This is a genomic window from Exiguobacterium sp. s16 (genome assembly GCF_018618115.1).
Taxonomy (GTDB): Bacteria; Bacillota; Bacilli; order Exiguobacteriales; family Exiguobacteriaceae; genus Exiguobacterium; species Exiguobacterium mexicanum_A.
This window is the reverse complement of record NZ_JACSLM010000012.1, coordinates 1-54,803: the sequence shown is the minus strand read 5'-3', so window position 1 is coordinate 54,803 and position 54,803 is coordinate 1. Positions and strand designations below refer to the sequence as shown.

57 protein-coding genes, 1 tRNA gene and 2 pseudogenes are annotated in these 54,803 nt (G+C 50.0%); 24 read left to right on the top strand and 36 right to left on the bottom strand.

The window, feature by feature from the left end:
* Positions 1-208 (top strand): YolD-like family protein (locus KNP86_RS14450; protein WP_214686808.1); only part of this gene is annotated, 208 nt, incomplete at its 5' end.
* 96 nt (positions 209-304) lie between these two features.
* Here the strand turns inward: KNP86_RS14450 and KNP86_RS14445 are convergent.
* The 3 genes from KNP86_RS14445 to copZ form a co-directional block, all read right to left on the bottom strand.
* A complete protein-coding gene (locus tag KNP86_RS14445) occupies positions 305-1,264 on the bottom strand; it encodes an IS30 family transposase (protein WP_114167461.1) in 960 nt (319 codons plus the stop codon).
* A gap of 348 nt (positions 1,265-1,612) precedes the next feature.
* Positions 1,613-3,751 carry a heavy metal translocating P-type ATPase gene (locus tag KNP86_RS14440; protein ID WP_029595516.1) on the bottom strand — a complete coding sequence of 713 codons (2,139 nt, stop codon included), beginning with the start codon at positions 3,749-3,751 and terminating at the stop codon, positions 1,613-1,615.
* Between the two features lie 137 nt (positions 3,752-3,888).
* A complete protein-coding gene (copZ, locus tag KNP86_RS14435) occupies positions 3,889-4,092 on the bottom strand; it encodes a copper chaperone CopZ (RefSeq protein ID WP_029336157.1) in 204 nt (67 codons plus the stop codon).
* Positions 4,093-4,364: 272 nt separating this feature from the next.
* Here copZ and KNP86_RS14430 point away from each other — a divergent pair, with 272 nt between their 5' ends.
* Positions 4,365-4,697, top strand: coding sequence for a four-helix bundle copper-binding protein (locus KNP86_RS14430; protein WP_084158420.1), 333 nt, complete (start codon positions 4,365-4,367; stop codon positions 4,695-4,697).
* A gap of 59 nt (positions 4,698-4,756) precedes the next feature.
* Here KNP86_RS14430 and KNP86_RS14425 read toward each other — a convergent pair whose 3' ends face one another.
* The 5 genes and pseudogenes from KNP86_RS14425 to KNP86_RS14405 all read right to left on the bottom strand — a co-directional run bounded on the left by KNP86_RS14425 (position 4,757) and on the right by KNP86_RS14405 (position 9,437).
* Positions 4,757-5,434 (bottom strand): response regulator transcription factor, encoded by a 678-nt coding sequence (locus KNP86_RS14425; RefSeq protein WP_029595517.1) that lies wholly within the window; start codon positions 5,432-5,434, stop codon positions 4,757-4,759.
* Positions 5,412-6,815: a sensor histidine kinase gene (locus tag KNP86_RS14420; protein ID WP_214755065.1), complete on the bottom strand. Its 1,404-nt coding sequence runs from the start codon at positions 6,813-6,815 to the stop codon at positions 5,412-5,414. Before KNP86_RS14420 ends, KNP86_RS14425 begins: the two co-directional genes overlap by 23 nt.
* Positions 6,816-6,914: 99 nt before the next feature.
* A complete protein-coding gene (locus KNP86_RS14415) occupies positions 6,915-7,823 on the bottom strand; it encodes a F510_1955 family glycosylhydrolase (protein ID WP_029595519.1) in 909 nt (302 codons plus the stop codon).
* A gap of 323 nt (positions 7,824-8,146) precedes the next feature.
* Positions 8,147-8,691: pseudogene (gene resA / locus KNP86_RS14410) on the bottom strand (thiol-disulfide oxidoreductase ResA).
* Positions 8,692-8,729: 38 nt separating this feature from the next.
* Positions 8,730-9,437, bottom strand: coding sequence for a cytochrome c biogenesis CcdA family protein (locus tag KNP86_RS14405; protein ID WP_029595520.1), 708 nt, complete (start codon positions 9,435-9,437; stop codon positions 8,730-8,732).
* A gap of 230 nt (positions 9,438-9,667) precedes the next feature.
* On the opposite strand from KNP86_RS14405, the pseudogene KNP86_RS14400 reads away from it, so the two are divergent.
* From KNP86_RS14400 to KNP86_RS14385, 4 genes and pseudogenes are all read left to right on the top strand, one after another.
* Positions 9,668-10,093 (top strand): annotated as a pseudogene (locus tag KNP86_RS14400) (YdhK family protein); the annotation flags it as partial.
* A gap of 199 nt (positions 10,094-10,292) precedes the next feature.
* Positions 10,293-11,744, top strand: a complete 1,452-nt coding sequence (locus KNP86_RS14395) for a UDP-N-acetylmuramoyl-L-alanyl-D-glutamate--2,6-diaminopimelate ligase (protein WP_029595522.1) — start codon at positions 10,293-10,295, stop codon at positions 11,742-11,744.
* A gap of 25 nt (positions 11,745-11,769) precedes the next feature.
* A complete protein-coding gene (locus KNP86_RS14390; protein WP_214755063.1) occupies positions 11,770-12,930 on the top strand; it encodes a D-alanyl-D-alanine carboxypeptidase family protein in 1,161 nt (386 codons plus the stop codon).
* 143 nt (positions 12,931-13,073) lie between these two features.
* Complete coding sequence (locus tag KNP86_RS14385) at positions 13,074-13,553, top strand: TVP38/TMEM64 family protein (protein ID WP_125318013.1); 480 nt, start codon at positions 13,074-13,076, stop codon at positions 13,551-13,553.
* A 54-nt stretch (positions 13,554-13,607) separates the two neighbouring features.
* Here KNP86_RS14385 and KNP86_RS14380 read toward each other — a convergent pair whose 3' ends face one another.
* Together KNP86_RS14380 and KNP86_RS14375 are read right to left on the bottom strand one after the other, a co-directional pair.
* Positions 13,608-14,063, bottom strand: coding sequence for a transposase (locus KNP86_RS14380; protein ID WP_084158424.1), 456 nt, complete (start codon positions 14,061-14,063; stop codon positions 13,608-13,610).
* Complete coding sequence (locus KNP86_RS14375; protein WP_084158426.1) at positions 14,060-14,785, bottom strand: transposase; 726 nt, start codon at positions 14,783-14,785, stop codon at positions 14,060-14,062. The genes KNP86_RS14380 and KNP86_RS14375 overlap by 4 nt, the downstream gene beginning before the upstream one ends.
* 173 nt (positions 14,786-14,958) lie before the next feature.
* On the opposite strand from KNP86_RS14375, the gene KNP86_RS14370 reads away from it, so the two are divergent.
* Complete coding sequence (locus KNP86_RS14370) at positions 14,959-16,182, top strand: MFS transporter (RefSeq protein WP_214755061.1); 1,224 nt, start codon at positions 14,959-14,961, stop codon at positions 16,180-16,182.
* Between the two features lie 61 nt (positions 16,183-16,243).
* On the opposite strand, the gene KNP86_RS14365 is transcribed toward KNP86_RS14370, so the two are convergent.
* Entirely contained in the window at positions 16,244-16,486 is a 243-nt protein-coding gene (locus KNP86_RS14365; RefSeq protein ID WP_125318014.1) for a hypothetical protein, read from the bottom strand.
* 369 nt (positions 16,487-16,855) lie between these two features.
* Between KNP86_RS14365 and KNP86_RS14360 the strand changes: the two genes are divergently transcribed.
* Complete coding sequence (locus tag KNP86_RS14360) at positions 16,856-17,692, top strand: GGDEF domain-containing protein (RefSeq protein ID WP_029595527.1); 837 nt, start codon at positions 16,856-16,858, stop codon at positions 17,690-17,692.
* A gap of 323 nt (positions 17,693-18,015) precedes the next feature.
* Here the strand turns inward: KNP86_RS14360 and KNP86_RS14355 are convergent, their stop codons facing one another.
* On the bottom strand, positions 18,016-18,534 hold the full coding sequence (locus KNP86_RS14355; RefSeq protein WP_131472540.1) for a Rossmann-fold NAD(P)-binding domain-containing protein: 519 nt from the start codon (positions 18,532-18,534) through the stop codon (positions 18,016-18,018).
* A gap of 93 nt (positions 18,535-18,627) precedes the next feature.
* Here KNP86_RS14355 and KNP86_RS14350 point away from each other — a divergent pair, with 93 nt between their 5' ends.
* The gene (locus KNP86_RS14350; protein ID WP_029595529.1) at positions 18,628-19,074 is read left to right on the top strand and encodes a GNAT family N-acetyltransferase; all 447 of its coding nucleotides are present in this window, start codon (positions 18,628-18,630) and stop codon (positions 19,072-19,074) included.
* 140 nt (positions 19,075-19,214) lie between these two features.
* Positions 19,215-19,631: an NAD(+)--rifampin ADP-ribosyltransferase gene (gene arr, locus KNP86_RS14345; protein WP_029595530.1), complete on the top strand. Its 417-nt coding sequence runs from the start codon at positions 19,215-19,217 to the stop codon at positions 19,629-19,631.
* A 149-nt stretch (positions 19,632-19,780) separates the two neighbouring features.
* On the opposite strand, the gene KNP86_RS14340 is transcribed toward arr, so the two are convergent.
* The 4 genes from KNP86_RS14340 to KNP86_RS14325 form a co-directional block, all read right to left on the bottom strand.
* Positions 19,781-20,023, bottom strand: a complete 243-nt coding sequence (locus tag KNP86_RS14340; RefSeq protein ID WP_165569448.1) for a hypothetical protein — start codon at positions 20,021-20,023, stop codon at positions 19,781-19,783.
* A 55-nt stretch (positions 20,024-20,078) separates the two neighbouring features.
* A complete protein-coding gene (locus tag KNP86_RS14335; RefSeq protein ID WP_214755059.1) occupies positions 20,079-21,137 on the bottom strand; it encodes an ABC transporter permease in 1,059 nt (352 codons plus the stop codon).
* Positions 21,137-21,997 (bottom strand): ABC transporter permease subunit, encoded by an 861-nt coding sequence (locus KNP86_RS14330; protein ID WP_214755057.1) that lies wholly within the window; start codon positions 21,995-21,997, stop codon positions 21,137-21,139. Before KNP86_RS14330 ends, KNP86_RS14335 begins: the two co-directional genes overlap by 1 nt.
* Positions 21,998-22,303: 306 nt before the next feature.
* Positions 22,304-22,717: a hypothetical protein gene (locus KNP86_RS14325; RefSeq protein WP_214755055.1), complete on the bottom strand. Its 414-nt coding sequence runs from the start codon at positions 22,715-22,717 to the stop codon at positions 22,304-22,306.
* A gap of 75 nt (positions 22,718-22,792) precedes the next feature.
* Between KNP86_RS14325 and KNP86_RS14320 the strand changes: the two genes are divergently transcribed.
* Positions 22,793-23,200: a hypothetical protein gene (locus KNP86_RS14320; protein WP_214755053.1), complete on the top strand. Its 408-nt coding sequence runs from the start codon at positions 22,793-22,795 to the stop codon at positions 23,198-23,200.
* A gap of 41 nt (positions 23,201-23,241) precedes the next feature.
* Here KNP86_RS14320 and KNP86_RS14315 read toward each other — a convergent pair whose 3' ends face one another.
* From KNP86_RS14315 to KNP86_RS14305, 3 genes are all read right to left on the bottom strand, one after another.
* A complete protein-coding gene (locus KNP86_RS14315; RefSeq protein ID WP_214755051.1) occupies positions 23,242-24,000 on the bottom strand; it encodes a DUF817 domain-containing protein in 759 nt (252 codons plus the stop codon).
* Positions 24,001-24,009: 9 nt separating this feature from the next.
* Complete coding sequence (locus KNP86_RS14310) at positions 24,010-24,870, bottom strand: metal-dependent hydrolase (RefSeq protein ID WP_214755049.1); 861 nt, start codon at positions 24,868-24,870, stop codon at positions 24,010-24,012.
* Positions 24,871-25,089: 219 nt separating this feature from the next.
* Positions 25,090-26,085, bottom strand: a complete 996-nt coding sequence (locus KNP86_RS14305) for a helix-turn-helix transcriptional regulator (RefSeq protein ID WP_214755047.1) — start codon at positions 26,083-26,085, stop codon at positions 25,090-25,092.
* A 115-nt stretch (positions 26,086-26,200) separates the two neighbouring features.
* Between KNP86_RS14305 and KNP86_RS14300 the strand changes: the two genes are divergently transcribed.
* The gene (locus tag KNP86_RS14300; RefSeq protein WP_214755045.1) at positions 26,201-27,046 is read left to right on the top strand and encodes an alpha/beta fold hydrolase; all 846 of its coding nucleotides are present in this window, start codon (positions 26,201-26,203) and stop codon (positions 27,044-27,046) included.
* 22 nt (positions 27,047-27,068) lie between these two features.
* Here the strand turns inward: KNP86_RS14300 and KNP86_RS14295 are convergent, their stop codons facing one another.
* The 9 genes from KNP86_RS14295 to KNP86_RS14255 all read right to left on the bottom strand — a co-directional run bounded on the left by KNP86_RS14295 (position 27,069) and on the right by KNP86_RS14255 (position 34,838).
* The gene (locus KNP86_RS14295) at positions 27,069-27,488 is read right to left on the bottom strand and encodes a YhfM domain-containing protein (protein ID WP_214755043.1); all 420 of its coding nucleotides are present in this window, start codon (positions 27,486-27,488) and stop codon (positions 27,069-27,071) included.
* 77 nt (positions 27,489-27,565) lie between these two features.
* Positions 27,566-27,982: a YhfM domain-containing protein gene (locus KNP86_RS14290; RefSeq protein WP_214755041.1), complete on the bottom strand. Its 417-nt coding sequence runs from the start codon at positions 27,980-27,982 to the stop codon at positions 27,566-27,568.
* An 81-nt stretch (positions 27,983-28,063) separates the two neighbouring features.
* The gene (locus KNP86_RS14285; protein ID WP_214755039.1) at positions 28,064-28,351 is read right to left on the bottom strand and encodes a hypothetical protein; all 288 of its coding nucleotides are present in this window, start codon (positions 28,349-28,351) and stop codon (positions 28,064-28,066) included.
* A 107-nt stretch (positions 28,352-28,458) separates the two neighbouring features.
* A complete protein-coding gene (locus KNP86_RS14280; RefSeq protein ID WP_214755037.1) occupies positions 28,459-29,877 on the bottom strand; it encodes a sucrose-6-phosphate hydrolase in 1,419 nt (472 codons plus the stop codon).
* A 19-nt stretch (positions 29,878-29,896) separates the two neighbouring features.
* Positions 29,897-31,327 carry a sucrose-specific PTS transporter subunit IIBC gene (locus KNP86_RS14275; RefSeq protein WP_214755035.1) on the bottom strand — a complete coding sequence of 477 codons (1,431 nt, stop codon included), beginning with the start codon at positions 31,325-31,327 and terminating at the stop codon, positions 29,897-29,899.
* Entirely contained in the window at positions 31,324-32,268 is a 945-nt protein-coding gene (locus KNP86_RS14270) for a carbohydrate kinase family protein (protein WP_214708666.1), read from the bottom strand. Before KNP86_RS14270 ends, KNP86_RS14275 begins: the two co-directional genes overlap by 4 nt.
* A 109-nt stretch (positions 32,269-32,377) precedes the next feature.
* The gene (locus KNP86_RS14265) at positions 32,378-33,364 is read right to left on the bottom strand and encodes a LacI family DNA-binding transcriptional regulator (RefSeq protein WP_214755033.1); all 987 of its coding nucleotides are present in this window, start codon (positions 33,362-33,364) and stop codon (positions 32,378-32,380) included.
* Between the two features lie 47 nt (positions 33,365-33,411).
* Positions 33,412-33,888, bottom strand: coding sequence for a GNAT family N-acetyltransferase (locus tag KNP86_RS14260; protein WP_138859460.1), 477 nt, complete (start codon positions 33,886-33,888; stop codon positions 33,412-33,414).
* 86 nt (positions 33,889-33,974) lie between these two features.
* Positions 33,975-34,838 (bottom strand): cation diffusion facilitator family transporter, encoded by an 864-nt coding sequence (locus KNP86_RS14255; protein WP_214755031.1) that lies wholly within the window; start codon positions 34,836-34,838, stop codon positions 33,975-33,977.
* Positions 34,839-35,019: 181 nt separating this feature from the next.
* Here KNP86_RS14255 and KNP86_RS14250 point away from each other — a divergent pair, with 181 nt between their 5' ends.
* The 6 genes from KNP86_RS14250 (at position 35,020) to KNP86_RS14225 (ending at position 40,396) form a co-directional block, all read left to right on the top strand.
* Positions 35,020-35,331: a hypothetical protein gene (locus KNP86_RS14250; protein ID WP_021067357.1), complete on the top strand. Its 312-nt coding sequence runs from the start codon at positions 35,020-35,022 to the stop codon at positions 35,329-35,331.
* Positions 35,332-35,369: 38 nt separating this feature from the next.
* A complete protein-coding gene (locus KNP86_RS14245) occupies positions 35,370-36,155 on the top strand; it encodes a class I SAM-dependent methyltransferase (protein WP_034777530.1) in 786 nt (261 codons plus the stop codon).
* Positions 36,156-36,299: 144 nt separating this feature from the next.
* Positions 36,300-38,672: an immune inhibitor A domain-containing protein gene (locus tag KNP86_RS14240; RefSeq protein ID WP_214755029.1), complete on the top strand. Its 2,373-nt coding sequence runs from the start codon at positions 36,300-36,302 to the stop codon at positions 38,670-38,672.
* 110 nt (positions 38,673-38,782) lie between these two features.
* A tRNA-Thr gene (locus KNP86_RS14235) sits at positions 38,783-38,853 on the top strand.
* A gap of 138 nt (positions 38,854-38,991) precedes the next feature.
* Positions 38,992-39,552: a hypothetical protein gene (locus tag KNP86_RS14230; protein ID WP_214755027.1), complete on the top strand. Its 561-nt coding sequence runs from the start codon at positions 38,992-38,994 to the stop codon at positions 39,550-39,552.
* Between the two features lie 148 nt (positions 39,553-39,700).
* On the top strand, positions 39,701-40,396 hold the full coding sequence (locus KNP86_RS14225; RefSeq protein WP_034777482.1) for a queuosine precursor transporter: 696 nt from the start codon (positions 39,701-39,703) through the stop codon (positions 40,394-40,396).
* Positions 40,397-40,427: 31 nt separating this feature from the next.
* Here KNP86_RS14225 and KNP86_RS14220 read toward each other — a convergent pair whose 3' ends face one another.
* The gene (locus KNP86_RS14220; protein WP_034777481.1) at positions 40,428-40,676 is read right to left on the bottom strand and encodes a hypothetical protein; all 249 of its coding nucleotides are present in this window, start codon (positions 40,674-40,676) and stop codon (positions 40,428-40,430) included.
* 146 nt (positions 40,677-40,822) lie between these two features.
* On the opposite strand from KNP86_RS14220, the gene KNP86_RS14215 reads away from it, so the two are divergent.
* The 3 genes from KNP86_RS14215 (at position 40,823) to KNP86_RS14205 (ending at position 42,291) form a co-directional block, all read left to right on the top strand.
* Positions 40,823-41,179, top strand: coding sequence for a PilZ domain-containing protein (locus tag KNP86_RS14215; RefSeq protein ID WP_034777480.1), 357 nt, complete (start codon positions 40,823-40,825; stop codon positions 41,177-41,179).
* A gap of 87 nt (positions 41,180-41,266) precedes the next feature.
* Positions 41,267-41,899 carry a hypothetical protein gene (locus KNP86_RS14210; RefSeq protein ID WP_034777479.1) on the top strand — a complete coding sequence of 211 codons (633 nt, stop codon included), beginning with the start codon at positions 41,267-41,269 and terminating at the stop codon, positions 41,897-41,899.
* A gap of 119 nt (positions 41,900-42,018) precedes the next feature.
* Positions 42,019-42,291 carry a hypothetical protein gene (locus KNP86_RS14205; protein ID WP_235420191.1) on the top strand — a complete coding sequence of 91 codons (273 nt, stop codon included), beginning with the start codon at positions 42,019-42,021 and terminating at the stop codon, positions 42,289-42,291.
* Between the two features lie 69 nt (positions 42,292-42,360).
* Here the strand turns inward: KNP86_RS14205 and KNP86_RS15740 are convergent, their stop codons facing one another.
* Both KNP86_RS15740 and KNP86_RS14200 read right to left on the bottom strand, forming a co-directional pair.
* Positions 42,361-42,495: a hypothetical protein gene (locus KNP86_RS15740; RefSeq protein ID WP_034777478.1), complete on the bottom strand. Its 135-nt coding sequence runs from the start codon at positions 42,493-42,495 to the stop codon at positions 42,361-42,363.
* A gap of 56 nt (positions 42,496-42,551) precedes the next feature.
* Positions 42,552-45,215, bottom strand: coding sequence for a cation-transporting P-type ATPase (locus tag KNP86_RS14200; RefSeq protein WP_214755025.1), 2,664 nt, complete (start codon positions 45,213-45,215; stop codon positions 42,552-42,554).
* Positions 45,216-45,466: 251 nt separating this feature from the next.
* Between KNP86_RS14200 and KNP86_RS14195 the strand changes: the two genes are divergently transcribed.
* The gene (locus KNP86_RS14195) at positions 45,467-46,501 is read left to right on the top strand and encodes a PTS sugar transporter subunit IIC (protein ID WP_034777476.1); all 1,035 of its coding nucleotides are present in this window, start codon (positions 45,467-45,469) and stop codon (positions 46,499-46,501) included.
* Between the two features lie 40 nt (positions 46,502-46,541).
* Here the strand turns inward: KNP86_RS14195 and KNP86_RS14190 are convergent, their stop codons facing one another.
* The 4 genes from KNP86_RS14190 to KNP86_RS14175 form a co-directional block, all read right to left on the bottom strand.
* Entirely contained in the window at positions 46,542-47,588 is a 1,047-nt protein-coding gene (locus tag KNP86_RS14190; RefSeq protein WP_214755023.1) for a lipid II:glycine glycyltransferase FemX, read from the bottom strand.
* Positions 47,589-47,816: 228 nt separating this feature from the next.
* Positions 47,817-48,815 (bottom strand): Gfo/Idh/MocA family protein, encoded by a 999-nt coding sequence (locus KNP86_RS14185; protein ID WP_214755021.1) that lies wholly within the window; start codon positions 48,813-48,815, stop codon positions 47,817-47,819.
* A 60-nt stretch (positions 48,816-48,875) separates the two neighbouring features.
* Positions 48,876-49,364, bottom strand: coding sequence for a GNAT family N-acetyltransferase (locus KNP86_RS14180; RefSeq protein ID WP_034777473.1), 489 nt, complete (start codon positions 49,362-49,364; stop codon positions 48,876-48,878).
* A gap of 79 nt (positions 49,365-49,443) precedes the next feature.
* Positions 49,444-49,869, bottom strand: coding sequence for an OsmC family protein (locus tag KNP86_RS14175; RefSeq protein WP_214755019.1), 426 nt, complete (start codon positions 49,867-49,869; stop codon positions 49,444-49,446).
* Positions 49,870-49,963: 94 nt separating this feature from the next.
* Between KNP86_RS14175 and cls the strand changes: the two genes are divergently transcribed.
* Both cls and KNP86_RS14165 read left to right on the top strand, forming a co-directional pair.
* Positions 49,964-51,421, top strand: coding sequence for a cardiolipin synthase (cls, locus tag KNP86_RS14170; protein WP_214755017.1), 1,458 nt, complete (start codon positions 49,964-49,966; stop codon positions 51,419-51,421).
* Positions 51,422-51,654: 233 nt separating this feature from the next.
* Positions 51,655-52,560, top strand: coding sequence for a sensor domain-containing diguanylate cyclase (locus tag KNP86_RS14165; RefSeq protein WP_214755015.1), 906 nt, complete (start codon positions 51,655-51,657; stop codon positions 52,558-52,560).
* Between the two features lie 44 nt (positions 52,561-52,604).
* Here KNP86_RS14165 and KNP86_RS14160 read toward each other — a convergent pair whose 3' ends face one another.
* The gene (locus KNP86_RS14160) at positions 52,605-54,584 is read right to left on the bottom strand and encodes a methyl-accepting chemotaxis protein (protein WP_214755013.1); all 1,980 of its coding nucleotides are present in this window, start codon (positions 54,582-54,584) and stop codon (positions 52,605-52,607) included.
* Positions 54,585-54,803 lie beyond the last annotated feature (219 nt).

Here is a 54,803-nt window from a genome sequence, read left to right as displayed (position 1 = left end):
GGTCTATGAGAATGTGCTGAACGACGCGATCTTCAGCGGAGATTTGGTAGAGGTAAAATATGTGGAGAAGCGGGAGATGAAACGATTCAGAGGATTCGTGCACCGGACGAACTACATGGAGCGGACCGTCGAGCTGGCCAATCAAAGGGAAGGGATCATCCATGTGCCGTTCGAGGCAATCATTCACGTCGAACAATCGATAGACTAACGCCCTGGCGGTTGCTGACGAAAAATCCTTTGCTGCTTTTATAGATGTATCAGTTAAAAGTTGCAGTACACTGATATCTTTAAATCATTCCGTTTGTCAATTTAAGCTAGACAGATCGACTCCATTCAGGTGACTCAAAAATGCCTCCAACGGTGTGCGGTAATTCAGTGACTTTCTTGGGATGTTATTCCGCTTGTCGGCCACCGACGAAATGAATGTTTGATCCACCTGGTTGAAGTCCATTTCCTTTGCCAAGCCGTCTTTCCGCAGGAGCCCGTTGGAGTTTTCATTCAAGGCGCGCTGAGAAGGCGTGCCGGGATCCGCAAAGTAAATCGAGACGTCGTGCCGGTTGCACAACGGTTTCCAATTGGAGAATTCCTTGCCGCAATCAAACGTGATGGATTTGAACAGATTTCTCGGGACCCCTTGGAACCACTGGTTCAACGCAGTTTCAATATCGCAAGCCTTGCGTCCTGCAGGCTTCAGGGCGATGATGACTTTCGTCAGCCGTTCGACCAGCGTGATCACCGCACTTTTGTGGCGGGCACCCACAATGGTGTCGCCTTCGATATGCCCGAACTCTTTTTTGAACGACGGGTTGTCGGCTTCCCGTTCGGAAATATGGCGTTTGAACGCCTGTTTTCCCCGGCGTTCCTGGTGTCCATTGGGTTTCCGTTTTCCTTTCATCGGCAGCGTGGCGGCGTCAAAGACCTGATTTTTGAACATGCGATAGATGGTGCGCGCGGAACAATCGATGGCCGTTTCTGCCCGGCCGACAATGACATCCGGCGTCCAGCCCTGCGCCACCTTGTCTTGAACATAGGCCACTTGTTTCTTCGGCAGGACAATCTTCCGCCGGCCGCAGCGTTTCTTATTTTTCTTGTATTGCGTGTAGAAGTCGAGCGCTGTATGTCCTGATTTCAGGAAATTGATGACGTTGTAGATTGGCTGCCTGGAACGGTTCATCAACTTAGCAATGATCGCTACAGGTATATTTTGGCGGTGGTAGGATTCTATCATCACCAGTTCATCCGTGGTAAGATGGGTGTAGGTCATTCGTGATCACTCCTATGTTTTTCTTTGGTCGGAAAATACATTGTGAGTGTACCACGAATGGCTTTTTCAATTGTCTAGCTTAATTTTACAATCGGCTATTAATGAATGAATGATCAATTTTTGAAAACTTTTTTGTGTTAATTGAATTTAAGTAGAAAAGAGAAGAAGCTTTTGGGCTTCCTCTCTTCCGATAATATCTCATATGTTAACTATAAAAATATATTTAATTATCCAAAGTCTTCAAACCTCCGTTTGACTTTAACCTAATACAAAACTGTGCCCCCAAGGTTAAAGAAAATTCAACTTTTGGGAGGCAGCACTTTTCGTGTACGACAATTAAACACGGTGTTAAACAGCTCTATTTCTTAGTTTCAATGTCATCGCATTGATAGCCACGATAACCGTGGACACGGACATCAGAACTGCTCCTGCGGCAGGAGCCAACGTAATCCCAATGGAGGCTAGAACACCCGCCGCTATGGGAATGGCAATAAAGTTATAACCGGCTCCCCACACGAGGTTCTGTTTCATTTTACTGGTTGTTTTATTGGCCAATTCGATAAAGGATTCAATATCGCCTGGATCCGACTGAGTCAAAATCACATCAGCGGAATCGATGGCGACTTGAGTTCCGGCACCGACTGCTATCCCAACGTCTGCTATTGCAAGGGATGGTGCATCGTTGACGCCATCGCCGACCATGATAACCGTTTGTCCATTATTTTTCAGTGATTCCACTAAACCATATTTATCTTGCGGTGATTGATTGGCTCTGTATTCAATGCCCAGTTCCTCTGCTACTCCTTGGGCCGCCGTTTCATTGTCACCTGTAGCCATAATCGGTTTTATATTGTAATGCTTCAATGCCTGTATCAGCGTTCTGCTCGTTTCTTTCAATTCATCGCCTAATGCGACCGTACCGATCGGATTCCCGTCCTCAACTAGTATACTTAATGTTGCCCCTTTGGGAACATCCACCGCTACATCTCTTCCAAGTGCCTTTTGGCTGATCAATTCGTATTTGCGGCCATTGGCGTTTCCTTCTATACCCGCACCCGACACAACATCAATCGAATCAAAGTGGACAGGCTGAATCCCTTGTTTCTCAGCGTATTGGACGATTGACTGGGCGATTGGGTGGCTGGACCCGCCTTCAATCCCTGCCATTAACGCCGCGATTTCGGCTTCGGTATGTTGACCATCCAGTGTTTCCATGTTCAAAACTTTAAATTCGCCAGTAGTCAATGTACCCGTTTTATCCAGTATCATTACATCAGCCTTAGTTGCCAGCTCCAATGCTTCGCGGTCTTTCACCAACAGCCCGCGGCTTGCACCTAAACTGGTGCTTCGTGCAATAACCAGCGGAATGGCAAGGCCGAGAGCGTGTGGACATGCAATGACTAATGTCGTAACCGTAAAAAGAACAGCGGTTTGAATGTCAGCAATGTACAGCCAAACGACAAAAGCGAGGAAAGCCGCCGCAATGGCGATATAAAACAGCCAGCCGGCTACTTTTTGAGCCAGATTTTCAGCTCTTGAAGGTTGATCCTGCGCCTGGCTTATCAGGGTTTGTACTTGGGAAATGAACGATTGGTCGCCGGTTTCCTGTACTTCAAGATATATGATGCCTGCACCGTTCGTGGAACCGCCGATCACTTTGTCTCCGGCTCCTTTTTCAATGGGTTTAGATTCCCCCGTCAGCAAAGCTTCATTGATCCGCGAGGTGCCTCTTTTGATGATGCCATCGGCAGGGACGTTTTCTCCGGCCTGAACCCGTACAAGGTCTCCGACTTTCAGCTCATTTACGGGACGCGTCTCGATCGAATCATCTTCCAATACCACATGTGCATCTTTCGGCACCAATTCGGCGAGCGATTTTTGCGCGTCTCCTGCTTCTCCGATAGCCTTCATTTCGATCCAGTGTCCAAGGAGCATGATCAACAGCAAGGACGCGAATTCAAAGAAGAAATCCATGATGTGATCGCCGGTTACGTAGCGTGCCAGCACGGCGTAAATGCTGTACAAATAGGAAACGGATATCCCTAATGAAATAAGGGCCATCATGCCCGGTGCTTTTTCCTTAAATTCAGCGATTGCACCTTGATAGAAGGGTTTTCCGCCATAAACCAATAAGATAGTTGCTAATACAGCGACCACAATATCCGAGTATGGAAAAGTAAATTGGAAAGGAAGCCGAACGTCCATCATCGGCGACAATAATAGAATGACAATGCCCAAGGGCAGCGACTTCAGGAAAATTTCTTTGAAATTCCCATGATGGTGATGTCCATGGTCACTATGATCGTGGCCACCATGATTGTGATGGGCATGATCATCATGAATTTTGGCAGGATTGCTGTCGTCTTGAATGCCTTCTTTCACTTGGTCTTCATGGTACGAATGCCCAACATGTTTGGAATGATCCATTTTACTGTGATCTACCTGTTCGTCTTGATGATGGTGATGGTCTTTATCATTTTTAGCCATTCAGTGCGCCTCCTCCAAACTAGTGGTTCTTATCCTATTTAACCCTATTTACATTCTTAACATTCACAAAGTTCTTGCCGAATATACCACGCGAGGGTATATTTCATTTAAAAGTAAAGTGTGCTGTGAAAGCACCCTTATACGACGTCATACCCTTGTTCTTCAATCGCTTTCTGAATTTCGTTTAATGATGTCTTGGCAGTATCATAGTCTACTGCCACTTCGCCTTTTTTAAGATCAACTGTCACAGATGAAATCCCTTCGAGTTCACCGACGCCCGTTTCAACCGAGTTTGCACAGTGGCCGCAGGACATACCTTGTACTTTTAATGTTTCAATCATTATTATTCCTCCTAAAGTAATATTTCCTTAAACTTAACATACCCCGATAGGGTATATCAAGTGTTTAGTATCATTTTACTTTATCGCTGTTTCCATGACTCTAATTTAGAAGTTCACAATGACCCCCCAAAAAAACCGCACCATTGATTTTAATATTTGATTACTTGTCTATAAAATGTGCAGTTTCTATGGAGTTTCGGTATTTCTGTTTAGTTTGGAAAGGAGAGGGAAATCCAGTAAATGAAACAAAAATAAGAAATGGAGGTTTTAACATGGCTCATGAACAACATCAGGAATTGATTCGGGCATTACATGATTGTGCAGCGGAATGTAACCATTGTTTTGACGCTTGTCTGCAGGAAGATGATGTGAAGATGCTAGCACAGTGCATTCGATTAGACCGGGAATGCGCGGACATGTGTGCATTTTTGGAACATGCCATTACTCACAATTCACCGTTCGTTTCCGAACTGGCAGCCGTTTGCGCAACCATTTGCGAAGCTTGCGCAGAGGAATGTGAGAAGCACGCCGATCATCATGAACATTGCAGACGCTGTGCGGAAGCTTGCCGTAGATGTGCAGAAGCTTGCCGTAACGCCGCATAACCTTACTCAAAAAGGCCCGTCGGAAATATTTTCCGACGGACCTTTTCTTTTATCAAGCATCATTCTGCTTCATGGATCCATTTGTAGCCGATTCCCCAAACCGTGAGAAAATGATCATCGACCGGAAAACCGGACTGGCGGATTTTTTCCCGAACATTTCGCACATGCGAATCGATGGTCCGCCCTTCCGTCTCTGAGTCGAATCCCCAAATTAACTGGATCAGCTGCTCCCTCGTAAACACTTTGTCGGCATTCTTCATCAGATGGCCCACCATCAGAAATTCTTTTGGCGTCAATTTGATGATATGTTTGCCGTACGTAAGTTCAAACCGGTCTTCGTCCCACACCAAACCGTCCACTTCAATGGTATTTTTCGGAGTTCTCCTGCGAAGCAGCGCCCCCATCCGGGCCAGCAACTCATCTTCATTAAACGGCTTTGTGATGTAATCATCCGCCCCGATATTCAATCCCTTAACAATATCCTCCTGTTGTTCCCGCGCCGTCAGCATAATGATTGGCACATCCGAAAATTTCCGGATTTCGCGGCACAGTTCCCAGCCATCCATTTCCGGCATCATGATATCCAGTAAGACGAGATCGAAAGGTTCCGATTCCAAATAGTCGAGGGCTTCATGAGCTCCCAGTGCTTTTTTACAGAGGTACTGATGCGGCTTCAAATATAAAGCCACTAAATCCAGCATTCGTTGTTCATCATCAACCAACAGCACTTTCTGCAAGCGAATCCCCCCTTTTCAATTCTATCAGGACGGTTGTCCCTTGTCCGTACTCACTTTGAAGCGTCATGAGACCACCGTGCGATTCGACGATTTCTTTCGCAATCGCCAGGCCAAGACCGCTTCCTCCGTACTGTCTGGATCTGGATTTATCGACCCGATACAATCGTTCAAAGACAAAAGGAAGATTTTTTTCCGGTATGCCCTCTCCTTCATCACGGATGCTTATGGTGATGGTACCTTTATCTTGGACTCCCTGTAATACCACTTGTGTTCCTTCAGGAGAATGCTTGCGGGCGTTGTCCAAGACATTCAGCAATACCTGCTGAAAACGTTCGGGATCAATGAAGGCGACAATCTCATGTTCACAATGGACAGCCAATGAAATCTGTTTCTCGTCAAAAGCTGGCCGAACCAAGGCAACGACGGATGCAAAAAGCATCTCCAGTGAAAATTCCTCTTTTTGAATGGCGAACTGGTTATGATCCATCTGAGCCAGCTCAAACAGCTGCCGGATCAATTCCGTCAAATGGGCCGTCTCTTCCCGGATGATGCCAATGTATTCCTTTTTCTCTTCCTCGGATGCATCCGGCCGGCTCGCGATATCGGCATATCCTTTGATATAGGTCAACGGCGTCCGCAACTCGTGCGAAATACTCGCCAAAAATTCATTCCGCTCATTTTTTAAATGTTCCAAGTCACTGGATAGAGCAGTGATGGCTTTCGCCAGCTCTCCCAACTCATCGTTTCGGCCAATATTCAGGCTGACCTCGTGGTGCCCTTCGCTTAACTGTTCCGTCGCTTCTTTCATCCGAATCAACGGCAACGTAATCAATCGGGATAGCAGAAAAATTGTGATGACGGTCAACCCGACAGCAATCAGGCCAACAATCAGGAATTGGTTTCGCAAATGACTGACCATCCCTTTGATATGATTGGTTTCCGCAAACATGAACACGTGGCCTCTATGTTCTCCTTCAATGGTGATTGGGCTGTCCGTCGCAATAAACTCTTTTTTGTCCCATCGCTCTTCCACGACCTTCCCTCCCTGCAGAACCTCATCAAAATCGGTGTGTTCCAACACTTCCCTCATTTCAGGTTCAATCAGATCGGAATGGGTCAATTCGTTGCCATCTGCATCCGTGATGATGACGATGAAATCGGAGGCCGATTCCATCAACGCCACATGGTTCAATGTCGCCGGTTCAAAACTGTCTTCCAATACTTCGCTGTGGGTGTTCCCTCTTGCAAGCAGGTTGGTCATGACTTCATCCACCCGTTCATTGACAAAAGTAACGTACAGGGTTAGAAACAAAACCAATTCAATGATGATAATAAACACAAAAAACAGCAAACCTATTTTCAATGCAAGCCTGTTTAACATGGCATCCCTCTTTAAGTCGATTGGTTAGCAGCAATCAAGACAAAGACTGCTGCCGAAAGCTGTTGGATTCGGTTCGTCTTTCAAACGGCTAGCTGGTTTCTACTTGGTTTTTCCCTCTTCCAGCAGCGTTTTCCAGGTCTGTAATCCGTCTTCCGACAAGTAGGCATTGCCTTCAAATGTGTAGATCGCCAGTTCCATTCCATCCATCGGGTTTTGTGCAATAAAAGCGACGGCATCTTGTGAAAGGTCCGGTGTATCCACCGGCTCGAGTTCTTCATTTTCCATAGTATACTTCACCAGAGCCGCCGCTGTCCCGTAGCTTCCGAAGTACAAATGGTCTTCGGTGAAATGCACCGCTGTGCCTGTTTCACTTCCGTCTGTAATGGCTTTAAAATTTTCTCCGCCATCCCGTGAGAAATAAATCCCTGCAGCCGTAGCTGCAGCGACGAAGTTTGAGTCAGCCGGGTGAAGAGCGAGCGAAGTCACTTCGCCTTCCAGCCCTTCAGCCTTCACAGTTTTCCATGATTCGCCTTCATCACCGCTTTTATATACGCCGGCTTCCAATAGGGAATTCTTGGCCGGATTGATTAGGAAAATGTCGTTACTGTTATATCCCACCGCCATGGCATGAAAATCCGTTTCTCCTTGAAATGCAATCTCTTCAATCGATTTACCGCTGTCGATGCTTCGCTGTATCCCTAGGGGATTGGGTAATTCTGAGTCTGCACTTGGGTGGCCCGACGTAATAAATCCTTCATTTGTTGCATTAAAGCCCATATAATCATGAAAATTATCCGCCGTTTCGAACCAGCCCTCTTCCCGGTAAATTTTCAGCCCGGTATGCGAGGCAAAATACAGTCCGTTCTCATTTCCTGCATAACCCATCCCATGAACATGGTTCAGTTCCCCTTCAAACGGCACTTCAAATGAATCCGTTGTATCATTGCTGCAGCCTGCCAACAAAAGAAAAGCCGACAGCACTGCCGTTCCTATTCTCTTTTTTTTCATGTAGATGCCCTCCGAATATGTCATTTTTTATTTTTTATAAGTATAACATTCTTAAAGTTTAACGAAAAAGTTTCGACTTTTTGTGCAGATATCTTGATTTCAAAACAGCTAATCCATTCCCTCTACAATTGACCCAAAAGGAATAATCCTTCCAATCGGTCCGGTGGAGGATCTTTGCCTGATTTTTATTTATAAATTTTCTACACCTGACATTTCTTTTCTTTCGGTTAGTCCACTTTAAAGAAATGTTTTTTTCTCGTTTTTTCTTTGCAGCATTTTTCAAAATAACGTGGCCCGCATTATGCTTGGGAAATTCAGAGGTATCAGCACGGTTTGATCTGTTCCATATAACTCGCGATATCCTCTTCGGACATTTCACCCGTAATAATTTTCTCGATTTTGCCCTCTTGATTGACTAACAGAGTAGTCGGCAATGGACGGATATTATAAGCTTCCATAACACTTTTGTCCTTATCGATAACAATCGGGAACGTTAAATTTCGCTGTTCAGCAAATTGTCTCACTTCATAATCGGATTGCGCAATATTGACAGCGAGTATCTCCACACCTTGATCCTTGTATACCTGGTACTGCTTTTCCATCAGCGGGAACTCTTTTTCGCACGGTTTGCACCAAGTACCCCAAAAGTTCACGAACACCCCCTGCCCTTTGTACTCAGACAGCTGATGCCGTTCCTCGTTCAAATCCGTCAACGCAAAATCGGGTGCCGAATCTCCAACTTGCAGCAATTCGTTTTTCTCTTTTGTTAATCCGTTGTAGATGGTAAATGCAATAGCGACAACCAGAATGAACAAATACTTGTCCTCATAATCAAGCGATTTCTCTTTTTATCCTTTTTAGCAGCCATACACTGTCACGTCCTTCCTAGATGATGGGTTGAGTCCATTAAAACCCTGTAAATCCACCCGTAAATTGCGATAAAAAAGCGATGATTTCTGTCAGCATGTCAAAGTAAAGTAAAACGCCCATCAGAATCATTAATGCTCCTCCTATTGACATGAAAAGAGCGCTCTTCTTCTTCAAGAAAGTCATTTTCTCAATAAAAAACGACATCAAGAGAAAAGGAATGGAAAATCCCAGAACGTAAAACAGCATATAGAGTAAGCCACTGTCCGGATCCGCTACTCCGAGTGCAATAACTCCTGCAAGTATGGGACCGGTACACGGGGTCCATCCAGCTGCAAAGCCAATGCCGATCAGAACAGAACCCGCGTATCCGGAGGGCCTTTTCTGGAACTGTAATTTCTTATCCGACAGCAGGAAGTCGAATTTCAGAATACCGGTTAGGACCAAGCCAAAAAACACCATCAAAATAGCGCCCAATTGACGTAGAAGAACTTGATATTCCAAGAAGAAGTTTCCGATAAGCGAAGTCGACAAGCCCAACGCTAAAAAAATGATGGAGAAACCTATCAAAAATAGAACCGTATGAATCAAAGCCGTGCTCCTCATCATTCCCTTGCCCGTCTTTAACTCATTGACTGAAACTCCAGTAAGGTAGGATAAAAAAGCCGGATACAAAGGAAGGGAGCATGGAGAGATAAATGATAAAAGCCCTGCGCCAAACGCAAGATACAAACTAATTTCCGCCACTTGTACACCTCCTATTACAGTAAGTTGAATCCTCTTCTTTATCATTTTTGTATCCCTTAAGGAATCAAATGAAATTTTCTATATAAGACTCGGGGAATTTCAAGGTATGTAAAATTAAATACAGCCCCTCTCTTAACTTCTACTTCCCCGTGCTTGCTTAACCGTTCCAGAAGACGTCAACCAATCCAGTTTACCGATTAATTCTTGATTTTCTGTGCAGTTTCTTCTATTCCGGTTCAGGTGAAGTCCCGGATGATTTGCAGGAAGCCGAAAATCCAACCTTTGAAGTTGGAAGCCAGGCGATTATTGAAACCGATCATATGGAAGGCATGAAAGGTGCTGAAGCCACAATTGTCGGGGCTTATGATACAACCGCCTATGCAGTGACCTATACGCCGACGGACGGAGGCGAGCCGGTTGAAAATCACAAATGGGTGATTCACGCAGAATTGGAAAATCCAGGTGATGAACCATTGGAAACGGGCGATGAAGCGGCCATTGCCGCTGACCATATGGAGGGAATGGACGGCGCAACGGCTACGGTTGATTCTACCGAAGAAACGACCGTCTATATGGTTGATTTCGTCCCGACCACCGGAGGCGAGGAAGTCACCAATCATAAATGGGTGACTGAAAGCGAACTGTCACCCGAATAAAAGCGCCAAAACCCGGGATCTTGTCAACAAGATCCCGGGTTTTTATCTGTAATGGTTCATAAAGGATTCGATTTCGTTTGTATTACAAAAACATTAAGTTTTAGTAGTTAGGCTTCCCGTATAAATTCTGCACATTTTTTCAACATTTTTATAATAGAATAAATCAAATTTAAATAGTTTTAGAGAGGTCACCAAATCTATGAAAACAAATCAGCTTTTGAACGAATCCGGTCTGATCTCCCGATTAGATTCCAGAATATTAGAATTAGACATCAAGGGGATTGCCGATAACTCAAGCGATGTGGCAAAAGGTTTTGTGTTTGTTGCTATTAAAGGATTTGAAATTGATGGTCACGGGTTTATTGACCAGGCAATTGAAAAAGGGGCAGCCCTTGTCATCGGAGAACAAGGAATTACCCGGTTAGGTGTCCCTTATTTACAGGTGGAAAATAGCCGGAAAGCGCTTGGCATCCTGGCCAGGAATTTTTATGGCCGTCCATCTGACCAGAAAATAATGATTGGAATTACGGGCACCAACGGAAAAACGACGACGAGCTATATGCTCCAGCACTTTCTGGAAAGCAACGGTATGAGTTGTTCTGTCATCGGTACCAACCAAAATATTATCAATGGCGAAAAAATGAAAAGCTCGAACACCACACCAAATTCACTCGCTCTCCATAAACTGTTGACCCTCAGTCAGGATGAGGTCGTCATTATGGAAGTTTCTTCTCATGGACTGGCCCAGTATCGGTTAGAAGGCATTGAATTTGATTACGGCTTGTTCCTCAATCTTCACCATGAACACCTGGATTATCACAGTTCCATGGAAGAATATTTTCAGGCGAAGCTTACAATGTTCAATCAGATGAAAGAACATGGGATTGCTGTAGTGAATACAGATAATGAGTGGGGACGAAAGCTCTGTGGAATCCTGCAAACAAAGGGAAAACCGATTTATGCAATTGGCACATCCACTGAATGCAACCTGCGTGTTGCAAAATTTCATTCACTGTCCTCCACTATGCGGGTGATTGAAAGTAACGAAACGTATCAAATGGTCGCTGCCATGACCGGAATGCACAATATGTATAACACCTTAATGGCCTACGGAACATCATTGTTGCTGGGTATCCCCAAAGAAAAGCTCTTAAACTCCATTCACCATTTCAAGGGAGTCGATGGACGCTTTGAGGTCACGAAACTGGCCAAGGGCTCGATCGTTATTGTGGATTATGCCCATACTCCGGATGCCATCTCTTACTGCCTGGAAACTGCAAAATCACAAGGGGCCCAACGAATAACCCATATTTTCGGCTTTCGTGGAAATCGAGATGCCAGCAAGAGAAAGCACATGCTATCCATATCTGCTGAAATGAGTGACCGCTACATTTTAACGTTGGACGACCTGAACAATGTTTCTCCAGGAGATATGCTGGAAGTTTTAAACCAACTAAATGAAACATACGGCAACTCAAAAGGCAGCATCGTTCCAGACCGTACACTCGCCATTCAGCAAGCAATCCATGAAAGCAAGGAAGGCGACTGGATTGTGATTACCGGTAAAGGACACGAGAAATACCAGCAAACCTTTCATTTACCGACTGATTCGGACCGGGAAACCGTCAATTATATAATAAAGCAGAACTAAAATAATCACTCAGGAGGGAGTAGTTATGAAAAAACTAAGTGTTGTTTCAACCATTTTAATCATGATCAACACTTTAATCGTTTCGTCCGTTTTCAGTAAAACTGATGACCCTTCCCTGCCAAACGTATCCAGTGAAGCAGCTATTGTCATGGAAGCAACGACTGGAGAAATCCTCTATGAAAAAAATGCACAGTCGCAGATGTATCCTGCCAGCCTAACAAAAATTACCACAGCCATTTATGCAATTGAAAACAGAAAATTAAATGATATTGTAACCATCAGTAAAAAAGCACGCAATACGGAAGGCACCCGTGTTTATTTGGAAGAGGGAGAACAAGTGACTTTAGAAAAACTGTTGCTGGGCCTCTTAGTCAACTCTGGAAATGATGCCGGCGTCGCCATTGCTGAACACATCAGCGGCAGCGTTGAGTTATTTTCTGCTGATATGAATTTATATTTAGAAGATGTAATTGGCCTGCGGAATACGAACTTCGAAAATCCCCACGGTCTTTTTGATCCCGAGCATGTTACGACAGCCGAAGATTTAGCGAAGTTAACCCGATATGCGATGAAGAACGATGAATTCATGAAAATATTTGGAACAAAAGAACTGCCCTGGAACGGTGAATCCTGGGATACCACGCTTTATACCCACCACAAACTATTAAGGGAAAAACCTTATGAAGGCGTTACGGGTGGTAAAACCGGGTTTGTGCCAGAAGCAGGCGTCACGCTGGCCACGACAGCCAAAAGAGAAAACCTGAATTTAATTGTCGTCACCTTAAAAAGCGACACAGAGGCAGAAGCTTATGCTGACACTATTCAACTTTTGGATTTTGGATTTGAAAATTTTAAAACAGTGAGCATTCCGAAAGAAAGCAGCTTTTTTGCCGGTGATGTGGAATACATTACGCCAGGCGATTTCTTTTATACACACCAAACAGATGAGCAAGTGACAATCGCTGTAAAAGAAGATGGACTATTAAGGATTACTGATCAGGATGGCACTCTTTTGTCTTCTTATCAGTTTCCCGTTGTCAGTGCTTCTGAGACAAACCTTCCTTCTAATTCTGAAGACGTTCGCACATTTTTCCCACCTGGGATTTTAAGTTCAATCTATTTGTTCCTCCTCGTCGTTGGCTTTTCAGGATTAGTGTATTACCGAATTCGAAAAAAGCGGATATAGAACGCACTTCTCTATCTTAAAATTTCATTCAACTGAACTTTTATATACCATCAATTTTTTAAACAGCGCAGGAGGCGGATTATACCATAAACACTCAGTTCCCCGTTTTAGAATTTCTGCTGCTTCTCATTTTCAACATAAGTATGGGTGCAGTTGGCTTTTTCCCAAGCTTTTTGCTCACGTCTCTCAATATCAGTTCTTTAGGGTTAACCATTGGCGTCATCCTTTCTTTGTCGGGGGAGATTTTTGGCGCTATCGTCGGATTTTACCTATATCGATATGGGTTTTCAAAAGTTAATCCAAAGTGGTTAAAGCGGCCGTTCTGGAGGTACATCCAGAGTTCTTCAATAAGCCGCGTCTTCTGGGCAATCATCTTGCTGCGCTTAATTCCTTTTGTCCCATCAGGTCTGGTAACAGCAGGGGCGGCCTTGACGCCCATTCCAGGTGGCTTATTCATTATTGCCAGCACCATCGGTAAAATTCCGGCCGTTTCTCTTGAAGTGGCTGTTGTTTATGGCCTTGTAGAATCCATACATCCCGGTTATCAGTACGGCTTATTTATTTTGATCTTTCTATCGTTTCTAGTGATCTGGGCAAAGAACAAAAGAAAAAATTCTTTGTAATTTTACCCCCTGTTTGAGAAAACTTCGATAAATTCATCCTCTTTTTCTGGCTCATCACCATAACTCGTGGTTGCTATTTTGACGACCGATCTCGAGGCGCAATCTTAAAAAGAATCGCTCGAGGTTTCGATAGCCATAGCCACGGCGTTTGATGAGCTTGATCTTGTTGTTCGTCCCTTCCATCTTCCCGTTCGACAGCCTTGACACGATTGTCTGGCGCATCGCTTGCTCCCGGACCCGGATTGCTTTCGCGATCTTCGCCAGGGGCCCGCACGGATGGAACTGATAACGGTCCAACCAGTCTGTGAGCCGCCGTTGCGACTGTATCTCGCACGTCGCCTTCAGCACATACCGGATATGCTGGAGCCCTTGATAGAGGTTCCGAATGAATGGATCTTCCTGCATACAGGAACGGGCGACCTCCCGGTCTTCCCCAGTCAGCGTTTCCGGGCGACGCGCGAGCGAACGATCGATCACGCGAACGTGGTGATGGCGTCTTGCCTCGTTCAAAAACGACGCCGTCGGCGAAGGGCGTCCGTGACGAACTGGACGAGGTGGAACCGGTCCAGCACATGTTCTGCCTCCGGGAAGACATGGTTGATGGCCTTCGCCATCGCCGGTGCAAAATCACTGACGACAGAACGGACATCCCCGGATACGCCTTGAAGTGCTGCCGAGATGGCTGCCACGTCCCGGCCCGGGACAATGGACAGAAGCTGGCCACTCTTGGCATCGAGGACAATCGTCGCATAGTGGTGCCCCTTTCTCGTGGCGAACTCGTCGACCAGGACATGCGTTGCACGCTCCATCGTCTCCACCGAAGCGTACTGATAGAACCAGCGCTCCACCGTCGTATAAGGGAGGCTGTACTCGCGTGCGACATCTGAGATTGTCCGTCCGTGGCAACGTTTTGCGATGCCTTTCCGGAACACCTCGGTGGAAGTGCTGACGAGCCCGAGACCGTAGTCATACACGAACGTCAAATCACAAGAGGTGCATCTTTGACGTGGGACATCCAGTTCGATCCAGAGTACACCGACGTTCCACGCATGACCGTGTCGAAAGCGACGCCGCTTTTTCGAATGCAGGATGGTCTTTCTCTGGCACAGCGGACAAGGGATGTCATGTCGATCCGGGATGACCGGAAAAACGTTTGGTTCTTCGTCTGAAGACATCTGAATCTGAAAAAGGTCTGGAAGTGGAAGAAGTAATTTGATAAACTGTTGGGACAAAGCGAAAACTCCAATCGTGGTTTGTCTAAGCAACAATTACGATACCGGGGTTTTCGCTTTTTTTCTATGTTCAATTCAAAATCTGATGGATTTTATGCGTCAACCACACCTTATGGTGATGAGCCTTTTTGTGACATACTGTTCAAAATCTACTTTGAACGGGGACGATTGCGATGAATACTTGGAAACACACTTTACTCTTACTAACTGGCGTCGGCATCTCGAACCTCGGCGCCTGGGTGTATTTCATCGCCCTCAACTTGATTGTTCTCGAGATGACGCAATCGCCGTTCGCCGTCTCGGTCCTCTACATTCTGGTCCCGCTCGCGGCACTATGCGCGAACGTTTGGTCAGGCTCGGTCATCGACCGTACCGATACACGCCGCTTGATGATGTGGCTTGATGCGCTCCGCGCCGTCGTCGTCTTCAGTCTCGCTTTCATCGACTCACTCGCGCTCATCTACTTGCTCGTGTTTCTATTGAACATCGCGAGTTCCGTCTTCGAATCGGCCTCCCTCGTCTACATGACCAAGCTCGTCCCAAGCGGTGACCGTCAACGGTTCAACGCCATGAAAAATTTCGTCCAATCGGCCGGATTCATCTTAGGCCCGGCCATCGCGGGATTGTTGTTCATGATCGGTACACCCGCGCTCGCGATACAATTGAACGCGCTGGCGTTGCTCGTGTCTGTCGGAATCCTCTCCCTACTACCGAAGTTGTTCACGGCCCGCGACGAAGTCGAAGTGTTCAACCTGCGCATGATTCTCGATGATTGGAAAACGGTCGTCCGATTCGCATCGACCATGCGTTACGTGACACTCGTCTATGGCCTATTCTGCGTCATGACGATTTTCATGTCGAGGCTCGACTCGCTCGAGGCGTCGTTCGCGACGCAAGTGCTCAACTTTTCTGAGAGTCGCTACGGTTTTCTCGTCAGTGTTGCCGGAGCCGGGATTATCGCTGGTTCCATCATCAACGCGACGTTCAGTGCCCGGCTGACGTTACCGTTCCTAATCAGTTTCGGTGCCATCCTAACACCTGTCGGCTATCTCGTCTTCGCCTTCTCCGAGTCATTCGTGGTCGCAGCGGTCGGATTCTTCCTGCTCACGTTCGCCTTGTCGTTCGCGAACACCGGCTTCTTGTCGTTCTATCAAAACAATGTCCCGACCGACCTGATGGGCCGCTTCTCCGGGGTGATCAACGTAGCGGAGTCCGTCTTGATTATCGGGTTGACGTTCGGCATCGGTCTCCTCGCTGAATATGTCGGGATTCGCTCGACGTATGTCGCCTTTTCACTCGCTTTCTTGCTCGTCGGCTTGGTCACAGTACGGGTTGTACTAGAGCGATCAAGACAAGCTTTGTATACGTCAGCTCTACACGAGGAGGAAGCATCCTAATGCGGTTATAGTGTTGGCGAAACAACAGAAAGAGCCGATTGAGACCATCCTCTCAATCGGCTTATTGTATCGCTTGAGTCATCTGATCAATGTGTTCTTCTACCACAGCAACAATGACATCCGGACGATCTAATTGAATGGCATGCGATGCCTGTTCCGCAATCACCAGCTTGCTAGTCGTTGCGAGCATCGTTTGTTCACGAATGAGTTGATGCCACGTTGCTTCTAATAACCTTAACTCAGATTCAGGCAAACCGTTTAACATGCCTTGTGCGACTTCATAATCGGCGTCGCGTCCGATCACATATAACGGCATCGCATAGGCGATGGATCACTCGTCACTCCTCCTCGCCAGAGACAATCATCTTCCGATCCATGTGTTCGACTTTGAAGTGACGGGCGCGATGAAGCGAATCGATCGACACGTTGATTCACGATGGCCAGACCACCCTTGCCACATAACTGACGACACCACCGGCATCTGTGTCGGTGGTGTCGTTTACTTAATCCCGAAGAACGCACTCGCTCCGATTCGAAAAACGATCTCGTCGTTCCAGTCTAATGTTTTATAATGAAGGTGACGGACATCTTTGATTGGTTATTCCGCATATATAGCGGGTAATTGAAGAGGTGGCTCATCGTGAGCCGATTCAAGACAGATGGAGGGGTGAACATGAAGCAATGGACTAATGAATCGATTTATTTGTTCGGTCTCATCGCTTGTATGATTGTCGGTACGATGGCTTATATCGTCCTTTTGTCTGAAAGTAACACCGGTCTTCTCGGCTACTTGATTTTACCCACCATCATACTCTCTTCTCTCATCTTCGGGATGCGAGCTGGGCTGACTCTGTCTGTCACGCTCCTCCTCTTTTTATTCATCTATTTCCGATGGCTCGCGTCCATTTACGAAACAGGAAACGTTCAGTTTTTTAACGCCAGAGGCATCAGTTTTACGATTCTGCTTCTCGTCATGTCCATTCTGTCTGGTCTCGTTCATCAACTCGTGAACACCGTTCAACTGTCCCGGCACGAGTTAGAGGAACAAGCGCGACAATTGATTGCGGTCGATCCAGAGACGTGGCTTGATAATACCGAGCGATTTCGGATGGACTTGAGTGCGGAACGAGACCGTCTCATTCGCCACGGTGGCTCATTCTCAGTCTCGTTCATTCACTTGAATGACTTCGCTCGTTTCAAGGAACATTACGGACGAACTGAATATGAATGGTTCTTGAATTATTTCAGTGACGAGCTCCATATGGCAACAAGACGAACCGATCACAAGTATCGGATCGCAGTCGATACGTTCGCCATCATCTTCCCCTACACGTCACAAAAAGCCGCACAAGTCGTCCATGACCGGATTCGTCCGCTACTAGAACAGTATGAGCTTCAAAGCGGTAAACACGTGTCATTGACGTATGAGGATACGTTTTATGAGGTGAATCAAGAAAATTGTAACACGGTCGTTGATAAAATCGTTGCGAAGGCATCGTCGACTAGTTGAGAAATACCTGATAATAAAACCTTGAATGATCGACACTTAATAAAAGTGCGCATTCAAGGTTTTTGTGTCATCATATCGATTTTACCCCACATTTAGCCGTTTCGATTCTCCATCACGACTGCTGTCTGTAACGTCTATCCAAGCCCATTATACGCAAACTCAGAATTTCCATTTGGATACAGCATCAAGTCCTTCACAGAGTTAACCCAATTCAATTTCTTATCTAAATCGCTCTAGATGATACTCTATCTAGGTTGCCCGAAGAGCATTTTCATATGTATCGTTCGACCTTTTATCACTTCAGTTTATTATTGTTAATCGTTTCATCTCGTTACATTTCCGACTAAATGGAGAGGTTCCTTCCCTTGAATCGCCTCGATCACGCCTCCGGCAATCTCTTTATGCGTCAACCAGCGGCTCTCCCCCTTCACGACTTGAAAACCGAGTTGCACTTGGTGATAACGGACGTCTTCAGTGATCGTCAGCCCGTTTCTCACACCGCTCGAGTTGGCGCGACTACCGAGAACATGGAACACGTCCGTTCCCCCTCGTAGTGCTGACAACACACACGTTAAGGCGTCAGCTGCGTCCGAATGAACCCAGGCAACGACCAAGTCGAAATCTCCGTGATCCGCAATCGAACTTCGCAGCGCTTCCTTGAGACGCAAGTCGTCCCGATAGTCGACCAATACGGCAGACAGTCGGTCGGGTGTTTGTTCGGTCAATCGGCTCATTTTCTCGGCATCCCGTCCGATGATGGACACGTGATAGCCAACCTCTTCCAACCAAAGGACCGTCCCCGCCAGCATCCCGCTGCCGCCGATCACTAACGCATGTTTCACGATATATCTGTCCCTTCTGTCCGTTTATAAGTAAGGAAAGGAATCCTGACTTACGAAAGCGAAATCTACATATAACACCCCCCTCAAGGAGGCATGATTCCCATTCCATCGACCATCTATTCCATCAAACCAATCGAGTCGCCACACGAACTCGATGAATCGTTCCCAGTCATGAATCAACTGCGCACCGACTTGACGCTCGACGCCTATCGCGATCTCGTCGCCGCCATGCGACCACAAGGGTATGAACTATATGCGTTATACGCCGACGATGTCATCGTCTCGCTTGCGGGGATTGAGCTCCGCGTCAATCTATATCTCGAGAAACACGTCTTCATTTACGACCTCGTGACGTGCGTGAACCATCGCTCGAAGGGATATGGCGAGATGTTGCTTCACTTCATTCATGAATACGCACGCGACAGTGGTGCCAAATATGTCGCCCTCGAGTCCGGACTGGCAAGGACCGAGGCGCATCGCTTTTATAAAGACAAGATGGACTACGCCATCACGAGCTATTCGTTCCGAAAACAGCTTTGAATTCTATGTAACAAAAAAGGAAGAGCCGAACGCTCTTCCCGTCTTTATTATATCGCGATTCTCGAACCAAAAACAGACTGTGTTCTCCTAAATCCATCCACTATACTGTGAAGACAGCCTGACTGAAGGAGAGATAAAGCATGACCGATGACATGAAACCGCTCGACCCCGGCCCGTTTTTCCACGGAACGAAAGCCGAACTGAAACTTGGAGACTTGCTTGAACCGAAGCGACGCTCGAACTATCAAGACAAGCAGTCGAACTACATCTATTTCACGGCCACTCTCGACGCCGCCAAGTGGGGAGCCGAACTGGCGAGCGGAAATGCGCGTGAACGAATCTACGTCGTCGAACCGACGGGCGACTTCGAGAACGATCCGAACTTGACGGACAAGCGCTTCCCCGGAAATCCGACCCGGTCGTACCGGTCGAACGCCCCGCTCAAAGTCGTAGCCGAACTCGGGGCTTGGGAACGCCACCTTGACGATGTGATCGCGCATATGCGCGACTCACTTGAGAAACTGCGACACGCTGGAGAAGATATGATTGAAGACTGACACGAAGTAGATACACCTTGAATAAATCGTACAGGAAGCGCTGATATTCTGGAGAAATCGATTATAACAAGCTTAATGCATGGATTAATCGAGTCAAATCACAATCTGAAGATTAATTTATCATAGGTTTCTCATAATATTGAGCGAATTCAATCACTATGACTGGCTATCCGTCTTGATGAAAAGAAGGTAAAAATCCCACTCGCGATGGCTGAGAACACAATTTTAAAAAGAGAGTTGTGAGTAAAACCATCAATCACATATCCCTTCAGCTTTTGCAATAAAGCGGCTTCCGGAATCCAATCAATCACATAACCGATTCCTAACATTGAAGGAAGACTCATTAACAAGTACACCGAGACAAAAACGAGCATAAACGACTTCGTGTTCACCATCTTTACCTCCTTAGTTTTACGATAATCAAGTACTAAAAGAAAGCGGATGACATCAGTGTGTGATGCCGTCCGCTTTCTTTTGATTCATCTTTTGAAATGAGCCATCCGCATGCACAAGTGTGAACGGCTCGGCGAGCGACGCGGCCGCTGCCTCGGCTTGAGACATCGTCTCTTCCGTGATGACCGCTTCTTGTCGCCGTAACCGAAACGCCCGCTCGAGGCGGCTCGTCAGCAAGTTGCTGAGGAAGACGAGCAGTGACAGGCCGAGAGCCGGAACGAGGAACATATGGTTTGTCATCCATGTCGTCGCTGTGAACTGCGTGAAATAAAAACCGAACATCGACGACCATTCAAACAGCGTCGGTCGCACCCCTTCAAACAGGAAGACGGTGCCTCCGAAAAAGACGCCGAACAACGACAGATGAATGAGCAACATCAATGTTTGCACGAATTGCTGCATGAAGACGATGACCAACGTCGGAACGAGGTGCGGCCATAAGTGTCTCCTTGTCCGGTGCCACACACTGCCTCCTAACGTCTCGGCGACGATCATAAACTCTTGTTTGAGCAATTGCCGCACCTCTGTAATGAGATAGAGCGTGACTGCAGGCAAGCCGAGCGCCACGAACACCGTCAACTGCAGCGTCACGCGGTCCAGCAGCGGCGGCACCATGGTCGAATCCGCGAAGAAAAAGGACGGGAACAGCATCATCATGGCAAGAAGGGAAATCGGTAAAATCAAAAACCCGTCTAACACCATTTTGAAGATTCGGTTCACGCGCGCCCCGCGAAACGCGAGTGGAATCCCAATCAATAGGCCGAACGCCATCCGTCCGAGCGCAACGGTGGCACAAATGCCGACCGTCCACTTAAAACCCTCGATCATCATCTGGAACAAGTCGTTGCCGGCCCGGTCGGTACCGAGCCACTGATCTTTCGACGGTTCGAGCGGCGGAATGCCAATCAACCGACCTTCGTCGGAGTAACGGTTCAAGAATTGGTCGACTTGGCCATCGCGGAATACGGTATTCCCGATACTTAGTAACAGCAAGCTGGCAAAAATGACGAACCCGATGATGAAAATCGGGTCCCGCAGTAACGTGCGTCGCATCAAATCCCTCCTTTCCAAGCGTTCGGGATGAGCCATTCTGCTACTAAATCCAATATAAAAATCGGGATATAGACGACCAACAAGATGACGAGCAGGATTGGCATGACCGGATTATAGACGGCGAACCGGAAAATCCCTTGCACGTTGAACAAATACTCGATAATCAACAGACTCGATAGCACCGTGATCAAGTTCGAGCGGAAAAAGAGGTAGAAGCGGTACACCAAATTCGGGAGCAAATGTCTCCAGAACAGGGCGGCCGGTCTGACGCCTTTGGCCCGGGCCAGTTCGAGAAACAACGACACCTCCTCCTCGAGGATATGTTTCGTCAACCACTTGAGGAAGAAGAACAGAATCGTGAGCGTCAACGTCACAATCGGCAAAAAGCGTATGTATTCGGCGAACCCACCTGCGACTTCAATTCGATCGAACCCTGTCTTCTTATAAATCGTGATGGCAAGAAATTGCGAGAAGATGAGCCAAAACAAATCCGGGATCATCTCGAGCGTCTGGCTCGTTTGCTGGAGCACCGTGCGCACGCGCTTCCCGCTCCGATAAAAGAAATAGGCGTACAGAAGGGCGAACCCGACCGAGACGATGAGTGACGTCATAAAGATGATGACCGTCTCTTTCATGAGCGGGGCGAGGTCTGGCAATAACGGTAACTCGCGTTGTGCGGTGACGTTGTAGTATGTAATCTCGTCGAGTTTCGCCAACTGACTGAATTGTTGTTGAATCCCGTTCCAGTAATTTGATGGCACGAACTCGAGTTCCACGACGAGTGACGGCAAGGCACTGATTTCAATCAATACAAATAGCGTGATGAAAAACTGAGCCGATTTTTGAGCAATCCAATTCATCCGATTCTCTCCTTTTGTGACATGAGTTTCTATTCTCTCAATGATTAGCCGCCTAAAACACAGTCAAAAAGAACTCTCTCCAAAATAAAACATTTTCTCGATACAAAAGTAAAATAAAACCATATGTGTGTTTTTTGATTCTATCACAGTAATATTGTAAATAATAACAATATTCAAAAAATAAAGAGGTGAATTATGCTATCTTTAAATTACGCACATACTCTGAGACAACTTTAAATGTGCTAGCTACATTGAACACCCCAATCAATAAGCAAATAAAAAGTATTCCTTCATGAAAGGAACACCTTAGTATGTTGAAAATAGAACGTCACCATCTTCAGACCGTAACTCATAGTCGACGAGCGTCTTCAACTCCTGCGTGAGCGTGATTGTGCATTCATATTCAATACCAGGACCGAACGGGATATCGGGACGATTGCGCGTTTCGTGCGGTACGCCATTCAAATATACATCGATATCACGGGCTTTAGCACCGTTATCGATTATATAGCACATTCCCGTCTCTGTCTTGTAGCGACTATGAATCCGATCATATGTATCTGGAACCGTCACGAGCAACACTAGAATGACTAGCACGAGCGACCCAATAGACGCAAACAACTTTCCTAACTTTCGTCCTCTCCACCATTGGACGAAATACATGATCGTCGCACCCATAAGTGCGAGCGCAATACACCAAAACCCAATTATATCAATCAAACTTATCACCTCATCTTTTTATACGGGTGCTGCCAGACAAAGTTTCATCACCATTTCATTTTCAAGGAGACCTTCATGACACACTTTCTCAAATTACAAAACCTCTCCATCCTGCTCGCGCTCACCCTACTCTTAAACATTCAACTGCTCGCCAACAGCGGACGGCTCTATCTGATAATGGATAACATTTATATACTAATCATCGTCTCTATCGCTCTGGCTTCACTCATCTTATTCACGCGGATCCTCATCAAACTTGTCAGGCGTCTCGAAGCTTCAACATGGAACCTATCCCTATACGTGTTATGGTTTCCTTATTTGGCGCTGTTCACTTATGTCTGGACGCGAATCGTCCCCGCTCCGAATGAAGCGGCATGGCCAGGTCCGGCCGTCGGGCTATTGATTATCGCGCTCACATTCACGTTCCCGCTCTATGTGTTCATCGTCCATATGGTCGCCTGCTCCAAACAACGAACGACGTAACCAAAAAACGTGTGCAACCCGAAGCGGGTGCACACGTTTTTTCATGAGAGCCCCTGTCTTCGTTTCTGCCACGCCACCAGCAAGATGCTGATGATGACGAGCAGGAACCACGACGACAGCTTGCCGAGGTCAACGAGCGCCCAACCGCTCAACTGGTTCGGATATGCCCAACCGTTGTAGAACGTGACGATATTTTCCGCGAACCAGATGAAGCAGGCAATCAAAAAGAAGGCGACGACGACGGGCATCGTGAAACGGCGGTCGTCGAGCCGGTACGTGACGATGGCACGGCCGAAGACGAGAAAGACGAGACCAATCAACACCCAGCGCAAATCGAGCCAAATGTGATGCCAAAAGAAGTTGAAATAGATGGCGATTCCCAGGCCGAACGCGATGAGCGGTGGCGGCATCTTGAGAAACTCCAAATCAAGGCGGCGCCACGATTGGACGACGTAGCTGCCGACACTCGCATACATGAACCCTGCATAGAGCGGGACACCGAAAACTTTCGTCAACGCCTCGTCGGGATAGCTCCATGACCCCATCTGGACTTTGAACAGCTCGAGGCCGAGCCCGATGACGTGGAACCAACTGATCACCTTCACTTCTTCCATCGTCTCGAGCCCGGTTTTGACGAGCACGACTTGGACGAATAGGCACCAAATGAAGAGGACGTCGTAACGCGGAATCGGAAAGTCGAACCATTTCGTCAACGCGAGCGCCCCAAAGATGGCGACCGGGAAGATGCAACTGAGTGCTTGTTCGTAACCGAAGATGAACAAATAACGGATGCGCCGCATCGTAATCACCTACAATTCGATGTATTCGTAAAGGAATGACGACTCACCGTCAAAGAAGCGCGGATCGTAGAGGCCGAGCCGCTCATCATCCTCGACGACGACAACGAACGGGGACCACTGTTTGAGCGTGATCGCTTCTTTATTTTCGGCGAAGAGCGGATTCAAATCGGCATCGTCCGCACTCGTCAACTCGTATTGGACCTCGGGTTCTTGATAGACCGAGTCACTGTAAATCGACACCGACTCATCGGTCTTTGTGACGACCGTGAACTGGGTCGGGATGAACGAGGCCGACAGCGCCACTTCATCGTGATCGGCGGCATACGACTGATACAAGTACGCCCCTTGCGCACTTTGAATCAAGACGTGCACGACGATTGCTGCCCAGGCGTAGCGATACACCGTATGACTGATGTCAGTTCGCCGTGCGATCAGCCAGGCGACGAGGAAAATGCCCCAATAGACGAAATCAACGATCGGGATGACACCGAACGTGACCCGGACATCCGATAACGGTTCGAAGTAACCCGTCCCCCAGGCGTTGAACAAGTCCGCCGTGTTATGGATGAACACGGACAAGAGCGCCCACCAGAAGTAACGGATATCGGTCACCTTGAACAAGAGGCGCACGAGTATGTAAATGAGTAGCGCGAACAACGGGACGAGGAAAATCGAGTGAGTGATACCGCGGTGCCACATCTGATACATCCCTTCCGTGTCCCATAGCCGCGAGATGACGTCACTGTCCGGGATTTGACTCCCGACGAGCGTCGTGACGAACAAGGCCCGTTTTTCGTTTGTTTGTAAGTCTCGCTTATCGGCCGCCCCGTAGAGCGTCAGACCGAACAGCGTATGTGTGATGGTATCCACCGGTCTCCTCCTTTTGGACGGAAAAGACATCCCCCTCATGACGAGAAGGATGTCCGTCCTAGCTTATTTCTCTTGGTCCATTTTCATGGCGCGTCTTGCGACGACAGCGACAAAAATGACAGCGACAATCGGAATGATTAATGGCATCCAATCTAACATCCGCCTGTCCCCCTTCTACAAGTGTCGCAAGCAGTATATCATACCTTCATTTCAATCGTTTCAGTGAATGCTCGCCTTCGCATATCGTTCGGCCATCGCCTCGATCGTCTCACGCAAATGGTCGCGGAGCGTGACCGGTTCGAGCACCTCGACTTGCGTGCCGAGCGACAAGAGCCAGAAGACGAACCCGTCGGATACGGCCGCATCGAAGCGGATGAGGAAGCGTTCTCCGTCTTGAGTAATCGAGACGTCTTCTCCGAGCTTGTCGAAGATGACCGGGAGGACGCGCTCGTCGACGGCAAGGACAATTTCCTCGTCGAGCCCGTTGTACATATTGAACGACTTTTGGAAGTAGTCATCCGGCAAATGATGTTTCATGCGCGGCGTATCATCCTCGACAATCTCTGAGTTGACGATGCGGTCGACGCGATAGTTTCGGATTTCCCCGATCGACTCATCGATGCCAATCAAATAATATTGCTCATGGTTCCAGTGCAAGTCAATCGGATTGACGACATAACGCTCGCCGTCACGGCGAAGCGGGAACGTTCGCTTCGTGGCGTCAAAGCCGACGACGTCCGTATATTGGAACGAGATTGCCTTTTGTTCTTGGATCGCGCGCTGGATGCGATCGATATGGTACGGAATCTGTCCGTGTTTCTTCTTCGGTGTCTTGATGATCGACTGGAGCGTTTCCGCTTCCGGAATACTCGTCAGTTTTTGAAGTTTTTCGACGATCCGCTCTGTCACGTCCTCCGAGATGAACTTCGCCGCGACGATAGCGTCGACCATCATCCGGAGCTCATGGATTTCAAACAAACGGGCCGAATGCCAATATTTTTTGGCGAGGCCGTTCTTCTCGAGCTCATCCTGCACCTCGAACCCCGAATCGGTCAATGCTTGAATGTCGTCTTTCACTGATTTTTTTGCTAACTTAGAAGTATCTCCAATGGTAGATAAATATTCGAGCAAGTCTTCTAACGTCTTTGGATGATTATCATCTGTGTGGCGTTCGAAAAACCGTCTCACCTCGAGTAACCGTTCTCGGTTGTTCACGGTTTAATCCCCTTTCACTTCTCTATGTAAAATATGTATAAACAGACAGTAGCATGTTATTTCCATGAAATAAAGGTATTTTCCATTACAAATCGTTTAAGGAGGCCCTTCCGCAGTGAAACATTACGCGCACGTCAACGGCACGAAAATCGAATATATGGACCGCGGTCATGGTCCGGTCATCGTTCTGATTCATGGGACCCAATCATCGAGCCTCGAACCGTACCATGTGGACCGGCTCGTCGTGTCCGGTTTTCGGGTCATAGTCCCATCCCGTCCCGGCTACGGTGAGACTCCGTACTCATTTTCAGCTTCACCGCAAGCGTTCGCCACCAACCTACGTCATTTGATGGAAATCATGGCAATCGATCGGTATCACGTGTACGGCATTTCGGCCGGTGGCCCGACGGCAATCGAGCTCGCATCGCAGAACGACCACGCGCTCAGCCTTACGCTCGCTGCCGCTGTGACGAGCGTCGTCGACTTCCCCTATCGGCAATACATCAGCCGTAACGTCGCTCAGCCTGCGTTCATCGCGCTGCAATTTGCGATGAAACAGTTCGTCGCCCGCGCCATTCAAAAACAACCGTTCGAGGCGACGGCCCGCATGATTCAATCGACGAGCCTGCTCGCACTCGATGTCATCCGCGACGAAGTGACCCCGTACGATATCTTCCTATTGAAACGAGTCGCTAGCCAAATGGCGTTCGGTCTTGGTGCCCAGTTTGACCTGCGGCAACAAGTGACCGATGAAGCGCTGCTCGGGGTGACGTGCCCGACGTATATCGTCCACTCCAAAAATGACAAGGCCGTGCCGGTCCGCCACGCGCATCACGCGAAACGGCTCATCCCGCACGCCCAGCTCACCATCTTGAACAGCCCCGGCCATTTGATTTGGATTGGTCGTCAAGCACGGAAGAGCGAGCAACAGATTGAACGCTTTATCCGCTTCAACTCATAAGACGCCATTCTAGGCGTCTTTTTTAGTCGCCTGCCTCGAGCAGATTGATCAATTTTTCCGTCACGTCAGCCGGAAGGCGGTAGCCGATATTTGTGTCGTCCGCGTCATAAAGACTGCTTGCCGACTTCGCATCATCGTTGAGCCAAAGGTAATAGCGGTCCGTCTCCCCATCTTCGAACCGGATTTCGATATCGTATTCCGGCCCGACCACATTGGCGACACCTGGAATTTCGTCTGCCTCACGAAGCATGTCTTCGAATACTCGAATCGCTTCCGGTTCGTCGAACGTGACGATGTCGCGCTCTTGAAAACTGCTGAATCCGTCCGATTCCGAGACGAGGACTTCTTCAATCCCATCCGTCCGGAAATCGTTCGAGGCACAACCGGTCAAGGTAAGTGTTAATGTGACGAGAGCAAAGACTGATGTATGTCGATGTTTCATAAATAGACTCCCTCTGTCTGTATATGGTTGATATACGCGATTCAAGCAAGTAAAGTTTCACATTCCACGTCACTCGTTCACTCATCCACCCCGAGCACTTGAATCAACTGATTCGTCATATTTCTCGACACGCGATAGATGAGATGCGGATGCGTCACATCCATCAAAAAGCTCGGTTGATGTTTCTGTCCGAGCCAAAGATGATACTGTGCCATCATCCCGCCCTTCCAATGAAGCTCCAAGTCAAAGTCCGGTTCCCCGTGAATGGAATCTTCGAGCGCATCATCTGCATTACGCAGCATGTCCGCGAACGATCTCACTTTTTCGATTCCATTGAACATGATGAAATCTGTCTCATTGAACGAACCAATTCCTAACGACTCAGCAACTCGCGCTTGAATCATCTCTTCTCTATTCAACTCATTCTCCTCTGAGTTCATAAATGCTTTGAACATCGCCGAAGCCCCTGTGAAGATTGCCCGATCTAGTTTCATGTCCTTCACCCCATTCATGTTGATCGTTATCTTTTACGAAAATCCGGACGAAAGGTTTCACAAATTTTGACATCGGATCATTCAGGCCTGTTTTCGCATTCGCTCCAAGAAAATCGGCAACATGTTCAATAGAATCGAGATGCTAGTGAGAACCCATAATGCCCGTCCCATACCTGGTATGACATCCGCCAACGCACTCCAATCCTCCGCTTCGACCCAGACCGACAAATGGCTATAATCCGCGCACACCGTCAACGCTGTTAGCGATAACGCAAGCGCCATCGGTAGCTTATAGTCTTTCCCGACGTTGAACGTATACAAATTGAACAGTGTCGCGCCAATCGCCAGTACTCCTAAAACCATCCACACGTAAATCATCCCCTATGCTATATGTAATTTATTCCCTATTTCTAGAATAGCATATAGAGTTCATTCTAAAGGTAAACAAAAAAGCCGAGCCGAAGCTCAGCTTTTCCTTATTGGTACGTCCAACCGGTCAGACTTGCAGTCGCGCCTTCATAACGTAACTGTTTCTCGAGCTCGCTCGGGAAGACGCGGAGTGTGGCGACCGCTTCACCGTCATTGACGAAGCATTCAACACTTGACGAGTCGACGAACACGTGAAGCGACGTCACATGAACCACTTTCGTCCGTGTCGTGCCGTACTCGGTCGCGAACGGCTCACCGGCATTCGTCCGGTCGATCGTCAATTCGCCTGCCGTCGCGTCGTAACGAATGACGAGTGACTCATTCTCGACCTGAAGCAGGTCGAGCGTGAAGTCTGACCCATCCGTTTTCACCTCAAGCTCATACCGGTCCGGTGTCGCGACGCTGATTGATGTGCCGGACGCGTCGAGGAATGTGTCTTGGCGAAGCGTTGTCATCTCCGCCACCGGACGCTGCTTGAGCATCCCTTCCTCAATTGTGAGCACACGCGGTAACGTCAAGGCGTGGGCCCAACCGAAGCGGTCCGTCGGATACTCGATTTCAGGGAGTCCCATCCAACCGACGAGAACGCGTCGTCCGTCCTGTTCTGTCGTCTGTGGGGCGTAAAAATCAAACCCGAAGTCGAGCTCCTCGAACGCTCCGTGGGTGAATGTTAACGTCTCAACGTCGAGCTTGCCGATCAAGAACCCAGACTGATAGATGTTGTGATAGCGATGCCCGTCCGGTTCAATCCCTTGCGGCGAGAAGACGAGGACGTGCTGCCCGTTCAGTTCGAACACATCGGGACATTCCCACATGTAGCCGAACGAATCGAGTCCCGTCTTGATTTCACCGAGGAACGTCCATTCATCCAAGTCGACCGAGCGATACAAGACGACGCAACCCGTCTCGTCCGTACGTTGTGCGCCGACGACGGCGTAATAGGCGCCGTCCTCGAGCCACACTTTCGGGTCACGGAAATGTTCCGTGTACCCGGCCGGCACGTCCGGAATCGCGACATTGCGACGTTCGATCTTGCCATCCCGCAACACGCCGATCACTTGCGAGGCGTGACGCGTCCAGTCATCCGTCCGGTGATTGCCCGTGTACATGACGTGGAGTTCCCCGTCTTTCACGAACCCGCTACCTGAATAGGCACCGTGTGAATCTTCGGTCGTCTCCGGGACTAACGCCACCCCGCGGTCTGTCCACGTGACGAGGTCAGGTGATGTGACATGGTACCAATGTTTGAGACCGTGTACCGGTCCGAGCGGGAACCACTGATAGAACATGTGATATTCCCCGTTGTAATACGTGAATCCGTTCGGGTCGTTCAGGAGTCCCGTCGGCGGTTGGATATGGTATCCGAACCGCCACGGGGAAGCTGCCGTCTTCGTGCGGAGCGTCTCCATCTCGAGGGCACTCACGTCACGTAACGAGCGGTAACGCTCTGCCTTCGTCCAACTCATAACATCACTTCCTTTTTTCTTAAGCTGCTTGTTTGACTGCTTCTTTTTTCGCTTGGCGTTTCGCAAGCACGAACGTCAATCCGAAGGCGACCGCGAAGGCGATGGCCATACCGATGATATACGAGACGATCGACGCTGGTGCGATCGAGATGATCCCTGGGAGACCTGCCGCACCGAGGGCGACGGCGAGGACTTCACGTCCGACGATGAACGCCGAGGCGACCCCTGAACCGATGATGGCCGCGATGAACGGATAGCGTAGTTTCAAGTTAACCCCGAACATGGCAGGCTCAGTGATCCCGAGGAGTGCCGAGATACCAGATGCCGAAGCGACACCTTTCATCTTCTGATCACGTGTCAAGAAGAAGACAGCGAGTGTGGCCGCACCTTGTGCGACGTTCGACATGGCTGCGATTGGGAAGATGAATGATCCGCCCGTGCGTGCGATATCGGCAAGAAGTTGCGTCTCGATGGCGATGAAGCTGTGGTGCATCCCTGTGATAACGATTGGCGCGTACAAGAGACCCATGACGAGACCGCCGAAGAAGCCGAGTGAGTCGTACGTCCAAACGAGACCGTCGATGATCAAGTTACCCGCTTCGCGTGTGATCGGTCCGACGAAAGCGAACGTGACGAACGCCGTGACGAGGAGCGAGAGAAGCGGTGTGAGCAAGATGTCGAGTGATGCTGGCATGAATTTACGGATATTGATTTCAAGTTTCGACAAGATATAAGCGGATACGAGGACCGGTAACACTTGTCCTTGGTAACCGAGTTTCTCGATTTCAAAGCCGAGAATGTTCCAAACCGGGATATCGCCGACCGTTGCTTGCGCATAGGCGTTGACGAGATCCGGGTGAACCATGATCATCCCGAGCGCAGCGCCGAGGTACGGATTACCCCCAAACCGCTTGGCGGCGGAGAACCCGATCAAGACGGGCAGGAAGACGAAGGCGGCGTTGGCGAACGTGTTGATCATCGCGGCGAGATCGGCGATGCCTGGGTACTGATCGATGAGTGAGCTTCCTTCGAAGAACAAATCAGGTGCCGTGAGCAAGTTGTTGATCCCCATCAAGAGACCGCCGGCGACGATGGCCGGGATGATTGGGACGAAGATATCAGACAACATTTTGACGAACTGTTGGAGCGGGTTGCCTTTCTTCGCGCCGGCCGACTTGACGTCGCTTGTCGACATATCGCCGAGGCCTGTCAATTGGGCGAACTCAGCGTACACCTTGTTAACCGTACCTGCACCGATAATGATTTGATACTGGCCACCGGTCGAGAACGTTCCTTTGACGACGTCGAGGGCGTCAAGTTTCTTCTCGTCGACTTTCGATTCGTCGTTCAAGACGAGGCGGAGCCGGGTCGCACAGTGGGCCGCGGCGGCGACGTTGTCTTTCCCGCCGAGAGCCTCTAAAATCGCTTCTGCTTCTTGTCTGTAGTTCATGCTGGTTTGCCTCCTAGCGTTTCAAGCACGCGTTGTTGTGTTGGTATGGCCGGAATCGCGCCGTATGCCGTGCACGTCAAAGCGCCGGTCACATTCGCGTATTCGATATCCTTCAGTAAGCGCTCGTCATCGATTCCTAGAGTCGCTAAGCGATACAAGTAGGCGCCGACAAAGGCGTCACCCGCTCCCGTCGAATCGACGCTTTCAATTTTCACTGAAGCGATGACGTCTTTGACGTCTTTCGTCGCAATCAGTGTCCCGCGCGAGCCGAGCGTGATGGCGATCCGTTTCGCACCCGTTTCGAGAAGCGACGCGATCGCTTGATTTAAATCGTCAAGCCCAGTCAACAAGTGCGCTTCTTCCTCGCTCAACTTGACGAAGTCTGCTTCGGCGATGAAGTGGAGCGAATCTTGTTTGAACGCCTCGAGGTCGGTCACAAGCGCGTCACGGTAGTTCGGATCGAACGAGACGAACAGGCCGTCACGCTTGGCGAACTGGAGCAGTTTGAAATAAGCGTTCTTTAACTCACCGTCGAGGAGTGCCGTCGCCGATCCGAAATGGACGATGTCTCCAGGCTTGAAGGCCGACAAGTCGATTGACTCGAAGGCATAGTCGCCATCGCTGCCGCGTCGGAACGTGAAATCTCGTTCCCCGTCTTCTTGAATCGACACGAATGCGAACGTCGTGTCACCTTCCTCCACCAAGTTTTCGACGCCGACGCCGTTGTCGACGAGCGTCTGTTTTAAAAAGCGTCCGAACGGGTCTGCCCCGACTTGACCGAGGAAACTCGAATTTCCTCCGTGTTTACTGACGACCGCCGCGACGTTTGCCGGTGCGCCCCCCGCTTTCTTTACGAATGTCGTCCCGTTGACGAGGTCGCTCGATGCGTCATCGCAAACCCAATCAATCAATAGTTCACCTATGCAATGTACGGTGTTCATCCGTCCACCTCCATGTCTGAATGTCGTGTTTCGTGTCATTTATCGAACCGGTTCCAAAAACAAATAAAAAATGTTGCGGAACCGGTTCCGCAACACAAATGTAATCGATTTAATTTAAAATGTCAACGCTTTCTCGCAGTTTTAATTCAAAAGTTGTGAACGTTTTCATCGGGATGGTTTCGCCTGTTAACAATTGGAGAATCATGTCAGCCGCACGAGACCCTGTCCGACGGTATGGAAGATGCACCGTCGTGATCGCTGGATGGAGTACTTCGGTGAAATCATAGCCGCCGAATCCGCTCACCGAGATGTCGCCTGGAACCGTTTTGCCGGCGTTGGCAAGTCCCTTCAACACGCCGAGTGCGATGTTGTCGGTCGCACAGACGACAAGTGACGCCGACAGCTCATGCCCTATCTGAGCCCCAATCGGAATCGCGTCATCGATTTTAAATGACGTCGTGTACGTCTTCACATCCGCCCCTGCCTCGTTGAAGGCGCGTAAGAAACCGTCACGTCTCGTTTGACCGACGGCGATGTCGTACTCCTCGACGCCCACATAGATGATGTCTCGATGTCCCCAATCCATGAACTGCCGTCCGAGAGCGTACGCCGCGTCGAAATCGGGATAAACGAGGCTATGGACGTGTTCATGCTCTTGACCGATCAACAAAACCGGGATTTGGATGTCTTGGATCGCCTGCAAGTGCCGCGGCGTCACGGTCGTCCCGAGCCAGATGATGCCGGCCACTTTCTGCTTTGCCAAATTATACAACTGCTCGATCTCGCGTTCGGTCTGTTGGGCCGTGTTAACGACAAGCATTTGATAACCGCGCTCGGTCAACCGCTCGTCGATGCCCATCATCGTACGCGAAGCCGCATAGGAATCAAGACGAGGGACGATGACACCAATCATTTTCGTCTGTTTCGACTTTAAGCTTTGCGCAAACTGGTTCGGTTCATAGTTCGTCTCTTGAATGACCCGCTCGATTTTCTCGCGTGTCGCTTGTCCGACCGAACCCCCGTTCAAATAACGAGAGACGGTACTTTTGGCGACCCCGGCAAGTTTGGCGATGTCGTTGATTGTCACTTGTTTCATCGGTAAAACCTCCATACGAAAAAACTGACGCGTCAGACGCCGTCAGTTCAGTGGTTGATTACATATCGCTTTTTAAAGTTTAAATAGTAAAGGCCGTTCCGTTTCTCGAAGCCGTTCTTCTCAAGGACACGGCGTACCGCTTCCTGATGTGGACTCGTCGGCGGGATGCCGGCGCGGACGGTATGTCCTTCTCTTAAGTCGGATTGTTCGAGCGCGAGGCGCAAGCCTTCTGTCGCATAGCCATTGCCCTTGAAGGCGTCGAACACCATCAAATCGAGCTGATAGACGCGAGCGAGTTTCAAGAGTAACACTTTTCCGACGATTTGCCCGTCAACGAGGAGATCATAATAGAAGTCCTCCCCATAACTATGCTCATCGGCCGAGTATACCTGCTCTGCCCCCATCTCGACAAAGATGCCTTTTAACTCTTCGGCTGAGATGCCGTAAGAACTTTGACCATATTTTTTAAAATGCTCATATTCGATCTCATCAATCTGACGAATAGGTTGACGCACGATTTCCATCCCGTGCCCTCCTTAACAGTTATCTCATAGTCTTTCCAAACTCATTATATACGAACGGCGGCGTGAAGCGCAAAAGATAACCGAAATCAGACCGGTTCAATGTGAATATGGACCGAATCGACAGCATGATGTTCGTCGAGCTCCCGTTCGATGTCATCACACAAATCGTGCGCCTCCTCGACGGTGAGACTTCCTTCAACGGCAATCGTCACATCGAGCATGACATGGTTACCGAGGTGACGTCCTTTGATTTCACGCACTTCCTTGACGGCATCGAAATGCTGAATCGTCTCTTCGTAGGAATCGACGAGATCCGGCGGGAATCCGTCAGAGAGCTGATGTGTCGCATCGAGAAAGATTTGAATCGCGGTCCGGATGATCATTCCCGCAATCAAGACGGCGAGAACCGTATCCATCCAAGGCAATTTAAAGTAAGCGAAGAGAACGCCGAGCGTAGCCCCGATCGAGATCATGGCATCGGCCAAATTATCTTTCGCGGCCGCTTTCAAGGCGAGCGACCGGGTTTTCTTGGCCAAGTTCGAATTGTACGCATACACGCCGAACATGACAAGTGCACTCACGAACGCGACGACAGCAGCAAGCGGGTTCGGTTCGACGTATTCACCACCGATTAGAGTGGCGATGCTGTTCAATAGAACGAACACCCCGACGGCGACCATGATCAGCGAAGCGACGAGCGCGGCGAGCGTCTCCATCTTGGCATGGCCGTATTTGTGTTCGGCGTCTCGGGGCAGTGCGGCGATGCGAATGCCGATATAGACGGCGATTGAAGCGATGATATCGGTCGTGTTATTGAATCCGTCGGCGAGGACGGCTTCCGAATTATACAAATAACCGAAGACGACTTTTAATACAGATAAGACCAAATACGTCGTGATCGATAAAATGGCGCCTTTAAGCGCTTTTGGTGGATGAGTTGTCGACTGCATCCGACCACCTCCTTTTTAGCTAAGTCAGTATACCAGTTGAGATTCATGTGGGCATAGAGAAACAGTGTTTCCCACAGCCAATAAAAATGGAATATATTCCCGGTAGTTTCGTTGTTCGAAAATTATGGTAAAGTAAATGGGAAGAGACAACAGGGTTATCCCCATAAAAGAGGTGAAACAAATGTTTACGGAACGTGATGGAATCAAGCTTCGTTTGGAACAAATTGACAGATTACTCGCTGATTTGAACCGAGAAGCAAAACAATTGATGGCTCGTCTTCGCGAACTCGACGCGAGCGGTGAAAACCCGCATGAGGTCACCCTCAAGCCGGAAGATCGTGACACGCTCAAATCGTCAATCGATGAGACGCTCGAGGCGCTCCAGAGCCGCTCGAAACGCCCGATTAACCCGAACGACGAGAAGAAGAAAGAACTTGCCTCCCACAAGGCACTCATCGACGAGTTATCGGATTTACTCAGCAAGAAAAAATGAGACGCTTCTGCGTCTCATTTTTTCAGTAAGGAGAAACTATGACTTATATCGTTACAACTTGTTTACGCCCGACTGAGGCAACCATCGAACGGGCCGAGGCCCATGCGGCGACTTATGGCGCCCATTTCGTCACCCGTCGCAAACATTCCATCGACACGTTAAAACAACGTCACCATGCCGGCGTGCTCGTATTTGACAAACGCCGGGTCGAATACACACCGTTCGACGGAGATGAACCGTTCTTCTTCCATCCATCGAGCTCGGTGTTCCGTGTGAAGCAGCTTGCACGTGGCGGGAACGACCCGCTCGTCGATGCCGCCGCAATCAAGCCAGGTGACCGCGTCCTAGACTGTACGCTCGGGCTCGGCTCCGACAGTATCGTCCTCAGTCATGCCGTCGGTCCGTCGGGTCGCGCCGTCGGGCTCGAGAGCGAATTTGTCACAGCGATGCTCGTCAAGGAAGGGCTGACCGTTTGGGAAGAAAAAGAGCCCGCCGTCAATGAGGCGATGCGTCGGCTCGAGGTCGTTTGGACGGATGCCCTCACCTATTTGAAGACATGCCCGGACGATTCATTCGATGTCGTCTACTTCGACCCAATGTTCGAAAAGACGATTTCAGAATCGGTTCACTTGAACCCATTACGATCCCTCGCCAACACGAATCCGCTGTCTCTTGAACTCATGATGGAGGCCCGTCGTGTTGCATCCAGACGAATTGTCCTAAAGGCTCACTTTGAGAGTGAGACGTTTGAAACGTTTGGTTTTACAAGGATTGTTCGCAAAACATCCAAATTTCATTACGGCATCATCGATGTAGAGACTTGACTCCTTAGGTCTTTAGGACCATTCGGGACGAAAGTCTCTTTTTTAAGTTATTATTTTCTGAATATTGACATTAATCAGACACAAGTTTAACGTTGGATTCAAGCTCACACAATTTCCCATTATTTTCACAGGAGGTTAGTACAAATGAAAAAACGTTCCATCCGTCGTACGACGCTCGCCGTCGCACTGACATCGGTCATGAGCGTCAGTGCGATCCCGGCCGTCGGTGCCGCTCCACTCGCCGCCTCACCGTTGCCAACCCCAAGCTCGAGCGCTCCATTCGATCACAACATCATCGATGAGGATCGGCTCGCCAAAGCGCTCGAGAAACGAGGCGTCATCAAAAAAGGGCTTTCGGCCACTGAGCGCCAAAAGGCCGTCGATGCCTATATCGAGAAGAAACAAGGCGGTGAGAAAGACGTCCATAAGCACGGCTTGAACGATAAAGCCGCTGAAGCGAAAGAGAAGATACATAACCAATTCGAGAAAGAATCGAAGCGTCTCCTCGACAAAGCGAAAAAAGGACAAGCGAACTATCGAAAAGGCAAGCCGAACGGCCAAGTGAAAGTCGACCCGGCCAAGCAAGCTGGCTATAACGGCGCCGTCCGTGAAGACAAAGTCCTCGTCCTTCTCGTCGAGTACAGCGACTTCAAACATAACAACGTCGTTCAAGAAGAAGGTTATCTCTATAGCGACAACTTTAGTAAAGAACACTACGAGCAATACATGTTCGGCGACGAATCGTTCGAACTGTTCAACGGTGAGAAAGTCCAAACGTTCAAGCAGTATTATGAAGAACAGTCGGGCGGCAGTTACACGGTCGACGGCACTGTCTCAGACTGGTTGACCGTCCCGGGCACAGCGAAAGATTACGGCGGTGACAATCCGGCCGGCGGGAATGACAACATCGGGCCAGGTCCGCGTCAACTCGTTAAAGACACGTTGAACGCTGCGGTCGCTTCAGGCATGGACCTCGCCGAATACGATCAGTACGATTTATATGACCTCGACGGTGACGGCGACTTCAACGAGCCGGACGGCTTGGTCGACCACTTGATGATCATCCATGCTGGTACCGGCCAAGAAGCTGGTGGCGGTGTCCTCGGTGACGATGCGGTCTGGTCACACCGTTGGGTCGTCGGCAACAGCCCTTACCGCGTAGCAGGTACGGAAGCAGCTGTCCCATACTGGGGCGGTCAAATGGCGGCATTCGATTACACAATCCAACCTGAAGACGGCGCAGTCGGCGTCTTCGCTCACGAATACGGTCACGACCTCGGTCTTCCAGATGAGTACGATACACAGTACACAGGTCAAGGCGAACCGGTCCAATCATGGTCAATCATGAGCGGCGGCAGCTGGGCTGGTAAAGTGGCGGGTACAGAGCCAACGAGCTTCTCGCCACAAAACAAAGAGTACTTCCAAAAATTGATGGGCGGCAACTGGGCGAACATCACGGAAGTCGACCTTGAAGACATCACGCAACAAGGTTTTGTTTCGAAACTCGATCAATCGGTGACGAAATCAACCAACCCTGGATTGTTGAAAGTGAACCTTCCAGACAAGAAAGTAAAAGGCATCGAACCAGAATACGGCGAGTATTACTACTACTCGACAAAAGGCGATAACTTGCATACTGAACTCTCGACACCGACGGTCAAACTTGGAGCGGACGGTACACTCGCTTTCGACACACGTTTCGATATCGAGTTTGACTACGACTACTTGTACGTGAAAGCACTCAGCGGCGGCAAAGAAGTCGTCCTTGACGTCTACGGCGATGACAACACTGGAAACGGTGCGGAATCGACGAACGGCGCTTGGGTGAACAAATCGTACGACTTGTCACAGTTCGCTGGTCAAGACGTACAAATCGTCTTCGAATACGTGACGGACGGTGGTCTTGCCCTTGAAGGGTTCGCCCTCGACAACTTGTCGATCACGTCAAGCGGACAATCGCTCCTCGCTGACGATGCGGAAGGCGCAGAGAAAGTCACGCTCGACGGCTTCGTCAAGTCAGACGGCTATGACACGAAACCGCACTACTACTACCTCGAATGGCGCAACCATGAAGGCGCTGACACTGGTCTCTTGAACGGCCGTGGCGTCAAGTACAACACAGGTCTCGTTGTCTGGTATGCGGATGATTCGTTCTCAGACAACTGGGTCGGCATCCATCCGGGTGAAGGTTTCCTCGGTGTCGTCGACTCGCACCCTGAGGCACTTATCGGCAACTTGAACGGTCAAGACACAGTCGCTGGCAGCACGCGTTACCAGATCGCAGACGCGGCGTTCAGCTTAGACAAGACGCTCCCTTGGTACATCGATTCACCGAGCCGTGGCATCTATGACTACAAAGCTCAACCAGGCGTGAAACAGTTCAACGACGCCAACACGTACATCAACTCGCTCATCCCAGATGCGGGCCGTAAACTTCCACAATACGGTCTCGTCGTCGACGTCGTCGGCGAAGCGAAAGACAACTCGGCTGGAGCAGTTTGGGTCCGGACGAAGTAAGCTTGATTCAACGCACCCCCGCCCTTCTCACCATGAGGAGGACGGGGGTCTTATTATTCTAAAAAAGCTTGAAATTTCATGACAGACTGTGTAACATACTAGATGTAACCGCCTCTGTAGGTTAGTGGCAGACCTCAGCAATGGTAATGCTGCAGCACGAGTTCGATTCTCGTCGGAGGCATCAAATGGATTCCGTGACACGGACCAACAAAAGCACTTTCTCAAACTATTGAGAAAGTGCTTTTTTATTGTCGATCGTCCATCCTTATATTCCAATAAATGGTATAATGGATAAATACTTATATAAAGGAGATTCGATATGAAACGTTTCATCATTCTACTTGCTGCCGTCGCCTTATTGGCCGCCTGTACCGAACAGACGACAGATCTTACGTCTGACTCACCCCCGAAAACTAAAAATGTCGTAATCGATGTATCCGAGACACAACCTTTCTCCGAGCCCGTCCCGACCGAAGAAGAAGTCACAATCTTTTTAGGGTATCTTGAGTCACTGAGCAGTGATACGCTCGGCGCGTTGCGCGAATCAGAGCAGGCGATTTTCCCCTGTGGGATGTCTTGTGAAGACCGTCCGCTCGACGAAATCTCTACGCAAATCGACAGTAACCGGGAAGAGCTCGAATCCGTCCGTGCCGACATTGATGAGATTCTCCCGGCGCTCGATCACCTTGTCGCATCTGACGCGTCAGGCATCGACCGCGAGGGGTTGACCTCTGTATTGAACGAACTCACTTACATTAGTGAGACGTTGACACGATTTATAGAAGGTGACGATTGGGAATCTTGGGAACATGCCCGTACCAAATTGAATCATCTGTCATCGATGATGAAAGGCATCGCCATTAATCTAAGTGGTGTATGACAGCATATCAACTAGATATATCGCTCTCATCCAACCCCGGATGAGAGCTTTTTCCGTCTAGTCATGGAAACTGTCTTGACACGGTTTCCGTTCCTCTATAAACTTGTAAAGTTGACAGAATGAATGATTTGGAAGGAGTACGATCCCCATGCTCAATGAATGGTTATGGATTCCTTCTGCCTTGCTCACGCTCGGTCTGCTCGTCCTCAGCTACAAGCTGTTCGGACGCGTCGGACTGTTCGCCTGGATCGCGATGGCCTCGGTCGTTGCCAACATCCAAGTGACGCAGCAGATTGTAATCGGTGGTTTCATCTTCACTCTCGGGAATATCGTCTACGGTTCCCTTTATTTAGCGACAGACATCTTGAATGAAAAATATGGTCGTCACACCGCCCGTAAAGGCGTATGGCTCGGCTTCTTCATCTTGATCGTCTCGACGGTTCTCATGCAATTCGCATTGCTCTATGAGCCGTTCGAAGAGGCGCTGTTCATGCATGAGAGTTTCGAGGCGCTGTTCTCGATGCTACCGCTCATCACGCTCGGTAGTCTCGCGGCGTACCTCGTCTCACAGCTGTTCGACGTCTTCATCTATTCGAAGATTCGTGCCAAGACCGGTGAGAAGAAACTGTGGCTCCGGACGACCGGTTCGACCGTCGTCTCACAGTTCATCGACACGCTCACGTTCTGTACGATTGCCTTCTGGGGCATGGAATGGGACATCTGGTGGAATATCTTCATCACGACATACGTCGCCAAGTTCATCATCGCTTGGATGGCGACACCGTTCATGTATTACGCGAAACGGACCGTCCCACAAGAAGACGAGACAGAAAAAGCAGCCTAAACAAAACCGCGAGCCCATCGGCTCGCGGTTTTTACTTACCTTTGATATGAAGCCGCACCGCATAAGGGCGTGCATCTTCAAGCGACGATTTCTCCCGACAAACGGTGAGCGCCACGTACGCGTCGATGGCGAGCGCCTCGATGGCCTCGTCCGTCGCCTCGACCTCTAGTATGGTGTAGGGCGGCAGTTGCTCCAACTTGACCCACTGCCCGTGTAGATTTTTCGCGTAGATGATTGGTTCGTCGATCGAATAGCGTCGGAGTAAGTCCTTGACGTTCATACGATCCCTCCTCTATCCACTCTGTCTTCTCATTATAGAAAGCGATTGCATTTCTGTAAACCGCGCTTCCTAAATTTTGGTGCATTCAACGCTTCACGATTCGCCAAAAATAGCCGATAATCAAGGTAGAGAAATGAGGTGAACCGATGCGCTATCGACGACAAGAAACGTTTCGTTATATTTTACCGAACCCCCGCTTCATCCCATATCGCCTCATCTGGGAAGACAAAGAACTTCATGACGGGGAAGCACAACTGCTCAATATCAGCGCCCACGGTCTGAAGATGCGGTGCGATTACTTATTTCCACTTTCTGAAGGATTGAAAGTCCAAGTCAAACTCGACCTCGTCCCGTTGATTCAACCGCTCGACCTGACGGGTCACGTACGGCACCGTGGACAAATGGGGAGCCTGTATGATTACGGGATTCGACTCGATTCGAACTCTGACGAGACCCAGCAACTCGTGACGATGATTAAAGCGTATGCGCGCGAAAACCAATGAGAACGTGTCGATTGACACTTCTCATTTTTTGTTCGCTTGATTCCGGGGTATACTAAAAGAAACAGAGACAGACTCGAGGTGTAGGGCATGACTAGAAAGTTTTTACTCATTCCGTGGGCCGCTGCGATCGCCATCGCGCTCCTCGGTCCGAACGAACCGTTCTCGAGCCGGTTTTTGCTCGATTTCATCACGTATAATACGGACTCCTATGAAGGGTATTCACTTTCCCTTTTCAGCATCCTAGGCGTTTATCCGCTCGCCTTGTTCCCGCTTCTTTGGTCCGAGGTGAACCAGTTGCGCCCGAACCCGCTCTTACCGGCAGCGACCGGTTTCGTCGTCGGCGGCTTTATCATCGCCCCGTACTTGGCGTTCGCGCGGCAGTCGCCTTATCCGACACCGATCAAACCGCTCCCGACACGATTGCTCGGTGTGTTGCTCTTGCTCGTCACGATCGGCTTGTTCATCGCCGCGTCGACGACCGGGAACGTGGCCGAGTATTGGTCATACGTCGAACAGAACCAGTTCGTCCGGACGATGACGGTCGATTTCTTCTTGCTCGCCTTCATTCAAATCACGTTGATGAACCGGGATGCCAAACGTTATAAGATGAGCTTGTGGCCGCTGCCTTACATTCCCTTGTTCGGTTTGTTGTTCTGGCTGATTATTCGCCATAAACAACCGTTCAACGAGGCACCGCCAAGCCGACAAAAAATGAAATGAACCGAGCCCCTTTCGCATTCGCGTTAGGGGCATTTTATCGAAAATGGGATGACGGTTCCCAAATCGGGCTAGCTCCTATATACTGAGAATTCAGCTTACAGACGAAAGAAGGTACACATATGAGATTTTTTAAAGTGATGACGCATACGAACGATAAAGCCGAAGAGATCATCTTGAGCGAATATTTCAAGATCAATGACAAACAGGCCGATCAATTTTTGAAAGACACGCTCGAGCTCGACATGTATGACCAGAAAGTGACACTCAAAGAATGTCAGGTCGCGAAAGACCGTTGGGAGTGCCCAGTCGGAGATTTCGTCGTCGTCGAATACTTCAATGAAAAAGAGTTCGACAAAATGAATGAGTTTCGGACCCCGGCACCGAAAAAATAATGCCATAAAAAGGCTTTCCGATTTTTGTCGGAAAGCCTTTTTTGTGGATACTCCCTCATTGAAGTCTCCTTATTTTGATTCTTTGTCGTCTTCTTCAGGTGCCGGGTCCGGATGTTGCGTCGGAGCCGGTTTTGTAGCCGGGTTTGATTCCTCATCCGGTACTGGGTCCGGGTGAACCCCTGGTTGTGATTCATCACGTTTCATTGAGCATCCCTCCTCTGCATAATGGACTAATTCCACATTAGGCAGTGGGCAAAACATCAGTGTATGTCTTTGTTGCCGATCACACGACGCGAGATGGCTTTCTCGATTTCGACGATGACAAAGACGATGAGACCGAACGCGACCGGATAAATCCAGTCTTGCAGTTCAAGTGGTGCCGTACCGAACAGCGTGTGCATGAACGGGACGTACGTAATGAACAGCTGGAGCCCGATCAAGAGTGCCGACACGAGGAAGGCGATCTTGTTGTCAAAGAAGTGACGGTTGAACGCCGGGGCGAGCTCGGTCCGACAGTTGAACAAATGGAACAGTTGCGCCATGACAATCGTATTGAGCGTGATCGTCTGCAACTTGTCGGTCGAGTAATCGAAATCGCCGAGCATATAGTTGATGACTAGACTACCGCCCCCGATTAAAATCGAGACGAACGTGATGCGGAAGACGTAGTAGCGACTCAGCAACGGCACGTTCGCGGGACGCGGCGGCCGTTTCATCGTGCTCTCTTCGAGCGGCTCGAAGGCGATGGCGAGCGAGAGCGTGATGGCGACGACCATGTTGACCCAAAGGATTTGGACCGGACTGAGTGGTGCCGCGGCGCCCAATAAGATACTCATTGCGACGAGGAGTGCTTGTCCCCCGTTTGTCGGGAGCAAGAACAAAATCGTCTTCTTCAAGTTGTCATAGACGCGACGACCTTCACGGACGGCGTTGTAGATCGTCTTGAAGTTATCGTCGACGAGCACCATCTGTGAGGCCTCTTTTGCGACTTCCGTTCCTTTAATCCCCATCGCGACCCCGATGTCGGCCCGTTTCAAGGCCGGGGCGTCATTGACGCCATCACCGGTCATCGATGTGATTAAGCCGTTTTGTTGCAGTCCTTTGACGAGACGAAGTTTATCGTTCGGGCTCGTCCGGGCGAAGACGTCATTATGGACCGACGCCTCTTTGATTTCTTCGTCGGACATGTTCGTCAATTCTTTCCCTTCGAGGGCGCCCTCGACTTCCATTCCGAGTTCTCGGGCGATGGCGACGGCCGTGTCTTTATGGTCGCCGGTGATCATCTTGATACGGATCCCCGCGTCACGACAAGCCGCGACCGCTTCGATCGCTTCTTGTCGTGGCGGATCGACGATGCCGTAGAGGCCGAGGAAAGTGATGCCGTTCTCGACGTCTTCATGGTCGACCGTCTCTTTCGAGGCGTCGACGCGTTTGAAACCGCCCCCGAGCACGCGTTGTCCGCGGTCGGCAATTTCTTTTCGTTTTTCATCCCAATAGACACGGTCGAACTCCGTGTCTTCCGCCATATCGAACAGGCGGTCCGGTGCCCCTTTGATGAAGATCATCCGCTCGCCCTTATAATCAACGAGCGTAGCCATATATTTGTACTCCGAATCGAATGGAATTTTCGAGATGACGTCCAAACGTTCGATCGGCCGCTCCGCTTTCTCAGCGAGCGTGAGCAAACATGCTTCCGTCGGGTCACCATTGACGACCCATTCGCCGCCCTCTTCATACAGCTGGGCGTCGTTACATGTTTTCCCGACCGTGAGAAGGTCGATCATCGACTCATCATCATCTAAATCGAACGGTTGACCGTTCAGTTCTAAATCACCGTCCGGGGCGTATCCACTCCCTGACACTTCGATGTCGTGTTTGGCCGTGACGACTTGTTTGACGGTCATCTCGTTTTTCGTCAACGTCCCGGTCTTATCGGTACAGATGACCGATACGGCTCCGAGCGTCTCGACCGACGGCAAGCTGCGGACGATGGCTTTTTTCTCAGCCATGTTCCGGACACCGAGCGCGAGGATGATCGAGATGACGGCCGGTAATCCTTCTGGAATGGCGGCGACGGCAAGACCGATCGTCGTCAACATCAACTCGATCGGGTCAAAGTCACGGACGAAGTAACCGAACGCGTATATGACGACCGAGATGACGAGGATGGCGATGGATACCGTCTGACCAAACTTCGTCGTCTGGCGGATGAGTGGCGTCTTGACCGTCTCGACTTCAGCAATCGAGGCGTTGATTTGGCCGAGCTCCGTGCCTTCTCCGATGGACGTGACGATTGCTTTCGCACTTCCCGTCGCCACGCTCGTACCCGAATAAATCATGTTCTTGCGATCACCGAGGACGGCGTCTTCCGGTACGACTTGAATTTTCTTCTCGACCGTCGTCGCTTCACCTGTCAACGCCGATTCCTCGACTTTGAATTTCTCGGCCTGGATAACACGGGCGTCAGCCGGGACCTTGTCCCCGGCGGCAAGGACCAAGATGTCCCCGACGACGAGGTCGCTCGAGTCGACTTGGATTTGCTTGCCGTCACGGATGACGCTCGCCTTCGTCTCGAGTAATTTTTTGATTCCTTCTAACGCCTGCTCGGCCTTGTTCTCTTGGAGATATCCGACGACGGCGATAACCGTCACAACGAGCACGATGACGATCGTATCGATGTACTCCCCTAAAAAGCCGGTGACGACAGCGGCACCGAGCAAGACGAAGACGAGAATATCATTGAATTGACGCAAAAATTTTATGATTTCAGGTGTCTTCTCTTTCTCGGGCAGCACGTTTTTCCCGTACTGTTCCTGCCGACTTGACACTTCTCCTTTCGACAGACCACTAGATGTGTCCGTCTCGAGCGAACTCTTTACCGCATCCGGTTCGAGTGCGTGCCAGTTTTTTGTCTCCATCTGCATCTCTACTCCTCCTTGGTCATTCCTATATGGAAAGTCTTTCCCCTTTCTCTTCCCACTCCGGGCCGGACTGACACATTTGAGCTTGTTTTTTCGCTAATTTTACAGCTGAATTCGTTCACAATTTTCCAATTCGCCAGTTGGAAACGCTACCATCAAAAAAAGTCGTGTCAGATGGATGAAATGGCTTTACAGAACCGTTCGGATGGTTAACTATAGAGGAAATATAGAACAGAGAGAAAGAGGTACACCGTATGATCATTATTCAAGGTATCGCACTTTTACTGTTGATTCTTGCCTTATTCACGTTATTCAGTTACAAAGCCCCGTTTGGGATGAAAGCGATGGGCGCCTTGGCCGGCGCCGCCATCGCGAGTTTCTTGGTCGAGGCGTTCAACGCCTACGCAATCGGCGGTTTGCTCCCGCTCCCTTTATATGAGGAAGTCGGACAGGCGGCCGGTTCATTATCAGGTCCGGCCGCAGCCGCGCTCGTATCGATCGCACTCGGGATCAATCCGGTCTACGCGCTCATGCTCGGTCTATCGGTCGCCGGCTTCGGCATTCTTCCTGGCTTTTTCGCCGGATACATCCTTGCCCTTGTCGGTCGTAAACTAGACCGTCATTTACCGGCCGGTGTCGACATGATTTTCTACGTGATCGTCATGGCTCCCCTCGCTCGCCTCGTGGCGACAGGAGTCGATCCGCTCGTCTCGAACACATTGTCGCAAATCGGTGCGGTCATCGAACTTGCCGCGACGCAAAACCCCGTCGTGATGGGACTTGTCCTTGGGGGGATTGTCACAGTCGTCTCGACGTCGCCACTCAGCTCGATGGCACTCACCGCCATGCTCGGTTTGACAGGTGTGCCGATGGCCATCGCCGCCCTCGCGTTGACAGCGTCGATCTCGATGAACTTCTTGCTGTTCAAGCGTTTGAACATCGGGACGAAGAAAGATCAACTATCGGTCGCGATTGAACCGCTCACGCAAGCCGATCTCATCTCGGCGAACCCGATCCCAATCTACAGCGTCAACTTCGTCGGTGGCGCCATCGCCGGACTCATCGTCGCGATGACCGGCATGGTGAACGACGCGCCAGGTTCTGCTGCCGGGATTCCGGGATTGCTCGTCATGTACGGCTTCAATGATTGGCAGACCGTGACCGTGACGGCGCTCATCTTGTTCGGCGTCGGCATCGTGGCCGGACTCGTCGGCAGTAAACTGTTCAGTAATTTCCCTATCACTCGCCAAACCGAAAAAATGGCCGCTTCCGACGAAGAGGCCGCTTGATACAAAAGGTTCTCACTCCATCTCGAGTGAGAACCTTTTGTTATCGTTCTGCTTGCACCTCGGCGACCGTCTCTTCGACCGGTGTCCGATAGAGTGGAAAGAAATCAGATGGTCCGTAGCGGAGCAAATGGTCTTGATTCAACCGATGGTAAACCGCCTCATCGAGCACGGACTGTCCGATATAGTATGTGAGCGGCTCATCCCCTGAGAAACTCTGCTTGAAGTCATAGAGCGCATCTTCCCCGGTCGCTCCGCCACCGAGATGTACGTATGCTTTTTCTTTCTCGGCCGCGCGGCGGATCATCTCGCGGAACAAGAAATGATTCGGTCGCAGCGCCAAGTAGTTCGCATCCGAGCCTCCGAGATGATAATGCGCCCCATCGTCCCCGAACAACATGAACACGCCTGCCACGATGACGCCCTCATGGACAGCGAATAACAGCTCCGTTTCGCATGTATCGCTGTTCCACAGGTCCTCGAAGTATCGGTCCGAGAAATAGTACGCCTCGTTCGCTGCTCGACGGTCCATCGTCGCCCGATAAAGCCGGATGAATTCACATAGTTCATGGGTCTGCCCTTGTACCGCCGTCACTTGTTCACGGATAGCCCGCTTCACGTTTCGTTTCGTCATTTTACTAAAGCGTTGCTCGAGTTGGTCGAACGGGTCATCGAGCCGGACGTGCACCGTTTGACGAATCGGGACGGCTTGGCCGAAGGCACACATCAAATCATGGTCGAAGCGGCAAGGATGATATCGAATCGTCTCAGTAACCGTGGCTTGATTCTCAGGACGTTTTAAAAAGAGACGTCTAGCCTCTGCGACGTCTTCGTTGGAAAAGTTGCCTTCACGGAACGGGCCGCCATAGCCATACGCCGTCACGAGATCATCATGACGATGTGCAATTGGACGACGGATGTACGGATACAACAAGATGCCGTCCTCTTTGGCCGCAATATACAACTCAGGCTGCTCGCCCAGTTCACAGTTGGCCAATACATAATCGTAATGATCGTACGAATCACAACTGACCTCCCGCAACCAGTTCTCCCACTCCCATCGATTTTTCACAATCTGATTGAACATCATCCGTTCCCCTCTTCCTATAAGTCGTCATTGTTTGAAGTGTGACAGGACAGTCTGGAGTCGTTTCCTATGTCCTGTTCCCATTCAAAGCTGACTATTTGAAGGAGGGGAATAGCTTTTTGTTGTTAACAAACATGAAGCGAGTTTGTTCATTCACAATAAAATCATAGCGATTTCTTTGAGATTTTAAAAAGGACGACCTCGCCAATGGCATCAGGTCGTCCTTCATGATTATGACTTGAAGTCGAGGACACGTTGAAGCCGTGATGCTCCACGAGCCGTTTCGATGACTCTCGTCGTCAAGAGCGCTTCCCGAAGCGGCACGAGCGGATGACGTGTCATATAACTATCCGCCAGCGCCCGGTAGAAGGACAAATACTCACCTGCTTCGATGTCGATTGTCGATTCAACGTCTGTGACGACCGTTCCACTCTCACGGTCGGGACATCGCACTTCCCCGTTCCGGAGACACGCCTCTTGCGGATCGAGTCCAAACTTCAAGAAACTGCATTCCGTCCCGTGCACTTCGAACCGCGGCGCCTCGACGGCTATGAACGGGTTCGAACGCAGATATACCCGTTTTTCTCCATAATACAGGGTCAGATGGAAGCCGTCGTCAGACTGACCTCCTTTACGTTGAATCATAACATCTGCCGACACTTTGTCGGGTGCACCGAACAAGACGAGCGCTTGATCGATCAAATGGCTACCGAGGTCAAACAATATCCCTGCTCCCGGCCCCGCATTCTCGCGCCACCGATCCCGGACGACCGGACGGAACCGGTCGAACCGTGACTCGATCACTTTCCAATCGCCGAGTCGTTTTTCCTCGAGCAGTCGTTTGACCGTCAAGAAGTCTCCGTCCGTCCGTCGATTATGGAAGACGTTGACGATTCCGGCACTGGCCTGTTCGCGTGCAATCAACGCCTCTCCTTCCTCTGTCGTCAAGAACGCAGGCTTCTCGACGAGAACATCCTTCCCTTCCTGTAAACAACGTTCCACCATGTCCTTATGTAAATGGGACGGCGTCGTGACGATGAACAAGGTCGCCTCAGTCGCGAGAGCCTCGTCTAGCGTCGCATATACCGCGACATCGCCAAGTACGGCTTGTACGTCCTCAGGTCTTGATGAGACGACACCGGCGATCTGGAAGTCATCCAGCTCCTGTAAAAATGGTAAATGAAATGTCGTCGCGGAAAAACCGAAGCCGACAAGAATCGTTTGAATCATACCGTTCTCCTCCTATCCATTCGCTTCCCAGTATATCAAAAAAAGGAGTCAATCGACCCCTTATGCACTGACACTCTCATCCATGCTGTATTCAAACGTGTTATACCCGTCCCGTGAGTCCACGAAGACGAAGCCAAACCGTGGATAATAACTGTTCAAGAAATCATTATCAGCCACACAATCAAGCCGGACCGGCTCCTGTGTGTCGGCTTCACGTAAGACGTGCTCCATCAGTTGTTGACCGACGCCTCGCCCTTTCAGCCGTTCACTGACAACGATTCGATGGATGTATTGACCGCGCTCGCCATCTTCCCATAAGCTATGGTCCCAGTCATCTGCCGGAAGTAAGGCGATCGAGGCCAATACCGTTCCATCTTGCTCGTACACATATACATATCCCGAGGTGATGTCTGTCTGCACCCGGTCTATGAGGTCTTGCTCCAAATATTCCGCCCATTGATCGCTACCTTGTTGTTTTAGCGCTACGGCTCGTTGTTCGATTAGGTCCGCGATGTGTTTGGCATCGCGTTTCGTCGCGAGTCGAATCATAACGTCCTCCTTTGTATTACAGTATTTGAAATACAAATATAACGGACCGTTTCGACTCTTTTCAACCATCCTGCTCACATTACGTAAATGGGACGACCTCGCCGCCGTTCAAACGATAGCTGTACGTCATCGTCGCGTCGAGACTGTGCGACACCGAACAGTAGCGATCGACGGACAACTCGATGGCGCGGCGGACCCGTTCTTCGGGCATATCCCCTTCGAGGACGTATAAGATGTGGATGGCCGTGAACTTCTTCGGATGTTCCGTCGCCCGGACCCCGTCGACTTCCATCTCGAACCGCTCGAGCGGCAACCGCATTTTATGAAGAATCGAGACGATATCGATCCCCGTACAAGCGGCCGTCGCCTGCAGGAGCATCTCGGTCGGACGCGGACCCGTATTGAGACCACCGACATCTTCCCCGGCGTCAAGCGTCACATCATGACCCGAAGGCGTCGTCGTCTGAAACGCCATCCCTTGTTTCCAATTCACTTGTAAATGCATCTTTGTCTCCTCCTTACGTTTCGATAGCTTACTATTCCCTTGAATGATGTATTATTAATCTATGTAAGGAAATTGTCGTTTAGGAGTTGGTCGCATGGAATGGTCGGTCATTATTAGTTGGGGGCTGTATATCGTCCTCGGATTGAATTTATTGTTCGCGTTAGCCGTCATCTTCGCGGAGCGCCGCGATGTCGGGGCGACGTGGGCGTGGCTTCTCGTCTTGTTCTTCTTGCCAATTATCGGGTTCATCATCTATCTCTTCCTCGGCCGACAGTTGAAGAAGGACAACTTCTTCAACTTGAGCGTCGAAGAGCGCTCGTTCCACGCCCTTCAAGTCGACAGTCAAATCGAACAGATTCGCCGGAAAGAGACCGTTTTGGCTCAACCTGTGTTCGAAAAGTACGAGCAATTGCTCGAGATGAACTTGCGCTCCTCAAAGTCTTTGATTAGCGTCCACAACAAATCTGCCATCATGCATGATGGAGAACAGAAGTTCAAAGCGCTCATGGACGATATCCGCAGCGCCGAGACCGAGATCAACATCCAGTACTACATCATTCAACGGGACGCGCTCGGCAAGGCGCTGATCCATGAACTGATTGAACGCGCCAAGGCGGGCGTCAAAGTCCGGCTGTTATATGATGCGGTCGGTTCGCGCAGCCTCCGTGACTCCGACTTTAAAGAGCTGATCGCCCACGATGGCGAGGTCCGCGTCTTCTTCCCGCCGACGCTCGGGTTGATCAACTTCAAGTTAAACAACCGCAATCACCGCAAAGTCGTCATCATCGACGGCAAGATTGGTTATGTGGGTGGCTTCAACGTCGGCACTGAGTACCTCGGTCTCGTCGAGAAGTTCGGGTACTGGCGTGACACGCACCTCCGCGTCGAAGGGGACGTCGTCTATCACCTACAGCATCGGTTCATTCTCGATTGGAACTATTCCGGCAGCAAACATCATGACCCGGAGAACTCATTCTGTTTCGCACGCCACGACATCAAGGACAAGTCGCCGATGCAAATCGTGACGAGCGGACCGAACTCCGACACGGAACATTTGAAAAACATGATGATCAAGATGATCATGTCGGCGAAACATCGCGTCATCATCCAGACGCCTTACTTCATCCCGGACACGAGCTTCATGGACGCCTGCAAGATGGCACTTTTGTCCGGCGTCAAGATGGACATCATGATTCCAGGGAAGCCCGACCACCCGTTCGTCATGTGGGCGTCGCTATCGTTCCTTGGCGAATTGCTCGACTACGGGGCGAACGTCTATATGTATGAGCAAGGCTTCCTACACGCCAAGACGCTCGTCGTCGATGATGAGATTTCGACCGTCGGGACGACGAACTTGGATGCCCGCAGTTTCCGATTGAACTTTGAAGTGAACGCCGTCATTTATGATCAGCGGGTCGCGCTCGAACTCGCATCGCTGTTCGAGTCAGACGTCGCCGTCAGCCGCAAATACACGGTCGACGACTATGCGGCCCGGAAATGGACCGTCCGGATGCGTGAAGGCGTGTCACGATTGCTCAGTCCAATCTTATAAGTTCTGATTACGCTAACTACCCCATCGTATCGGCCAAATGTGCCAACGCGATGGGGTATGTTTCTGTTCGGAAGTCGAGAGCTATGCACTCACACCAAGCTGTGACGATTTCTCGTCATATTCTAAAAATTGCTATCTTTTAAAAGAATACTCGCTAGTTCCTTCCCAAATTAGGGTATAAAGTATCAGTACGAACGTCCTACACTATCGCTTCGGCTAGGAAAGGAGGAAGTATGCGTTCACGCATATGTCATACAATGGCTGATCAAGAACGGACTCATCATGACACTCACACCACGAAACCCGATCCTTCCTCATGGGACCAGCTCCCGATTGGCCTGTTCGCCTTCAATCGTGACGGGCAAATCGTCAGCTATAACGAATCATTCGTTCATTTACTCGGGATGCTTCCGACCTCGAATGTGATGTTCGAGCGATGCAGCTCTTCTTCGTTCGACTTCTCAGGCGCCATTCGGAACGTCTTGAACGGGGAGACGATTCGCATGGCCGGCTGGTATAAAGCACCAGAACGGCAGGCTCGCTTCATCCGAACGACGATGTCTCCGAGTTTTTCCGCGGACGGACAACTTGACGGCGGCGTCGGCATTTTAGAAGACGCGACCGAGCAACGTCGTTATGAAGAACGCATGGAACACCTGTCCTCGCTCGATCCGCTGACAGAGCTGTATAACCGGAAGAAAGTCGGGGACGTTCTCTCGTCGACGGCTCAGGAGACGGTCGACACAAGGGCGCCCGCCGCTGTCATCATGCTCGATATCGACTACTTCAAACTTGTCAACGATACGTTCGGCCATCCGACCGGAGACCTCGTCTTACGTTCGATCGCCCAACTACTCAGGCGCAACATCCGCAAGTCGGACTCGATCGGCCGCTGGGGTGGTGAGGAATTTTTAATCGTCGCCCCGCAGTCAACGCTTGCTGACGGTGTGCAACTCGCCGATAAGCTCCGACAAAAGATTAACGCCGAGCCGTTCGGTCCCGTCCCGCGCGTCACTTGTTCGTTCGGCGTCAGCGCCCTTGAAGATGGGAAGACGGTCGAACAGGCGCTTCAAGATGCCGATGAGGCACTGTATATTGCCAAGAACCGCGGCCGGAATCAAGTATCGAGTAAACGTTAACTAACTGATGCCACCAAAAAGAGGATGCCGCAGCATCCTCTTTTCTATACATTGAAGCGTGAGACAAGCTCCTGCAACTCTTCCGCCATATCCGCGAGCGCCTTCGCGGACTGTGCGATTTCTTCCATCGAACCGAGTTGGTCCTCGGTCGTCGCCGCCACTTGTTTCGAGGCGACCGAGTTCTCGTCGGCGATATGGGCGATCTGTGTCGCTGCGGCCGAGACTTCTTCGACGTTCGCGGCAATCTCTTCGACCGTCGCCGTCACGTCCTCGATTCGCGGCGTCATCGCTTGCGTTTGCGTCATGATTTTCTGGAAACGCTTGGCCGTGTTCTCCGTCGTCTCGAGCCCAGCTTTCGTATGGGCCGACACTTCTTTCATCAACTGGACCGAACGTTCCGTCTCTTGTTTGATATTATCAATCAACTCGGAAATCTGTTTCGTCGACTGTTGTGACTGTTCGGCAAGCTTTCTGACCTCGCTCGCAACGACGGCGAAGCCTTTCCCGTTCTCGCCGGCCCGTGCCGCTTCAATCGCGGCGTTCAAGGCGAGCAAGTTCGTCTGGGTCGCGATGCCGTTGATGACATCGACGATATTGCCAATCTCGTTCGACCGTTCGGCGAGTGAGTGAATGACTTTGCCGAACGTCTCGACCGACGAGTCAATCGCTTGCATCTGGACCACGTTCTCCGTGACGGCAGTCGTCCCGTCCTCAGCTTCGAGCGCGGTCTCGCGCGACAGCTCGGACACATCCGTCGAGCTCTCGGCGATGCGCATGATGCCGCCGGTGATCGCTTGGAGCGAGACGGCGTTATCATCAAGTTGACGTTTCGAATCATCCGCGCCGGCGGCCATCTGTTGGACCGCTCCAGCGATTTGTTCCGAGGAGGCCGTGTTCTGAGCCGAGTTGGCCATCAATTCCTGCGACGAGGCGGCGACTTGTCCGATCGATTGATCAAGACTTTGAATGATAGCGCGCAGAGAACGCGTCATCTCATTGAAACTCGCGGCGACACGACCGACTTCGTCATTCGATTCGACGACGATGTCTTCGGTCAAATCTCCGGCTTTAATTCGTTCAGCTCCGACGGTCAAACGATTCAATGGACGTAAAATCGAACGTAAGATGACGTAGAGCAGGCCAGCTGCCAAGACGAGCATCAATCCGATCACCCCGACTGTCGTCCATAAGATTCCAGACGTCTCATCTGTGATTTCCTCATCATACAACGTCCCGGCAATCTTCCACCCCGTCAACTCGTTTGTCATGAAGTCCATCTGTTTGCCTTCATTCTCAAACTCATAAGCAAAGCGGCCCGCTTCTCCCGAATAGAGCGGTTCAATCCACTCGCCTTCTGCCTTCTCTCCGGCTGCCATCGTCGGATGGGTGACGAACTGTTGCAACGCATCAAGAATCGTCACGTAGCCTTCTTTCCCGATTTGAATGCTCGCCGCGACGGCTGCGATATCGTCGACCTCGACGTCAACCGCGATGACCCCGCGACCGTCCGTCCCTGTCTGAGACAGCGTGACCATCATCTTGTTCGAGGCCGCATCGACGTACGGGTCCGTCACCACGACGTTCCCACCGGCCGCTTCGGCCGCCTCATACCATGGACGAGTCCGCGGGTCGTAATCATCCGGTAACTCTTGCGCCGGATAAATCGTCATCTCCCCTCCCGTCGAGGCGTAGTAAATATTCGTCACGTTCGGATGCGTCTCCAAATACTCAAGAAACTTCTCTTCCAGGTCAAGGTTCTCTGCCCCCGACTCATAGAGGGACGAATCAATTCGTCCGGCAAAGAACGCAACATCGCGTTGGATTGGTTCAATCAAGTTGGTGATTTCATCATTCATCCGCTCCACTCCCGCGTGGGCCGACTGCATGATTTGTTCGGTGATCTTTTGTTTCGCCTGATTGTAGGCGACAAATCCAATCAATAAAGAAGGGATCAATAATAGCACCAACGACATCGTAATCAATTTTTGTTTAATGGTGATCGTACGGTCGTGCTTTCGTCTCATAAAACATCTCCCATTCTCGAGAAAACTCGTTATGTTAACCATTGTATCGGACAGTTGGAAGAGGATGTTGACACCCTAGACAAAAAAACATCACCTTTTTCTATTTTTCGTTACTGAAACCCTTTTCATACGATGAATTATAAAATTAAGTGCAACACCCCAAAGTGAACACAAAAAAGCCCATGACGCTTTCCTCGTGTAGAATGAAGTCACCACAAC

Bases quoted from the DNA above. Each gene is read 5' to 3' on its own strand.
- KNP86_RS14255 (WP_214755031.1), bottom strand. From the start codon at position 34,838: ATGCAGTCGACAACTCATCCACCAAAAGCGCTTAAAGGCGCCATTTTA.
- KNP86_RS14220 (WP_034777481.1), bottom strand. From the start codon at position 40,676: ATGAACGTCAAGGACTTACTCCGACGCTATTCGATCGACGAACCAATC.
- KNP86_RS14270 (WP_214708666.1), bottom strand. From the start codon at position 32,268: ATGAACACCGTACATTGCATAGGTGAACTATTGATTGATTGGGTTTGC.
- cls (WP_214755017.1), top strand. From the start codon at position 49,964: ATGGAATGGTCGGTCATTATTAGTTGGGGGCTGTATATCGTCCTCGGA.
- KNP86_RS14205 (WP_235420191.1), top strand. From the start codon at position 42,019: ATGAGATTTTTTAAAGTGATGACGCATACGAACGATAAAGCCGAAGAG.
- KNP86_RS14175 (WP_214755019.1), bottom strand. From the start codon at position 49,869: ATGCATTTACAAGTGAATTGGAAACAAGGGATGGCGTTTCAGACGACG.
- KNP86_RS14385 (WP_125318013.1), top strand. From the start codon at position 13,074: ATGGGTGCAGTTGGCTTTTTCCCAAGCTTTTTGCTCACGTCTCTCAAT.
- arr (WP_029595530.1), top strand. From the start codon at position 19,215: ATGACCGATGACATGAAACCGCTCGACCCCGGCCCGTTTTTCCACGGA.
- KNP86_RS14420 (WP_214755065.1), bottom strand. From the start codon at position 6,815: ATGTTAAACAGGCTTGCATTGAAAATAGGTTTGCTGTTTTTTGTGTTT.
- KNP86_RS14190 (WP_214755023.1), bottom strand. From the start codon at position 47,588: ATGATGTTCAATCAGATTGTGAAAAATCGATGGGAGTGGGAGAACTGG.
- KNP86_RS15740 (WP_034777478.1), bottom strand. From the start codon at position 42,495: ATGAAACGTGATGAATCACAACCAGGGGTTCACCCGGACCCAGTACCG.
- KNP86_RS14350 (WP_029595529.1), top strand. From the start codon at position 18,628: ATGATTCCCATTCCATCGACCATCTATTCCATCAAACCAATCGAGTCG.
- KNP86_RS14225 (WP_034777482.1), top strand. From the start codon at position 39,701: ATGCTCAATGAATGGTTATGGATTCCTTCTGCCTTGCTCACGCTCGGT.
- KNP86_RS14395 (WP_029595522.1), top strand. From the start codon at position 10,293: ATGAAAACAAATCAGCTTTTGAACGAATCCGGTCTGATCTCCCGATTA.
- KNP86_RS14390 (WP_214755063.1), top strand. From the start codon at position 11,770: ATGAAAAAACTAAGTGTTGTTTCAACCATTTTAATCATGATCAACACT.
- KNP86_RS14295 (WP_214755043.1), bottom strand. From the start codon at position 27,488: ATGAAACATCGACATACATCAGTCTTTGCTCTCGTCACATTAACACTT.
- KNP86_RS14180 (WP_034777473.1), bottom strand. From the start codon at position 49,364: ATGATTCGACTCGCGACGAAACGCGATGCCAAACACATCGCGGACCTA.
- KNP86_RS14430 (WP_084158420.1), top strand. From the start codon at position 4,365: ATGGCTCATGAACAACATCAGGAATTGATTCGGGCATTACATGATTGT.
- KNP86_RS14250 (WP_021067357.1), top strand. From the start codon at position 35,020: ATGTTTACGGAACGTGATGGAATCAAGCTTCGTTTGGAACAAATTGAC.
- KNP86_RS14260 (WP_138859460.1), bottom strand. From the start codon at position 33,888: ATGGAAATCGTGCGTCAACCTATTCGTCAGATTGATGAGATCGAATAT.
- KNP86_RS14160 (WP_214755013.1), bottom strand. From the start codon at position 54,584: ATGAGACGAAAGCACGACCGTACGATCACCATTAAACAAAAATTGATT.
- KNP86_RS14185 (WP_214755021.1), bottom strand. From the start codon at position 48,815: ATGATTCAAACGATTCTTGTCGGCTTCGGTTTTTCCGCGACGACATTT.
- KNP86_RS14210 (WP_034777479.1), top strand. From the start codon at position 41,267: ATGACTAGAAAGTTTTTACTCATTCCGTGGGCCGCTGCGATCGCCATC.
- KNP86_RS14275 (WP_214755035.1), bottom strand. From the start codon at position 31,327: ATGAACTACAGACAAGAAGCAGAAGCGATTTTAGAGGCTCTCGGCGGG.
- KNP86_RS14245 (WP_034777530.1), top strand. From the start codon at position 35,370: ATGACTTATATCGTTACAACTTGTTTACGCCCGACTGAGGCAACCATC.
- KNP86_RS14200 (WP_214755025.1), bottom strand. From the start codon at position 45,215: ATGCAGATGGAGACAAAAAACTGGCACGCACTCGAACCGGATGCGGTA.
- KNP86_RS14320 (WP_214755053.1), top strand. From the start codon at position 22,793: ATGACACACTTTCTCAAATTACAAAACCTCTCCATCCTGCTCGCGCTC.
- copZ (WP_029336157.1), bottom strand. From the start codon at position 4,092: ATGATTGAAACATTAAAAGTACAAGGTATGTCCTGCGGCCACTGTGCA.
- KNP86_RS14195 (WP_034777476.1), top strand. From the start codon at position 45,467: ATGATCATTATTCAAGGTATCGCACTTTTACTGTTGATTCTTGCCTTA.
- KNP86_RS14315 (WP_214755051.1), bottom strand. From the start codon at position 24,000: ATGCGGCGCATCCGTTATTTGTTCATCTTCGGTTACGAACAAGCACTC.
- KNP86_RS14415 (WP_029595519.1), bottom strand. From the start codon at position 7,823: ATGAAAAAAAAGAGAATAGGAACGGCAGTGCTGTCGGCTTTTCTTTTG.
- KNP86_RS14370 (WP_214755061.1), top strand. From the start codon at position 14,959: ATGAATACTTGGAAACACACTTTACTCTTACTAACTGGCGTCGGCATC.
- KNP86_RS14360 (WP_029595527.1), top strand. From the start codon at position 16,856: ATGAAGCAATGGACTAATGAATCGATTTATTTGTTCGGTCTCATCGCT.
- KNP86_RS14330 (WP_214755057.1), bottom strand. From the start codon at position 21,997: ATGAATTGGATTGCTCAAAAATCGGCTCAGTTTTTCATCACGCTATTT.
- KNP86_RS14440 (WP_029595516.1), bottom strand. From the start codon at position 3,751: ATGGCTAAAAATGATAAAGACCATCACCATCATCAAGACGAACAGGTA.
- KNP86_RS14280 (WP_214755037.1), bottom strand. From the start codon at position 29,877: ATGAGTTGGACGAAGGCAGAGCGTTACCGCTCGTTACGTGACGTGAGT.
- KNP86_RS14290 (WP_214755041.1), bottom strand. From the start codon at position 27,982: ATGAAACTAGATCGGGCAATCTTCACAGGGGCTTCGGCGATGTTCAAA.
- KNP86_RS14265 (WP_214755033.1), bottom strand. From the start codon at position 33,364: ATGAAACAAGTGACAATCAACGACATCGCCAAACTTGCCGGGGTCGCC.
- KNP86_RS14230 (WP_214755027.1), top strand. From the start codon at position 38,992: ATGAAACGTTTCATCATTCTACTTGCTGCCGTCGCCTTATTGGCCGCC.
- KNP86_RS14215 (WP_034777480.1), top strand. From the start codon at position 40,823: ATGCGCTATCGACGACAAGAAACGTTTCGTTATATTTTACCGAACCCC.
- KNP86_RS14165 (WP_214755015.1), top strand. From the start codon at position 51,655: ATGCGTTCACGCATATGTCATACAATGGCTGATCAAGAACGGACTCAT.
- KNP86_RS14240 (WP_214755029.1), top strand. From the start codon at position 36,300: ATGAAAAAACGTTCCATCCGTCGTACGACGCTCGCCGTCGCACTGACA.
- KNP86_RS14445 (WP_114167461.1), bottom strand. From the start codon at position 1,264: ATGACCTACACCCATCTTACCACGGATGAACTGGTGATGATAGAATCC.
- KNP86_RS14335 (WP_214755059.1), bottom strand. From the start codon at position 21,137: ATGCGACGCACGTTACTGCGGGACCCGATTTTCATCATCGGGTTCGTC.